Consider the following 41,143-nt stretch of genomic DNA (forward strand, 5'->3'; position numbering starts at 1 on the left):
GTAAGGATTCGGCAGCGGCTCTATCTTGTGCAGTTGGTCAATCTTGCGCGAGTCCATACCGCGCCATTCGGGCAGCGGCTCTTTACGGATAACGGCTGTGCCGCGCACATCGTGCAGCGAGCTAATGGGTTCGCCGGCAGCTAAGCGGCGTGCCACTTCAACTAAAGGACGCTCGGCGTTGCCGTACATCAAAATGTCGGCCTTGGCATCGAAAATCACACTGCGACGCACTTTGTCCGACCAATAATCGTAATGGGCGATGCGGCGTAAACTGGCTTCGATACCACCAATAATCACAGGCACATCTTTAAAGGCTTCTTTACAACGCTGGGTGTACACAGTCACGGCGCGATCTGGGCGCTTACCACCAATATCCCCCGCAGTATAAGCATCGTCGGAGCGTAAACGACGGTCGGCAGTGTAACGGTTGATCATCGAATCCATGTTACCGGCGGTGACGCCAAAAAACAGATTCGGGCGGCCCAATTGCATAAAGGCGTCTTTGCTCGACCAATCTGGCTGGGAAATAATCCCAACTCGGTAACCTTGAGCCTCTAACATACGGCCGATCACCGCCATGCCAAAGCTTGGGTGATCCACATAAGCGTCGCCTGTGACTATGATGATGTCACAGCTATCCCAACCAAGCTTATCCATCTCCTTGCGAGACATAGGTAAGAAAGGCGCAGTGCTGTCGCCCGTGGCCCAATACTTGGGATGACTAAAGAGTGTGGATTCAACTTGCATGGATTGTGACCCGAAAACGTAATGTCAAATAAAGGCGCCACGAAAATAAGTTACGCCAATTTAGGGACGCGGAGTATAGCAGGGAATGGAGGATAGATGCGATTAAAAAAACACCAATCGAGGCATTTTCAGGGGTATTTGAGCCAGAAGCGTAATACCCCTAAATCCGCTATGGATATGGCTTAGGGCGGAATTGACCGCCCAAACCTGCGAGCCTAGAGACCCTTTCCTAAACCTTGAGCAAAATGCAGCAAATTCACCAACGCCAAACTGATAATCACTAGCCAAGTGAGCAATACGCCCCAAAAACGACCAAAATGATAACCACCTTGGCCTTGAGTTAAGCCAATAGCATGGAGTAAGCGCGCCACTATCCACACAGTCCCAAAACAGTGTAAATAAAATGCAGGCAAGCCACCCGCTTCGGCCACCAGCATTAAAATCAATACGATAGGCGCATTTTCGATCAGGTTAACATGCACTCGATTAGCCAAAGCTAAGGCGCTGTTACCACCATCCCCTAGGCCGATTTTCTGACCTCGCCTTAATTTCACTACTCGATAAGCCAAAGCGACAATTAATAGCCCTGTGAGGCTAGCGTAAAGACCCGTTACCATCAAAGACATGCCTATTTCCCCTTATCAAAAAGCTGACTATAGCCCGAGCTGCAAAAAATCAGCAATTTATTTGTATTAAGGTTAAAAGCCATTAACCTTTTATAGACAAGATAGGTTAATATGCGCGCGTCATTCCCTACAACTTTTTATACAGTGAATACCCCGATTGGATAACGACGAGTTTATCGAAAAACGCAGATTTATCATAAAGCTAGGCAAAGCCTTGCATAAGTTTGGCACACCCGCTTATCGTCTAGAAACCCACTTACAAACCGTTGCTCGCACCTTAGGTATCGAAGGCTATTTCCTTATTTCTCCGACGTCGATGACCTTCGTTTTGCAACATGATACTGATCAAGAATATAACCATGCCGCTCGCGTTAAGCCCGGTGAACTCGATTTGGGCTCACTCGCCCGCACCGATGAATTGGTCGATGAGTTAACCTCAGGTAAACGCACTTTGGCCGAGGCCTTAGATCGCTTAGAAGAAATTGCCAATAAACCCAATCCCTATGGCCCTGTATTAACTTGCTTTTCTTTTGGAACTTCTGCCGCCGCTTTCGCTATGCTGATGGGCACGGGTTGGAACGATGTATTTTGGTCAGGATTATTAGGCTTATTCGTCTATGGCTTGGTATACCGTGCCGAACGCTCGGCCCGCATGGCCGAAGTGCTCGAACCCTTCGCCACTATCCTTTGCGCCATCGCAGCCTGTGGCATAGCGCGTATCGATCCAAATATTAATATCCCAGTAGTGATCCTCTCCTCCATTATTATTTTTATTCCCGGCTTAGCCTTAACCTTAGGTTTAGCCGAACTCGCCGCACGGGATTTAATTTCTGGCACGGCGCGCATCATGGATGCGAGCATGCAATTATTTAAGCTGTACTTTGGCGCAGTGCTCGGCATGGCAATCGGTAAAGCTATGTTCGGCGAAGCGATTCACATAGAACCTGAGGGTTTACCTCGCTGGGCGATATGGTCGGCGGTTCCGATTCTATCTATGGCGCTGGTTTTTATCTTCAAAGCACGGATGCAAGATTCGCCTTGGGGCGTATTGGCTGGGATAGTGGCGTTTTTCTCAGCCATGCTCGGCGGACATTATTTTGGTGATTCGGTGGGGATCTTCTTTGGTGCCTTGGCAGTAGGAATTTATTCTAATCTCTTCGCCCGCTGGATGAAGGCGCCTGCCTCCATCGCCCTGTTGCAGGGAATAGTGATCTTAGTCCCCGGCAGTAAAACCTATATCGGACTCAATGCACTGATCTCAGGTGAGACCATGCTCAATCAGTCGCACATAGGCTCGCAAATCTTTTTGATTTTTATGTCGCTGATTGCGGGGCTCATCTTTGCTAACGTCGCTGTCCCACCTAGGCGTACACTGTAACAATCGCTAATCCGGCTGGAGCCCGCGCCCAGCCGCTACCTCAAGATAATCTTAAGCTAACCTTAAGTAAAATAAGAAACTTATTAAAATGTTTCCTTGACTAACACTCGTTTTCCATGTGTTATTAAATTGTGAATTGCAACGTGAAATTGTTTTCGCTGCAGTCGTCGATTTCATGGGAGTGGCCTTTTATGCAGAAATTTTTTCAGTATGCATGCATCCTATCTTGTTGTGTTGGCAACCTAATCAGAGTTACCCAAGCAGAAGAGGCTAAGCTCGCCGATCCCGCAAACCAAGATCAAACAAAACAAAAAGTCAGCAAGATTGTGGTGGTCAACAACCCCATTTTTGATGAGTCAGATCCCGATGCTTTTTTCATTCACCGCTGGGCTAACGCCCTGCATATCAATACCAAAGAATATGTGGTTCTCGATAATCTAACCTTCAGCGAAAATGATACTGTCACACAAAAAGATCTCGACGAATCCCAACGACTTTTGCGGGCAATGCCTTACATTCGCGATGCGAAAATTTATATCGCAGAAAAAGATCCCCAAGCCGATGTCGATCCATCCGTTGAGTCCGTGGTGGTGGAGACCTGGGATAATTGGTCATTATTACCGACAGCGAGTTTGAGTAGTTCAGGTGGAGACACCCGTTACTCCTTCGGGCTCAAAGAAGACAACTTGCTTGGAACGGGGATCCGCACTCGACTTAAATATCAATCCAATGAATCCCGGAATGGCTATAAATTTGCTTTCGAAGCGCCGCTCAGCATTATTGAACACGGCACAGTTGCCGCTGAGTTCTACGACAATAGCGACGGCCAAGCTAAACACGTTTATGTGAGTAAGCCCTTCTATTCCCTCAATACGAGTACCATGTATTCGGCAGAGTTTTTAGACGATAACCGTACAGATACCCTCAGACAAAATGGGCAAGAGGTGAATGAGTTCACACACACAGTCGACTATCTCAATCTGCAATACGGCTGGTTAATTAATAAAAACAGTCAGCACCTTTCTCGCTTTATTACCGGTGTCACCCAAGACAAGCACGAGTTTGCCCATTCTGAGCGCTATCCTACTTCCATGATCCCTCAAGACAGGGACTTTATGTACCCTTGGGTCGCCTACGAGTTTATCGAAGATGATTTCCACGTACTGAATAATGTTCACCTGATCACCAACAATGAAGACTTTAACTTAGGTTGGCATCACTACGTACAATTCGGCATAGAAACCAATGACATAGGTGATAATAACCCCTTAGGCTACCACGTTAACTGGCAAAGTACTGGCGGGTATAAGTTTGACGATCAACTGTGGCTGTTAGAAATGGGGGGGACAAGCACTATCGGCACCACCCAAAAAGATACTTATAAGGTTGATATTCAAGCCGAATACTTCTATCAAATTCATCCTAAGTGGACGGCTTATGGCAAAGCTTGGGCTAGCCTTTCACAAAATACTTATCTGGATCTAACAAAAGGATTAGGGGATGAAACTGGCGTGCGCGGTTATCCAAACGAATACCAACAAGGGGATAATCAGTGGTTACTGACCGCCGAGATACGCAATTACCCCAATATCAACTTATACCAACTGGCTGAATTAGGCTGGGCAGTCTTTGCCGATCTGGGTCAAGCCTCCGGCGGCCAACTCGCCGAGAATAACGAAGTCAGCGGTCCACTGGGTAGCATAGGCATAGGCGCGCGGATTTATTCCTCTCGATCCAGCTATGGCAACGTAGCCCATATTGATTTTTCACTCCCTTATACGGGCGGCGAGTCAGTAAACAGCTGGGAATGGCGATTCCTAGTGAAAAGCAGTTTTTAAACTAAGGTACATAATAATCGTATGAACTATGTACTTTTTAAGACAATCTTTGGCGCCTTGTGGCCTAAAATAATCCTGACGCTATCTGCCTGACCTCCTGTTCAACCCTCTGTACCAGAGAAGCGTCTGCCAATATGGGAGAACCGCAATTAAAGGGAGGTTTAGGATCATATTCAAACAATAACTGCAGTGTTTTAGCCTGTTGTTCACCCTCTATATTGGCAATGAGTGCCAAAGCAAAATCGAGCCCTGCAGTAATACCGCCGCCACTGATCCTATTACGGTCAATCACAATACGTTTATTTTCAAAGGTAATTTGAGGATATTGTGCCAACACTGAAGCATAAGCCCAGTGAGTGGTCGTGCGATAACCATTAAGTAAACCTGTTGCCGCAAGAATCAAGGCACCAGTGCATACAGATGTAATGTATTGCGCTTGCTCCCCCTTGCATTTTAAGAAAGAAATGACTTGCTCATCCTGTATTTGCGCCAAAGGATTTGCGCTCCCAGGCACTAACAGGATATCTATCGGCGGACAATTATCGAAATCGTAATTAGGTTGTAAGTTAACGCCCGCATCACAGGGTAATAGCATGCTGGTTTTCGCAAAAGTGAAGGTTTCAAAAGATGGCACAAAGGCTAAAAACTGTAGTGGCCCATAGGCATCGAGCATCGTCATGCCGGGATAAAGAAAAATACCTACTCTTAATTTGTGTTTGATTGGATGATTTGTTTTATCACTTTGAGCAGCTTCAATATTTTCACTCATCACAGATTCTCCATCGGTAGTGACAATTTCATATTTCAGGTAACACTGTCATTGCAGTTAACCCTATGACCGTCACTATAAAGCCCATTATTCCTAACCATCAGGCACAAACTCGCCCGCATGTTTCAAATGGTACACCTGAGCCTATCTGTTCCACTTAAGCAAAAATCACAACACAAGAGCCATTGAGGCTAAGGTATAATCACACGCCTAAACTGAGTTGAATTTAAAGCGGGATCCAATATGCACACAAAGCACTGCATGCACATAGCGAAAAGCCCGCGGGCTGTGCTCAAGGTTCTCCACGCTTTTAAGGAAATGCTGAAACAGCAAGATTATCGTGATATTGCAGTGGCAGATATTGCCTACAAAGCCGATGTCGGACGTACGACGTTTTATCGCTACTTCAAGCGTAAGCTGGATATTCTTATTGCACTCCATCAAAATATTTTTGAAAATATCTTTGAAGATCTACAGTCAACCGAAGACTGGCTTTCAACTAATACACCCCCCTCATTGGAAAAACTGCTTATTACTTTTAGCCGAAACAGCATGTTTCGCCGTTCCATGTCATTTAGACTAGGTAGCGACCTCGATGCAGCAACTAAACAATTACAAACTAAACTTGTGCAACATATCGAAAATAAATTGATCAACACCTTCAACACTGACGAATTTATTATTCCAAGCTACACATTAGCCCATAGCATAGCAGCTCTTTATTTAAGCCAAATTCAACAACTTATCGCCAGTCCCACACCTTGTCCTATACAACAAGCAAAATACTTACACTTACTGACTCGAGGCATAATTGTAACGGCATTGACGACAACTAATAGCAGCGAAACCCACACCAATGGAAATCATTAAGGTAAAAATCACAGCATTTACACATTCTCAAGCGATGAGTTTGGTAATCCAACGCAAACCAAAAGTGCTACGCAGTAGTTTTACAGTGCTGTTGTGGCGCATTTGAAACAGGCAGCCAAGGCTAAAACTGACGATTAAACCTGGTGTCGACCCTATAAAATCACGACTGCTTTGCGCTAATTGTCGTTTCCTCATCAGTAACAAATCATGCTGCAACTGGCCTTGTTCCGTCAGCACAGTCAGCTTCAACTGCTGTTTTTTAAGTAACTGTTGAATTAGCATACTCGCGCTTCCTATTTTTGATGTTCCGACTCTCGAGTCGAGAGCAAAAGCTGTAATTGCTGCCAAGTCTTCGAAAAGCCAGTTTGTGACAGCACATAGCCAAGACTACGCCAACACCAAAGCAATAAAACAAACTGTAGCACCACCAAAGCGATCACAGTGGCCAATAACGAACCGCTCAATTGAAACAGCATATAGCCCAACAGCAATAAAATACTGCCCCAGAATAACGTAATGCCAGTACCAAAACAGACGACTAAAGCCGCAGCAATAATCAGGCTACGCCCTGTTAACCGCCATTCTGCCGTTGCTATTTCCCCGGCCAACTTCAACTGCTCGAGATAGGCTTGCTTCACTGAACTGCTAAGAACAGCTATTTCAGCAAGTTGCTCCATTGCCTGATCAATAACTTTATGCTGGGCAGCAGCTGATGCTGTCTGCCCAGTTTTGGCGGTTTGCGCACTATGCTGGACGGGCCTTTGTTCTGGCGCCTCTGACCTTGCACGGTTTTGCATAAATCCACCTTAGCGACGGCGCAATAAAGCCGTTAATACCACGCCAGCGGCAAAGGCAATCCCAGCTGTGGCCAATGGATTTTGCGCTGCCAACTCACGGGTTTTGCTATAAGAACTTTGCAGTTGTAATTTGATTTCCTCCTGCTTGAGCGCCAGAGTTTCCTGTGAGCTAGCCGCCGTTTTACGCAAAGTGTCTTCTGCAACTGCGGCTTTCTCTGCTACTGCATCAACAGCATGGTGCGTCACTTCAGTTGCTTTCGCTGTTGTGGGTGAATTTAAAGCACCACTATCTTTACTGTTAGTTTGTTCTGCTACGCTTTTTGAACTGGCCATAGAAAGCCTCCTTGGTGAACACTGTGCAATGCAACAAGATGCTGCACTTTGCGTACAAACCAATGCAATGGCTATACCAAACAATATAAACACATAAAAACAATAAGTTATAACTAATTTATTTCTATTAACTCTCTCAGTTAACGGTAGATGTTACCTGCATTGAGTAATTTTTACCTGCGACGAAGAAAGGCGAGAAATGGCTGTAATGGCGGCTAAACTGAAAGCTAAATAAGCGATAGACTGAAGGGACGGGAGAACAAGATAACTCTGATTTTTTAATGAGTTAATCAAATAAAATTTATCATTACCGTATAAATTAAAAAACAAAAAGCCCGTTTGTCATTACGACAAACGGGCTTTTTGTTGAATGAGGTGAGTTGGCCGATAAGCCGGGTCCTGTCTTGGACAGTCATTCATCTAGGCCTGCAATCGCTCACAGGCTCAAGCGACCTACCCGGTTCCAACGCGAGCCACGCCATACGGAACCCTATTTGGTCTTGCTCCGGGTGGAGTTTACCTTGCTACGAACTATTGCTAGCCGCACGGTGCGCTCTTACCGCACCCTTTCACCCTTACCGACCTGATAAATCAGGCAGGCGGTCTACTCTCTGTTGCACTTGTCGTCGGTTCGCACCGCCCAGGCGTTACCTGGCACCCCGCTCTTTGGAGCCCGGACTTTCCTCCCCGTTCTTGCGAACGCGGCGACTGTCTGGCCAACTCGGCGCGGATTATAGCCTAAGCCACCCTGATGCACCACAGATAATCCGCTCGTAACCGTTTTAGCGCTTATAAATCAGACTCTAGCCCGTATTTATACAGAGCGTTCTTTTTAAGTCCATGAATTTGCGCGGCAATTGCTGCGGCTTTCTTCAATGGCAATTCCTCACATAAGAGTTTGAGCGTATTAATGGCGACGGTGGGAATTGCTTCGTCATCACTCAAATGGTAGCCATGCACCATAAGCACGATTTCACCCTTCTGCTGATTCAGGTCAGTACTTACGGTGGCAAGCACCTCTGAGACAGGACCAGATAAAAAAGTTTCGAAGGTTTTGGTTACTTCACGCGCCATGACGACATGGCGTTCGCCACCAAGCACTTCAACCATAGTCGTTAGACTGTGCTCGATGCGATGGGGTGATTCATAAAATATCAGCGTGCGCGGATCTTCTTTCAGTGCCAATAACTTATCAGCGCGAGCTTTTTCTTTAGACGGCAGAAAACCTTCGAAAGAAAAACGGTCCGATGGCAAACCCGAGGCGCTCAGGGCGGTAATTGCCGCGCAAGGGCCGGGTAAGGGGATCACATTAAACCCAGATTGGCGCACATGGGAAACCAAGTGATAACCCGGATCGGAAATCAACGGGGTACCTGCATCTGAAATTAATGCAATCGACAACCCAGCCGCAAGCTGATCGACAATCCACTGGGCACGAGCGCGCTCGTTATGATCATGCAGCGCCGTAGTTTTTGTGGTAATACCAAAGTGGCTCAATAACTTACCGCTGTGGCGAGTATCTTCACAGGCGATCAATGAAACCTGATTCAGCACCTCTATTGCCCGTGAGCTCATATCGCCCAAATTACCTATGGGAGTAGGAACTATGTAGAGTGCGACGCTTTGGTCCATATATACCTCTGTAATGACAGTGCCAAGACTTTCGTCAAGCGCGAGAGAAGGTTAAACTAGAGGCTGCATCTTACCAGAGTGAAGCCCAGTGTTAAAAAGCCTGAATACAACTAAGTTCGTTTCCGTGGCCATTTTATCGGTAATCTTGGCGGGTTGTGGCACTTCAACGCCCACCTCGACCGGAACTGCACCCACAGTGGCCACCTCTTTAGCATCCGCACCTTTGTCGGCCAATGTGTATTTGGCACAAGCCGCCAATAGCAAAGATCCGCAGCAGCGCGATACTAATCTGCTGCTCGCAGCCCATGCCTACATCAATGCCAACGACTACGCAGCAGCGCAGAAGCTACTAAAATCGATACAGCCAAGCTTGAATCAGAGCCCAACATTTCTGGCCGAACATAAATACTTGACCGCGCGCGTGCTTGAACATACGTCCACCTATAGTGATGCACTTAAAGTTCTGAATTATCCAAGCAATTGGAGTTTGCCAAGCTGGCAGATGACGGCTTATCACCAATTCAAGGCGCATTTATATCAATTGAATAAACAGCCTATTGAGCAAGTGCGTGAACTAAGTTTACTGACGACTTACTTGCCCCCCGCCCAAGCCAACGAGGTGAATAACGCGATTTGGCAAGTTCTGCAGCCAATGCACGAACAAACCTTAAAAGCCTTTACCCAAGATGCTAAGACTCCTGTGTTTACGGGTTGGTTGCAATTGGCTTATATCGCGAAACATTATGCTGTCGATCCGACACAGTTGGTACGCTACTTAGGCGAATGGCAGAAACAAAATCCTTATCATCCTGCAGCGGCTAAGCTACCCGCCGATCTTGACAGAGCCTTAAATGCTAAGCCATTTACGCCAAAAAACATTGCGGTGCTGTTGCCGCTGACGGGCCCAAGAGCTAACGCTGCCAATGCAATTCGCCAAGGCATATTAGCCAGTTACATGGCCAAGCAAAATGACCAAGTCGCAGTCAACTTTTATGACACGGCAAACGATGCTGCCAGCGCTTACCAACAGGCGCTAACTGCGGGAGCAGAATTTATTATTGGCCCATTATTGCCTACGGAAATTGAACAACTGCAAGTGATGAATGCGGCAAACACTGCCGCCACGAATGCGGTGGCGAATACTGCTAACTCAGACAAAACGGCCAATACAGCACCTGCTGCGCCTGTACCACAACTATTTTTAAATCAGGTTGATAAGTTCACACCCGATCCGAATAAGTTCTACTTTGCATTATCTCCCGCACAAGAGGCGGCCGATGCGGCGGAGCATTTATATCAAGATGGCGTCACTATGCCGTTACTGCTGGCCAGTAACGATGCCCTTGGCAAACGCATGGCCGAAAGCTTTATTCAAGCATGGAAAAAGAAGAGCGATAACCCTGTCGAAGTTCACTACTTCGATGGCGGTGATAAAATGCGCACCACAGTACAAGATGCCCTTGGAGTGCGCGATAGCCAAGAGCGGATCGCCCGTATTAAAGAGCTGTTAGGCAATTCAGTACAAGCCGACTTCCGTTCACGCCAAGATATTGATGCCATTTATATGATTTCAACCCCACAGGATCTAACCCTGCTCAAGGCCTTTATCGACGTCAACTTTAGCGTTTTCACACAACCTGTGCCTTTATATACCTCAAGCCGCAGCCGAGTTGAAAATGAAAGCACACAAACGGCGCAGGATTTAAATAACCTGACCCTAAGCGACGCACCTTGGCTAATGCAAAACGGCGAAGAAAATCTGATGGTCAACACACTATTTTCGGGCTGGAATAACAGTCAGAAACGTTTGTTTGTTATGGGTTATGATGCAATGGATTTGATCGGCCGTTTAGCGCAAATGCGCTCATTCACGGGTTATCAATTCAATGGTCGCAGTGGTGCTTTATCTGTCAGTCCAGATGGCATAGTCAACCGCCAATTAAGCTGGGGACGTTATGAAAGAGGTAGCTTCCGCCAGTTATGACACTCGGACAGCAGGCAGAATCGCACGCCCAACGTTACCTTGAACAACAAGGCTTAACTTTTGTCGAACGTAATGTCCGCTATCCGTTTGGGGAAATTGATTTAATCATGCGCCATAAAAACCATTGGGTATTTGTCGAAGTGAAGTATCGTTCGGCAAATCAATATGGCGGCGCATTACAGGCCCTAAGCAGCGCGCAGATTTCGCGAATTCGCAAAGCGGCTAGCCACTATTTACAACTCAATAGACTCGATGTGCCCTGTCGTTTCGATGTCATCGCCATGGAAGCCGATCAAATTCATTGGCTAGTCGATGCCTTTTAAGTGCCAATAGTGAAAGAGTGACTACACAAATTATTTTAACGTCTGTGCCTCAACACGCTTGTGGAAATATGGCATGATAGCAACACTTTATCCTGAAAGGATTTATCCATGTTAGAACGCATTAAAGACAGCTTTACTGAATCTATCCAGACAAAAATCGATGCAGCCGAAGCACTGCCAGAATCCATCGCCAAAGCGGCCGAGATGATGGTGCACTGTCTTTTGGGTGGCAATAAAATCCTTGCTTGCGGTAACGGCGGCAGTGCTGGTGATGCGCAACATTTCTCAGCAGAACTGCTAAACCGCTACGAGATTGAGCGTCCACCCTTACCAGCCATCGCTCTGTCTACCGATACTTCAACCATCACAGCTATCGCCAACGACTATAGCTATGATGAGATTTTCTCAAAACAGATTTTTGCCTTAGGTCAACCGGGCGACATTCTGCTAGCAATCTCGACCAGTGGTAACTCAGGTAACGTGATTAAAGCCATTGAAGCCGCATTAAGCCGCGACATGACTATCGTAGCGCTAACAGGTAAAGATGGCGGTGCTATGGCTGGCCTACTGAGCGTGAACGATGTGGAAATCCGCGTACCTTCAAATGTCACTGCACGTATCCAAGAAGTGCACCTACTGGTGATCCATTGCCTGTGTGACAATATTGACCGCACCCTCTTCCCACAGGACGAGCAGCAATGAGACACGCTGCCCCGCTGTTAATGGTTTGCTTGCTGCTTCAAGGCTGCGCCGGTGCCGTTATGGTGGGCGCAGTCAGTGGCGCTATGATGGCCAACGACGAACGTACTGTTAAGACTCAGCTTGATGATACCAATACTGATTTTAAGATCACCAGCGCACTGCTAGAGCAAGAAGATCTTAAAAAACAAACGAATATCACAGGTGTATCCGTCAATGGCAATGTACTTATGATAGGCCAAGCCCCTAACTCTACGTTAAGGGATAAAGCCATCAAGGTCGTACAAGATCTTAAGCTCGGCGGCAAAATACATAATCAAATCCGCATTGGCAATCCAACCTCTTTCACCACCCGCAGCAATGACACTTGGGTTACGACCAAAGTGAAGGGCCGCATGCTGAACGAAAAAGATTTGGATGTGACTCGCATTAAAGTCATCACTGAAAATGGTGAAGTCTTCCTGCTGGGGGTTATTCATCGCTCACAAGCAGACTTAGCTGTTGATATCGCCCGTAATACTGCTGGCGTGCGTAAAGTGGTGAAAGTATTTGAGTATGCTAAGTAATTTTGCAGTTTACCTATTTAAAACTTGAGCCTAAGTGGTGAGCTAACTCGCCCACTTAGGCTTAAACCCTCGCGGTTATTTTCCCGTGAGTGTATCCGCTATCTTAGGTGCCGATTTTGATAAGAGCGATCCTAACCAAGGTAAAAACAACGAAGGTAATACGATTAAGGCGGCACCGAGCCAACTTAAGTTATCCAACCATTCATCGAACAACAACCAGCCTAAAAAGACAATAAACAACAAGCCTGTGTATTCCGCAATCGCGATATCACTCGCCTGGGCCTTGCGGTAAGCCAGCACACAAAACCAGTGATAAACCAATAAAAATGCGTTGCTCAGCAAGGCCACGCCCACCAGCTCCCAACTCAAACCCTCAATCCCTTGAAACGCTGCAATCACTAACGTTGCCGGAATACCCAGCAAGTTATATAGCATTAGCGTTAGCACGGGATTCTCAGCATGGGGCACTTTTTTAAGTGCTAACTGATTCACTGCAAAGGTAAAAGCAGAAAACAGCACAGCAATGCCGTACCAGTTCATTTCGCTCGGTCGCAGGATAATCAAGATGCCGACAAAACCTAAGCCAGTACAGATTGTCTGAGCAGCGGTGATCCTCTCGCTCAGGAAGAAATACCCCATCAAAATAATCATTAGCGGTGCAGAGTAAAACAATGAGCTAACTGTCGCGAGCGGCAATGCCATTAAGCCTATAATTAAAAAAAGCGCGCCAACTGAGCCTATGTTGGCACGCCAAAGGTGAACTGAGATATGTGTCGTCATCGGACGCTGCGAATACAGCCACACTGGCAACAACATAAATACTGAAGAGATTTGCCTGACAAGGAGGAAAGTCGAGGCACTCGCATCGTCCGGTAACCACTTGATCGACACATCATAGAAGGCACTGAATAGGTTACCTACTATCAATAAAATCAAACCAATAACTACTGGGCGTTGCATTTTTAACATCCATAAATCTCAATGGCGGCATGATAATCCTCGCAAAACTTAAGCTGAAATGATGCTTTCTCATGCTAGATGAATTAAATTCATACTAAAGCCTTTAGATATTGAAAATCATGAGAAAGCTCCCGCCATTACGCGCTCTACAAGTGTTTGAAGCTGCCGCCAGACAGCAGCATTTTTCTAAGGCCGCCGATGAACTGTGCATCACCCAAAGTGCAGTGTCGCACCAAGTGCGAGTATTAGAAGAGTATTTTGGCGAGCAACTGTTTGACCGTCAGGGGCGTAAACTGCAGTTAACGCCTAAGGGGCACGGACTATTTTTAGAGTTAGAGAGGATATTCAACGAGTTAAGCGACCTCAACTTAAAAGTACGCGATACGCCAAATCAACAGCTCTGCCTAGCCGTTTACAGCTCATTTTCAGTAAAATGGTTAATCCCAAGGCTCGCCGATTTTCGCCGCCAATATCCGAGTGTGAAAATACGCCTCGAGATGATCACCCAAGATCCTGATCTAAGCACCAGTACCGCGGATATCTTCATTGCCGGTAAGCTAAATCAACGTGGCTATTGGCAACAGTTACTGCACAAAGAGCGTTTAATTCCTGTATGCAGCCCCAGTTTTTACCTTAAATGGCGCGACATAAGCCTGAGTAATTTCCAGCAACAAGCCCTGCTGGTGGTTGATGAAGGACCATTAGGGCTCGACTGGCACAAGTGGTCATCGGCGCACCAAATACCACTCGATAACGAACAACAGCATGTATTTAGTCATATTGTAATGGCGATTGAAGCGGCGATTGCTGGCCAAGGCTTAGCCCTAGCACCGGATTTTATGGTGGCTGGCGATATCACAACGGGGCGTTTAGTCGCCTTGAATCTGCCCGATGTGCATACCGGATTTGAATTTACCTTCTTTTGTAAGCAACGCCGTTTATCAGAACCTGCGATTGCCGCTTTCTCATCTTGGCTAAAATCACAGGCTTAGGATGAATTTACAGGCACAAAAAAGCCGACGCGAACGTCGGCTTAATTTATCGATCGATTGATTACACTAACAAACCAATCTTCTCATACACTTTCTTCAGGGTCACTTCGGCACGCGCCTGCGCACTCTGTGCACCAGCTTTCATCACTTGGTCTAAGTAAGCGCGATCGCTACGAATCGCGCGGTAACGCTCTTGCAGTGGTTCTAACATGCTCACAACCGCGTCACCTGCTGCACCTTTCAAATGGCCATACATCTTGCCTTCAAACTCGGCTTCTAGGCTCGCAATGCTTTGCCCAGTCACACCCGACATGAGACTCAGCAGGTTAGAAACACCCGGCTTATTATCCACATCAAAACGCACGACTGGCGGCTCATCACTGTCTGTCATGGCTTTTTTCAGCTTCTTCAGCACTGATTTCGGATCTTCTAGCAGGCCGATAACGTTATTACGGTTATCGTCTGACTTAGACATCTTCTTTAGCGGCTCCTGCAGCGACATGACTTTAGCGCCAAGTTCAGGAATAAACGGCTCAGGAATGGTGAAAGTATCACCATAGGCATTATTAAAGCGAGTAGCGATATCACGCGTTAACTCAAGGTGTTGCTTCTGATCTTGGCCAACGGGGATTTCGTTCGCTTGATAAATCAGAATATCCGCCGCCATCAACACTGGGTAGCCAAATAAACCCACGTTGATGTTGTTAGCGTGCTTTTGTGATTTATCTTTAAACTGAGTCATGCGGCTCAACTCGCCCATTTGGGTATAGCAGTTTAATGCCCAACCCAATTGCGTATGTTGTGGCACCTGTGACTGGATAAACACTGTACTCTTTTTAGGATCTACGCCACAGGCCAAATACAGGGCTAAGGTATCTAAACACGCTTCGCGCAACGCTTTAGGATCTTGGCGCACCGTAATGGCATGCAAATCAACTACACAATACAGGCAGTCGTGGCTATCTTGCATCGCAACCCATTGACGCAATGCACCCATGTAGTTACCTATGGTTAATTCGCCGGACGGCTGTGCACCGCTGAGTACTATGGGTTTGGTCATTACGTCATTGCTCCACTATCTATATAAAAAGACTAAAAAATCGACTAAAGAACAGGTAACCCATTACTTGGTAGGTTTTACCCAGTTCAAAATCTCACTAAATTGCTCACATACGGCATCTGGGCCACTGAGCCCAATATCTTCACCGTAGTTGTAGCCGTAGGTCAAGCCGATTGACGCTATCCCAGCCGCTTTCGCGGCTAAAATGTCGTTTTTAGAATCGCCGACCATCAATAACTCAGTTTTCTCCAATTGCCACTCATGCAATAAGTGCTGCAGCGGCAAAGGGTCGGGCTTCATCTTAGCTAAGGTATCGCCACCTAACACTAAGCTGAAAAAGTCGTTAATCCCAAAGGCATTGAGTAATGGCATGGTAAAACGATAGGGTTTATTGGTGACAACCGCTAACTTAAAGCCTGCATCAAACAAAGTTTGCAGCACTTGATGCACGTCGCTATACAGCGCACTGTGCTTCTCAAGATTCTCTTGGTAATGATGCATAAAAATCGGCATAGCCGCATCAAGGGTTGTTTGCTCAACATCCGTTCCCAAAGCATGACTCATAGCACGGCGCATCAACATCTCTGCACCGTTACCGACCCAAGTACGAACTTGCGCCTCAGAGCAGCTCTTCAAACCTAACTCGGCTAAGGCTTCCTGCGTGGCAACGGTTAGGTCAGGCACACTGTCAATCAGCGTGCCATCTAGATCAAACGCAATCGCTTTAATCTTATCCCACATGGCTATGCCCCAACTTTAGCAAGTTCGGCACGCATCTCATCAACAACGGCCTTATAATCGGGCTTGCCGAAAATAGCCGAGCCCGCAACAAACATGTCCGCACCGGCGGCCGCGATTTCTGCGATATTGTCGACTTTAACGCCGCCATCGACTTCTAAACGAATATCAAAACCACTGGCATCAATACGCGCACGCACTTGGCGCAGCTTATCTAAGGTTGATGGAATAAAGGATTGACCACCAAAACCAGGGTTCACTGACATCAATAGGATCACGTCGAGTTTATCCATCACATGGTCAAGATAATGCAGTGGTGTCGCAGGATTAAACACGAGACCCGCCTTGCAACCGCACTCTTTGATGAGCTGAAGAGTGCGATCGACGTGCTCAGAGGCTTCTGGGTGGAAAGTAATAATAGACGCGCCCGCTTTAGCAAAATCAGGCACGATACGGTCAACCGGCTTGACCATCAAATGCACATCAATATCAGCGGTAATCCCATAGTTACGCAATGCTTGGCACACCATAGGGCCAATCGTTAAGTTAGGAACATAGTGATTATCCATCACATCAAAATGTACTACGTCGGTTCCCGCATCTAACACAGCTTTTACATCGTCACCCAAACGGGCAAAATCGGCAGATAAAATTGATGGAGCAATCAAGAATGGACGCATAAAACACTCGCTGCTATTTGGATAAAAAGTGCCTTATTTTACCCTGAGCCAAGCTAAGCCTCTATAGCTAAAGCCACATTTCTGGCAATTGATCCACTATGCCTATGCCTGCAAAGCAGCACACTCTGCAACTATCGCAGTAAATTGGGGCTTAGATACGGTAAAATAAGCTAATATTTCCGAGCATTTTGGCTGGAATTGATAATTTTTTGTTCATAAACTAAGCGAGTTTGTTATACTCGAGGCGCAGTGCTGGTTCATTCCAAAGGAAGCGTTATGATGGAGCGGTTTAGTCAGTTTTCACACTATGTTAGGTCGGTGACATTTAAGTCATCTATGATGTTGGCATTTACTGCAGTTGTAGTGGCCACGCTAGCTTTTGGCGTTGAAAAACTGACGGAAAATACCGAAACTGCATCTTGCGCTTGTAGCAATGACACTCGTTACAACAATGCACTGCCCAGTAGCCACCCTAATAATCGCTGCGCCGATCAAGCACAAACCTTAAGCTGGAAAACGTGGCTTACAGGTAAAAACCGTTCAAGTCAGTTCCACTTTGTCGATCTACTTGAGCTATTACATGGTCATCAAGATAAACCTATGGATGATCTCAAGCCCACTACGTCGCATCTCGCCTATTAATGCTTAGCCGCATTTGGCAAGTATTCCACAGTACCATTGCCGCCTTTTTCGGGGTACAAACTAGCGAAAATCGTAAAAAAGATTTTCAAACCAGTTCCCCATTGCCCTACATAGTGATGGGCATAGTATTAGCTGGCATCCTAGTGGCAAGTCTGATGTTTCTCGTAGGACAAGTGCTTAGCTAAACGTTATTTATGTTGAAACTAGTCGTCTTTTGGATCGTAGTTTTCATCATATAGCGCCATCAACTCATCCACTTTGTTACGACCACTGCCATTTTGGCTAATGTTGCGTTGCACTTGAATTTTCGCTAAATGCGCACCGCGATATAACTCGCGAGTTAATGGAATATCGTGATTACTAATCAATACCGGAATACCACGCTCTAACGCGGTATGGCGCGAATGACGAGCCAGCAGTGCTTGATCGTCTAAACTAAAACCGGCACCAACATATGTCGTGAAACTGGATGTAGTAGATAACGGTGCGTAAGGTGGATCGCAATAGATAACATCGCCACTGCGTGTCTGCTCAAAGGCTTTTTCGTAACCAATGCATTTAAACTCAGCACGTTGCGCTTTTTCAGAAAAGGCCCAGATTTCCTTTTCGGGGAAATAAGGTTTTTTATAGGAGCCAAAGGGCACATTGAAGCCACCCTTACGGTTATAACGGCATAAGCCATTAAAACCATGGCGATTTAAATAAAGAAAATACACAGAACGCTGGAAAGGGTCGCGACATTTATTAAAGTCGGTCCGCACCTGATAGTAAGCTTCCTTTTGATTCATCTCGTCGACAAACAATGCTTTAGCTGCGGCAATGTATGCTTCTGGTTGATGCTTCACTATCTGATATAACTCGATCAAGTCTTGATTAATGTCACAGAGCAGGTAGCTAGGATAATCCGTATTCAAGAAAACGGATCCTGCACCCACAAACGGCTCGACCAAACGGTCTCCTGCGGGTAAATAACTGGCTAAATCATCCACCAATTTAAATTTACCGCCAGCCCACTTAAGGAAGGCTCTGTGTTTTTTTATCATTTAACTTGATGAATGCCGACAAAAATAAAGGCCATGATTGTACTCTGTTTATTCTGAAATTTCACGATTTGAGAGACTTTCTTCTACTTGATAATCTTTCAAATCGGCCCATTTTCTGACCCAAGGTTGCTCAAAACGATACTCCTTAACCAATTGAGCCGCCGCATTCGAAGCCAATTTGCTACTGCTATAGTGACCAACGAGGACAACCCACCGCTGTTTATACTTTGCGACTCGAACGCCCTCAACATTCTCAAGACTCTTTAATGTCGAACGCAAGGTCTCTAACTGAGCAACACTCGCTATTTGTACGGTATAACCTTTGAGTGGCTTTTGCGGTTCCAAAACTGTTTTATCAACCTTTGCCACCTCTGGCGCTGGAGACTGGACATCTACTGTTTTAGATTGAAGCTCATCATCACCAAAAGACTTGCTACTCACTTCACCAACACTCACTAAGGCTGCATCATCAGGCTCTGGATGTGGTGCCTCACCATGAAATTCACTTAATGGATCGACAGCCTGTTCTGTTTTGGCTTTGGATGTATCTAGTTCGTTAACTTTCACGGTTACGGCCGCAAACTTTAATTGTTCAGCGCGCAGAGCAAAATAGGGGGCTAAGATTTTTTGCCCATAGGACAAGAAAGCGGGTGAATCTATCGCAGGAAAAGTCGCAGTCTCTATGGCTTGCTCTTCAGAAAATGGTTGAGTAACACCAAGCCAAATACCTAGCGCTAACAACATGCTCACAGCTGTCACCATCACAGCTTTATATTTCATCCAAGAAGATGTTTTCTCTTGCGGGCTATGCAAGGCTTTATCTAACAGATTGACCACTTCTTGCGGCGTACCCGTTTGCTTCTCAAGCTGACTGCGTACGATTTCCCTTGGCGTAAAAGGGTTTTGAGCGCTGTATCTCAGCAATGTTTGATACAAAGCTTCACGCTCTGGCATGGTTAACGGCTCAATACTGATAGGCAATATTTGCCGCCGCAATTGCTCGGGTAATTGTGGCAATAGGTCCGCTAAGAATGCCGGTGGAACCGTGAGCGTGACGGCAATATTCTTACCCGCACACTGAATTTGATTGAGAATAATACACTCAGCCCATAGCGCCTTAGGCAATAAATGCGCATCATCGATAATGATATGTAGGGGTTTAGTTTGCGTGCTCGCAAGCCGCAACAGAGTATCGGCGAGGGGAATGTCGTCGTCAAAAATAGGGGATGAAATTAGCTGGACTAGAATTTTGCGGCGGATCTCAGCGTTATCTGCATGCATAGGACAAATCACAAATGCCGCATTTGACTCGTCAAAATCGGTCGCTAATCCGGTAACTAAGGTCGTTTTTCCTGAACCGCTGACACCAGAAAGCACCAGCAGCTGATCGCTATAACTGGCAACATGATGCATTCTTTGTATGAGGGCTTCCTGAGAAGGAAGCAAGACAGAACCCTGAAACGTCACTCGCCCACCACACAGTTTTTATGCGCAGCGAATAACCTGTTCAAGGGTAGATTCTGTGACTTGACTAAACACATCCGCGCGGCCTATTGCCGTTGGGAGCACCAGTCGAATCTGACCGCCTAAAACTTTTTTATCGCGTCGCATATGTTGAATGAAACTGTCGAAATCCATAGATTCCGGCGCACTCACTGGAAGATCAAAAGCTTGTAGTAACTGTATGATACGACAAACGATTGACTCATCGATAAGCCCCAGTGCCTTAGCTGTTTTAGCAGCAAGGACTGTGCCAGCTGACACGGCTTCACCATGCAGCCAATTACCGTAGCCCATTTCGGCTTCAATCGCGTGACCAAAGGTATGACCCAGATTCAACAAAGCACGCACGCCCTGCTCAGTTTCATCTTGGCTAACCACATCGGCTTTAATCTCACAGCAACGAGAGATAGCATAAACTAATGCTTCGGCATCTAAGGTTTTTAGCGCCGTTACATTATCTTCAAGCCATTGAAAAAAATCAGCATCCCACATGATGCCATACTTGATGACTTCCGCCATTCCCGCCGCAAACTCGCGCGCTGGAAGCGTATGTAAACATAAAGTATCGATAAGCACGATTTGTGGCTGATAAAAGGCCCCAATCATGTTTTTACCAAGAGGATGGTTAACAGCCGTTTTACCGCCGACGGAAGAATCCACCTGCGACAATAAAGTTGTCGGAATTTGAATAAAATCGATCCCACGTTGATAACATGCCGCGGCAAAGCCCGTCATATCACCAATCACGCCGCCACCCAAAGCCACCAGCACAGAATCTCGACCATAGTTTTGCTGCAGCAATGCAGTAAAAATAGTATCTAGATGTGCTAAGTCTTTGAATTGTTCGCCATCGGGAAGGATAACACTCTCTACCTCACCAAACGAAGCCATCGTCTCTTGTATCTGTTTTAGATACAAAGGCGCGACAGTTTCATTGGTGACGATAAGAATACGTTTTTTAAGCAGGTAGCGAGACAAGGTCTCGCCATCACTCATCAAATTCTGGCCAATGTAAATGGGATAACTACGTACACCTAAATCAACCTGAATTTGCTTCATAAATTCTGCCTAAAAACCTAATTGCTCAATGATCTGATTTGCGACGATCTTTGCGCTTTGATCATCGGTTTTGACAATCACATCGGCAATTTCTTCGTACAATGGATTACGGATCTCTGCAAGATTCTCCAACACTTCTCGAGGATCATCCACTTGCAATAATGGGCGTCGCTTGTCTCTTTGAGTACGAGCGACCTGTTTGTCGATAGTGGTTTCCAGGTAAACCACAATGCCACGAGCAGACAGATGATTACGGATATCTTTGCTTTGTACTGAACCACCACCGGTGGCAAGGACGATACCTTGTTTCTCAGACAAATCAGCAATAACCTGAGCTTCACGACGACGGAAGCCTTCTTCACCTTCGACGTCAAACACCCAAGCAATATCAGCGCCTGTGCGTTGTTCAATCTCTTGATCCGAATCGTGGAATTCTAAATGCAGCATTTGCGCCAGATGGCGACCAATTGTGCTTTTACCTGCGCCCATAGGGCCTACCAGAAAAATATTACGTTTTTCAGCCATTTCTTGTACGTCTGAATCTTATTGAAAAGTATGCCTATATCGACTCAACATCAAGCCGACCTATATGTTACCTTGCTCTTATGAGACTTGACCGAGGATTATCTCAGCTTAGGGTCTACTATGGCAAGCCATGTGCGCTATTTATGCAAAGAATTGTATTCCAGTAATAATAAAGCCAGCAATCACTGCTGGCTTTAGTCGATACATAGCAAGTGCTTAGATCTTCTCACCGACTATTTTGGGGGTTACGAAAATAAGTAGCTCTTGACGCTCATTTTTGTCTGTTGTGTTCCTAAACAGGAAACCGACTAAGGGAATGTCACCGAGAATAGGGACTTTACTCACACGGCTGATCAAGTTTTGCTGATAAATACCACCAAGGACTATGGTTTCACCGTTATCAACTAGCACTTGAGTGCCAATACGCTGGGTATCGATGGCGACAGCGGGGCCCGTTGGTGTGTCAACCGTCTTGCCCTGAGAGTCTTGGGTGATTTCCAAATCTAAAATAACGCGGTTATCAGGTGTAATTTGTGGTGTAACTCGCAAGGACAACACGGCTTTCTTAAAAGTGACCGAGGTTGCACCGCTTGAAGTCGACTGCACATAAGGGATCTCCACACCCTGCTCAATATAAGCCGCCTTTTGGTTAGAGGTGGTAATACGAGGGCTGGCGATAATTTCACCCTTATTTTCTTGCTCCAACGCACTCAATTCCAAATCAAGAATAGTACCATCTGCCAACTTAGCAACGTGGAATGCGATACTTGTTGGATTGGTCACTGCCGCAGGCAAATTAACGTTCAAACGTTGGTCAGGAGTTGGAATGATGCCGTTGGCAATACTCTGAGCACCTTCTAATGTACCTGAGGTTCCCTTACTGCCCTGCTGATCCGTTACGCCCCAACGTATGCCTAAGTCTTCAGAGACATCATCTTTGACCGTTACCATACGTGACTCGATCAGTACTTGACGAATAGGGATATCGAGTACTTCGACTAAACGATGGATGTTCTCAATCGTTTCTGCCGTATCTTTCACGAGTACAGTGTTGGTACGTTCATCGACCGCAACTGAGCCGCGTGGCGAGAGTAAACTAGAATCTGCACTTTTAAGGAGCTCAGCAATATCGATCGCTTTGGCATAGTTAATTTGCAAGTACTCAGAATACAAAGGTGCTAGCTCTTTAACTTCTTGCCTATTTTTGAGATTTTGGCTTTCACGAATAGCCAACTCTTCGCTCGGTGCCACCATTAAGATGTTGCCTTCGATACGTTTATCTAGGCCTTTGGTTTGTAGAATCAAATCTAATGCTTGGTCCCAGGGCACATCATCCAATCTCAAGGTGATGTTGCCTTCAACAGTATCACTCGTGACTAAGTTAAAATTGTTATAGTCAGCAATGATCTGCAAAACAGTACGTACAGGGATATTTTGAAAGTTAAGCGACAAAGTACGGCCATTGTATTTTTTAACATCTTTCTTGGCGGCAACTCTCTCAACTTTATTCATCGAGAGTCTAAAGAGATTATCCTCTTGCTTGTAACTGAACTCATATTCCCCAGCAATATCAACTAAAATGCGCGTTGTTAGATCTTCTTTAAATGTCTCGAAGCTTTTTACTGGCGTTGAAAAATCTTTCACATCCATAACATAAAGCAGATCACTATTAATATCAGTGTTATATAACTTAACTTCGAGTTTAGCGCCCACTTGCTCAACGTTAACGGCAACCGAGCGGTTATTCAAATAGACCAATAACTCACCGCCACCATTTTCATTACGACGAAAATCGATATTTTTAATGCTATTAACGAAGGGATTTTCTGCCTGAGTCTGAGCGCCCGCAACCTCATCATTAATAGTGAGTCGATATGAGTTGCCCATGACTGAACCTTGGTAAGGTTTCACTTTGGACATACCTAAGGTGACTTTAAGACGAGTATCTTGCTGCTCAGTCATCATGTCAGTTACACCGACTTGATTAATGGGTAAGCGATCCTTAGATAAACCAGAAATACTATTATCAAAGGTTAATACGAGCTCTGCAGGCGAGGCATTAGAGTCAATAACTGGCGGTGTTACCGCTTCTTCAAATACCAACTCTAGCTCTAACTGATGGTCAACCAAGGCATGGTACTTAACATCCATTAATCGGTTTGCAGCATAACTCGATGGCAAAATTCCAAATACCAATGCGATCCCAATAACAGACTTGATTAAGCCTGAAGAAATTAACGGGACTTTTATCGCGGCAGAAGATTTCATTATTCCCTCATCCTTCGCTCGTTATTCTCCAGAAAGTTCTAAATTGCTCGTCCTTTCGGACCAACAACCTGAACCATCTGGAATTAATTCTACTACTTCGACATTTTGTGAAGTAACTTTAGAAATGCGTCCATTAAACAGACCTAAATACTCACCAACTCCCATCCGATAAACACTGCCGTCATTTGTTTCAACTAACGCCCAAGTTGTATCGGCTTCACTTAAGGTGCCACGCATTTTTAAATTATCTAAAGGATAAGTTTCTAATCGTCCTTTTCGACGCTTTAAGTCCGGTTGTAAACAATCTTTGCTGGTATCAACAACCTCTTCCGTTAACTCACGCGAAGGTGGTACAAAAGGGCTACGCATTAACTCGGCTTGATAGGCAAAGTGCTCAAATCTTGGCGGCTCTTTCAAGGGTGGGATATGAGCAACGTGTTGCGCTTTGGTTGTAGTAACAAATAGCTCTAAATCACTACGATCGCCAACACAACCTATTAAAAAAAGACTCAAGGCTAACAAAGGTAAGAATTTCATTATTTCTTCCCCTTATTAGCAGGTTTTTCTGGCGGTAATTCAGCCCCTTCTTTAAAGCGATATGTCTTGGCTAAGATATCCATTGCTAAGTTGCCGGCTTCATCTCGCTTAATGGTAAAATCATGGAGGCTGACGATACGTGGCAACTTAGCGACACCACTCACCATACTACCTAGCTGATGGTAATCTCCCGTTACAGACATTTTAATTGGAAACTCAATATAGAAATCCCGCTGAATTTCGGGCTCCCAATTCAAACTATTAATTTTGAGTCCTGCATCCGTAGCCACAAAAGTTAAATCGTCTAGCAAACCTGGCATTTCATTTTCAGAAGGCAGCATCTTCAGTAACTCTGCAAACTGCACTTCCATCGTCGCTAGCTGATCTCGGTAGAGTTTTAAATTTGCCGCAAGTTGATACTTATTCTTGAAATCATCTCTGAGCTGCACTTCTTTATCTTGCTCTGCGGTATAAATATCTACCGAATCGGAGACGACCAAGAAATATCCCGCAGCAAAAACACAGAGTGCTAAAAGGATCGCGAAAAAGGTTTTAACTTGATTTGGCCAACCACCAATATTTTCAAAGTCGATATCATTAAATTGACTTAGATCGAGTTTCATTTACTCGCTCCTTTTGTCATTTTCTCAGGCTCATCTACACTCGCGCCTTTAATAGTGACTCTCAAACTAAAACGCTGTAACTGCCGTAACTCTTCATTTTGGGTCACGATCGATTGCATATTAGGATCGGTTAACCATTCGGAAGTTTTCACCTTTCGCATCATGTTGGCGACGTTATTGTTCGATTCACTACGCCCTTCAATCAGCAATAAACTGCCCTTTTTCTCTAGGCTAGACAGATATATTCCTGGAGGTACTATTCGAACCAGCTCATCTAACACGTGAGTAGGCAAATTACGGGATTGCTGTAGATTAAGAATAATTTCTGTACGCCGCTCAATGTCTTTCTTACGTTCTGTAATTTTCTTGATCTCAGAAATTTGTGTTTCAAGCAGACTGATTTCCGATTGCAAATAAGCGTTACGTGCTTTTTGCTCATCGGTCATAACATCTAATAAAGATACTGCGACATAGACTAAAATCGCCGACGCTAAAAATACTGCCGCTAAAATACCAATATAGTCGCGCTTTTGTTTTTCTCTCGCCTCTTCTCGCCAAGGGAGTAGGTTTATGTTCGCCATTGACCGTAACTCCTCAATGCTAAGCCACAAGCAACCATATATTTGCTGATTGTAGGTTGCAGCGCACTTTTAACCGACTCATCGGCATGCAAACACCCTTGAAAAGGATCGGCGATAATAGTATGAACACCCAATTCATTCGTCAGTAAATTAGCCATACCTTCTAATTTAGATGTTCCACCGCATAATACGAGGTAGTCGACTTTATCTTTACCGCTGGAAGTGCAATAAATCTGCAGCGTACGTTTTATTTGTTGTAATAGCTGAGTTTGAAAAGGTGACAAAACTTCAAACATATAATTTCGGGGTAAGTCGCCTTCAATCTTTGCTTTCTCAGCTTGATCATAAGACATGCCATAGAAGGATAATATTGACTGAGTAAATTGCTCACCACCGAAAGCTTGCTCACGAATAAAAGTCGTCTCACCCGATTCAACCACAGAGAAAGTCGTCATATTCGCGCCGATATCAACCATAGCGACGGCTTTATGTTTCGCTCCTTCTGGAAGCTGGGCCAGAATTAACTCTGCAGCTCTACCTAGAGCGTAACCTTCAACATCCACCACTTTAGCCTCAAGTTCCACGCTATCCAGCGCATCGACTCTGACATCAATATTGTCAGTGCGGCATGCGCTCAACAGCACATCAACTTTAGTAGGATCGGTACTGTTTACGTTTAGCGTTTCAAAATCTATGCTAACTTCATCGAGTGAATACGGAATAAGGTTATCGGCTTCAATTTCTATCTGTGCCTCCATTTCTTCCTCACTAAGAGAGGCATCCATGTAGATCACTTTCGTCATCACAGCAGAACCCGAAACAGAAACAGCGGCATATTTAACGGATTTAGGCAGGCTACGTTTTATTTGCTTAAGGCATTCAACAACGGCATCAGCATCACGAATATCATGATCGTTAACGGCCCCCTTCTTAATGGGTACCGCGGCATGACTCAATATTTTGTATCCGTCAGCAGTCTTACTCAACAAAATGGCCTTAACTTCATGGGAACCGATATCGATTCCCACCATCTGCGGAGCCTGACGCTTCCATAAATTTGAAAGCATATCCATTGTCACTTTTTTATTTATATTTCAGTAAAAGAGATTAGCACAAAATCAACTTGTTATACTTACTTGTATCGAATGTTTCATCATTTTACAAATGCTATTTTGTGAGTCTCACGTTTTTACTTCACCAAGACGTGTGCGCCTTATATACTGTCGCACTTAACAGAACATTAGGATAAATTTTGGTGAAGTGGTTAAAACGTATTGTTATAGCACTATTCAGTCTAGCCCTTTTGGGCGTAGGCGCCATTGTGGCAGCATACTTTTATGTTTTGCCGGATTTACCGGATGTTTCAACACTAAAAAATGTGCAACTTCAAACACCTTTACGTATTTACAGTAGTGACGGCAAACTTATTTCTCAATTCGGTGAGAAACGTCGCATTCCACTAACGTTAGACGAAGTGCCAAAACCTCTGCTACAGGCGTTTATCGCAACCGAAGATGCCCGCTTTTATGAACATGGTGGTATAGACCCTGTTGGCGTGCTTCGCGCCGCATTAGTGATGTTGACCACTGGTGAGAAAAAGCAAGGTGCGAGTACGATTACCATGCAGGTCGCACGTAACTTCTTCTTAACCCGCGATAAGACTATTATTCGTAAAGTGAAGGAGATTTTTATCTCCTATCATATTGAAGAGTTGCTCACCAAAGATGAAATTTTAGAGCTCTACGTAAACCGCATTTACTTAGGCCAACGGGCCTATGGGGTTGGGGCTGCTGCGCAAGTGTATTTCGGTAAAAACGTGCAAGAACTCAGCTTATCTGAACTGGCCGTTATTGCAGGCCTACCCAAGGCGCCCTCTACACTCAATCCAATCACGTCACCTTCGCGTGCATTAGCTCGCCGTAATGTCGTCCTCATGCGGATGAATGAAGTCGGCTACATCAGCCAAACCGAATACCAAGCAGCACTACAAGAGCCATTGGTGGCCAGATATCATGGCGCTGAAATTGATCTCTATGCCCCTTATATTTCTGAAATGGCTCGGGATTACATGGTACAGAAGTACGGTGAAGAAGAAGCCTATACCAATGGCTACAACGTCTATACGACTATCTCATCGGATCTACAACTTAAAGCTCAACAGGCACTGCGTAATAACGTCTATGCCTATGATGAACGTCATGGCTACCGAGGTCCTGCTGCCGTGTTGTGGACGGACGAAAAACCTGAACCTGCTCAAATCAAAACTGAACTAGCCAAGATTGCTTCAGTACAAGAATTACAACCCGCCGCAGTCATCAGCATTGCAGATCAGCAAGCCAACATAATGACCGCCAAAGGCGAAACTAAAGTCATTACTTGGGATGGATTGAAGTGGGCACGTAAATTTATTACTGATAAGCGTCAAGGCAGTGTACCGAAATCAGCTTCTGACATACTCAAGGTCGGCGAGCGTATTTGGATCCGTGATAACGGCCAATATTTGCAACTATCGCAAGTACCAGAAGTCGCCAGCGCAACAGTATCACTCGACCCCAAAAATGGTGCTATTCGCACTTTAGTTGGTGGTTATAGCTTTAGCCAAAGCCAATACAACCGAGTGACTCAAGCGAAACGTCAATTAGGTTCGAATATTAAACCTTTCATCTATGCCGCAGCATTAGAGAAAGGCTTTACCTTAGCGACCCTCATAGACAATGCGCCAATTAATAAACCCGATATCAGCCAAGGCACTGCATGGCGCCCTAAAAACTCACCCGATATCTATGGCGGCCCCACTCGTTTACGTGTGGGTTTAGCGCAATCTATTAACGTTATGTCTGTGCGTGCAATGCGACATGTCGGACTCGACGAAACCATTGCTCAACTCGTTGAATTTGGTTTTGATCCTAACGACTTACCTCGCAACGAATCGATTGCATTAGGTTCGTCTTCAGTCACGCCATTGCAAGTAGTTACTGCATTTAACGTATTTGCTAACGGCGGTTTCTTACTCGAACCTTTCTATATTGATCGCGTAGAAGATGCTTACGGCAATGTTATCGAAAAAGCGAACCCTACATTGGCCTGTAAGCCTAGCCAAAGTCTTAACCAACCAGTTACACCGAGCGATCCTGTGGCGTTCAGCGTAAGTGGAGACTCTAGTGCTGAACCTAGTGCCCCCGTTGCGCAGTGTTTCGATCAAACCGGTCGCTACGCTCCGCAAATTATTTCAGAGCAAACGGCATTCCTCATTACCGAAGCACTGAAGAGCGTGATCTGGGGCGGCGGCGATTGGAGTAAAGGCACGGGTTGGCAAGGTACGGCTTGGCGCGCGGCAAAATTGATTAAGCGCCATGATATTGCAGGTAAAACGGGTACCACAAACGAATCGCGCGACACTTGGTTCAGTGGTTTTAGCCCAGTCATCACTAGCACTTTCTGGGTCGGTTTCGACGATCACGGTCGCCAACTGGGCAGAACCGCATGGAATGCAAACGGCGAAAAAGATCAGATAACTGGCGCCGAAGCGGGTGCGAAAACAGCAGGTCCAGGCTGGAACGAGTTTATGAACAGTGTCTTACAAGGCACTCCTGAGACAACCTCGATTCCGCCAGAAGGCATAGTTTCGGTACGCATTGATTTAGCGACGGGTAAACTTACTCGAAAAACCGACTATACCAGTGCGTTCGAGTACTTTATTTCAGGTACAGAGCCGAAGGAATACATCAGCGAAACTCAGGATGAAAACAATTTATTCATCGATGCACCAACCGATGATTTATTCCAATAAACAAATGCTAAAAATTCATTACCACTAATTGTGGCCCAATAAAAAACGCGACCTAATGTCGCGTTTTTTATTGGCTTGAATTGTGGATTTGAATAACTCGCTAACGTACTTTCTTGGCCGCAATCGCCTGCTGAATTTGTGGCAATGCAGTACCACCGAGCACGTCACGTTTCGCTAAACAAGCTTCAATAGTCAGGTTTGGATAGACATCATCTTCAATGATAGCGGCAAAAGTTTTTAATTCGGCCAAGGAGAAATCCTCAAGCGGAATTTGCTTCGCTATCGCAGCAACCACGACTTCACCCACAACATGGTGCGCCTCACGGAAAGGCATGCCTTTAGACACGAGATAATCCGCAAGCTCAGTAGAATTTGCATAACCTTGCTGTGCCGCTAACAGCGCATTAGGGCGATTGACCTTCAAACCTGACAACACTAACGCCGCCATATCGAGGCAAATTGCCCAACTATCGACCACGTCAAACAGGCCTTCTTTATCTTCCTGCATATCTTTGTTGTACGCCAAAGGTAGCGCTTTCATCGTAGTGAGAATGCCCACTAAGCTGCCATAAACCCGGCCAGTTTTGCCACGGATAAGCTCTAATGCGTCTGGATTTTTCTTCTGTGGCATCAGGGATGAACCCGAAGTTACTTCATCACTCAGGGAAATAAAATTTGCCTCACCCGAGTTAAAGAAGATCAGATCTTCGGCCATACGGCTCAAGTGCATCATGCTGATCGATGCCGTTGAGCAAAGTTCTACCACGTGGTCTCTGTCTGACACACTGTCTAAACTATTGAGCGTTGGCGAGGCAAAATTAAGCGCAGCAGCCAGTGCATGTCTATCTATTTTATAAGCAGTGCCTGCTAATGCTCCAGAACCTAATGGACAGGTATTCGCGCGAGTTAACGCATCGACTAAACGGCTGATATCCCGCTCAATCATTTCCACATACGCTAAACACCAGTGGCCAAATGTCACAGGTTGCGCGCGCTGCAAGTGAGTATAACCCGGCATTACCGCATCAAATTCACGCTCAGCCAACGCCAGTAATTCAGCATGTAAGCCTTGAAGGCGCGCGAGTAATGCTTTGCCTTCGGATTGACACCAAAGCTTTAAATCGGTGGCAACTTGATCGTTACGGCTACGACCAGTGTGGAGTTTTTTACCGAGATCGCCCACTTTGGCAATCAAGGCCGACTCGACGAAACTGTGAATATCTTCGGCGCCCGAGGCGAGAATAATCGCTGGATCGCCCTGCACTTCCACCAGCAGCTCATTGAGTGCTTTTTTCAAGTTGCTGCATTCAGTGGCCGTGATAATTCCCACGCTAGCAATCGCATCCGCCCAAGCGATAGAGCCGACCACATCCTGTTCGAACAGGCGATAATCCACAGGCAACGAATCGTTGAATAATTTGAATAGCGCGCTCGTTTCGCCCTGAAATCTTCCACCCCATAAAGCCATGCTAACTCCCCTTACTCACTGCTGATTTGAAATCGACTCATCTGAATCAAAAACTAAATCAAAACCTAAAAACAAAAAAGGGCGCTAGGCGCCCTTTTAAACGACCTATTACTTAGACTTTACATCATTAGCGTTGAGTGCGCGGATGCGGCTCGCTAATGAGTACAGGCGGATAAAGCCTTCTGCATGTTTTTGATCGTACACTTGATCTTCACCGAAGGTGGCAAACGCTTCAGAGTACAAGCTGTTAGGTGAACGCTTCTTCACCGCCGTCGCTTGGCCTTTGTAGAGTTTAACCACGACTTCACCGTTCACTGACTCAGCCAATGACTCAGATGCTGCCAACAGTGACTTACACAGTGGCGTGAACCAGCGGCCGTCATACACTAAATGCGCCATTTGTGCGGCAACTTGCTCACGCCAGTTACGGCTAGTCTTGTCGAGTACAAGCTCTTCAATCGCACGTAGTGCTGCGAACATCACAGTGCCGCCGGGTGTTTCATAACAGCCACGAGACTTCATGCCGACTAAACGGTTTTCAGTGATGTCGATACGACCCACACCGTGTGGCGCAGCAATCGCGTTTAATGTCATCAGTGCAGCATAAGGCGTTAGGGCTTCACCATTCACTTTAGTAATACGGCCATGTTCTACTTCTAGCGACACATATTCAGGCTTGTTCGGTGCATCTTCAGGATCGGCAGTCAGTGTCCATACGCCTTTGCTTGGCTCGTTCCATGGATCTTCTAACTCACCACCTTCATGGGAAATATGGAAAGCGTTGGCATCACGGCTATAGATTTTAGTCGCTGACGCTGACGTCTTGATGTCACGTTCAGCTAAATAGGCCAGCAGATCTTCACGGCTCTGCATAGTCCATTCACGCCATGGTGCAATCACTTTTAAATCAGGTGCTAATGCGGCGAAGCAACCTTCGAAACGAACTTGGTCGTTACCTTTGCCGGTACAACCGTGGCACAGAGCATCGGCGCCCACTTTACGAGCCACTTCAACCTGCGCTTTAGCAATGATAGGACGCGCCATTGACGTACCCAGTAAATAAGTGCCTTCGTAAATCGCACCGCTCGCAATCGTTGGGTAGATATAGTCTTTAACGAATTCTTCTTTTAGATCGACGATATGACATTCAGAAGCACCTGAAGCTAAGGCTTTTTCAGTCAAGCCAACCAGCTCTTCTTCGCCTTGGCCAACGTCGGCGCAAAATGCGATGATTTCACAGTTATCGTAGTTTTCTTTTAACCAAGGAATAATGGCCGAGGTATCTAGACCACCTGAATAGGCTAAAACCACTTTTTTCACGCCAGTATTTTTTATCTCGATAGACATCTTAAATTCCTATGACTCGTTTCTCACCTAGGAGAAAACAGGCTGCTAAACAGGGTTAATTTAACTAAATAAGGTTACCAGTACCGCATTTTGGGCATGCATCCGATTTTCGGCTTGTTGCAGAATTAAGGATCCTGCACCGTCCATCACTTCATCTGTTACTTCTACACCACGGTGGGCGGGCAAACAATGCATAAAAAAGTTAGCGCCCGCTTTCGCCATCAGAGCTTTGTTTACTTGGTATGGTGCAAACTTCGCTTTGATATCCGACAAAGGCGTTGGATCGCCCATTGAAATCCAAGTATCAGTATAAATAGCGTCGTGACCTTCAATCGCATCGATATCTGAAGTCAGCACTATCTTGCCGCCATATCGTTTGGCGAGCTCTTGCACTTCTGCCACTACGTAGCCATCAGGAAAGTGACCCGCAGGGCAGATCACTGTCATGGTGGCACCGAGAATAGCCGCACAGTACATCAGCGAGTGAGTGACATTATTACCATCACCAACATAAGCTAATTTAGCTTTACTGACATCCTCAAACTGCTCTGCCAGTGTTAAAAAGTCAGCTAAGGCTTGGCAAGGATGATAAAGATCCGACAGCGCATTGATCACGGGCACAGAGCCGAACTCGGCTAATTGTTCGATAGTGGTGTGTGAATAGGTTCTCGCCACAATTGCGTCGGCCCAACATGACAGGTTAGAAGCAAAGTCAGCAACCGATTCCCGTTTTCCCAGTTCACCATTTTGCTGGTCTAGGTATAAACAGTGGCCACCGAGCTTATTAATACCGATATCAAAGCTAACGCGTGTTCTGAGTGAGGGCTTTTCAAATAACATCACCACACTCTTGCCATCCAGCGTATGACGATACTCAGCCGGATTGGCTTTGATCGTTTTTGCCAAGGCAATTAGATCCTGTAACTGCTGCTGGGTTAAGTCTTTTATCGATAGTAAATGCTTCATAACCTACTCCACTTATGGTTGGATTTGTGTTCCTACGGCTTCACCTTTTGCTAATGCGATTAATTGGCTTGCATCACGCCACGAGGCAACTTGTACCGCCTGCCCCATCCACTGTGCTACTTCGAGCGCAGCTTCAACTTTGACCTTCATTCCCTTTTCGATCACACCTTGCTTAACAAGGTCTGCTATCTGCTTGCCATTTAAACTATGGATGAGCTGGCCTTTACCATCGAGCACCCCAGAAACATCCGACAGCAGCACTAACTTGCCGCCCACTAATTTAGCTAAGGCCGTCGCCGCTTGGTCAGCATTGACGTTAAGCATTTGACCATCGTCCATCATGGCGATAGAGCTACAAATCGGCATCCAACCTTGCTCGAGGATAAACTTAAGATAAGTGCCATCGTTTGGCGTGACTTCGCCAACAAGGCCTAAACGCTCATCTTTAATCTTAGCCGAAACAGTATTGCCATCGGCAAGACTCATACCCACACTCACAATGCCAGCCTTAGTCGCTGCGCCTTGAAGGATTTTGTTCGAAGTGCCAGCAAGTGCGCCGGCAATAATCGGCATTTGCTCTGACGGAGTCACACGTAAACCTTCTAACTTGACGGTCTCCATACCATTAGCCGCTAACTGCTCATCCACCAGACAGCCGCCGCCATGTACCATCAACACTTGCTGACCATTGGCTAACATAGCCGCAGCCGTATCCATCAATCGCGCCATCCCCATTTCACATTGCAGCAGCGCGCCGCCCACTTTAAGCACTAATACTGAGTTGTTTGTAGACATCTTGACGACTCTCTTAAATAAGGATGAACAATTAAAGGTTAAAATGAATCTTTATGCATTGCAGCGCTTGGCTGGCAGCACCTTTCATCAAGTTATCGATGGCACTGGCTACCACTAAGTAACCGCTATTCTCATCAAACTTCCAACCTAAATGGCAGTTGGGTGTCAGCACCACATCGTCCACTTTCGGGAACTGATTGTGCTTTACAGTTACCAATGGCGCCTTGTCATACACACTATAGGCCGCGGCCACATCGGCAGTCGTAGTGCCTGGTTTTAGCTGCACGGTAATGGTCGCTAAAATGCCACGCTTAAAGTTACCAAGGTGCGGGGTAAATATCACTTCTTGGCCAAGCTGAGTGGCGATCTCGGGTTGATGCCTGTGGCCTAATACGCCGTAAGGTGTCAGGCTCACTTCACAAAAACTGGTGTGTAACTGCGCTTTACGGCCCGCACCTGTTACGCCGCTCACGGCATTGATCACCGGATAAGCCGATGTCAGTAAACTCGCTAGCGGTTTTAACGCTGTCAATGATGCGGTCGGGTAACAACCTGGCACGGCAATCATCTTAGTCGCAGCGATTTCTTTAGCATTCCATTCGGCAAGGCCATACACGGCTTTGGCTAAAACTTCAGGATATTCATGCTCAAAGCCATACCACTTCGGATATTGCGCCACATCGCTAAAACGATAAGCACCGCTTAAATCGAATACCGCTAACCCTTGGCTATAAAACCAAGCCGCTAAATGCAGGCTCACCGAGTGCTCAGTCGCTAACACCACGGCATCGGCTTCGGCAACGATTTTTACCTTAGCTTCATCGGACAATGGCGACAGCGTTAATGCGATATGGCTATAGCTAGGATACAAATCCGCTAAAGGTTTACCTTTATCTAAACTGTTTTCAGAAACATACAACCCCTGAATCGTCAGTTCTGCTTCTGCATGGATTAAAGCGGTCAGTTGCGCGCCTGTGTAACCACTGGCACCAATAATGGCGATATTTTTCATGTTTTTTGTCTTATTTAACCGAATCAAAGAAACTTAAAGAGTAGATGAATAGCTTACACGCAACCGCGCATATCTATGATGACAAGACTATCGTCGCAGGAAATCGTAATAGGTTGTTATTTTATTCACTGTCAGGCTAATACTGTGCATCATGATATTCACTCTACAGGTCACAGGGGGTGACTCATCTCAACTGATGGCTAGACTACCACAAAGATCTACTTATGCAATATATGTGAATATATATTTTTAATTTATTTCATCTTTTAAGCTCAAACTGGGATATCGAAGACACGCCTCCCATTCAGCTAACTCGTTAATAACACAGTTATCCAGGGTCAACATGAGTCAAAATCAGTCCTTTTCATTAACAGCTAAGATACATGTCTGCAAAGCATAAAATGATGCACTTCATATTCACTTGCACTAATCATCAAAAAATATTGCGTGACTTCGCATTTCTATTGAATATTCTTCATCAAATACCGTGATTGGTTGCATATCGGATAAGCCAGTCGTATAAGTTATAAGTTCTGCTGTTGACCATAGCCCCAAGTGATAGGTATTGTGCTAACGGGCTATATACCCAAGCTACCTGAAGATACGAGTTTCAGAGCGCCTAGGGTGCTTCGATTCAAGGCGCATCAATGAAAGAATGTCGGCCACCTTTTAAATTGATGCAACACGGAAGTGGAGTGCCCTAGGTGCTCCGTCCCGGCGGGTTTTAACGCACTTTATGCTGCGTTGGTTATTTTTAACTTAGCCCGCTAGGCCTGCAAATAAATGCCTTGCCTAAAGTGCGTTAAACTCCCGCTAAATCCTGCATCTTCAGGTTGTTTGGGTATATGCACAGCGGAATTTTCATGTTTTTCTATTCGGAGTAACTATGTCAGTAACCATGGCAGACAATATGACAGATATGTATGCGTCATTAAGATCGAACGTGAGTATGTTAGGCCAAATCCTTGGCGATACTATGCGTACCCATCTTGGGGACTCTTTTCTTGAGAAGGTTGAACAGATCCGTAAGCTTGCCAAAGACTCACGCCGAGGCGATCAAGCCGCCAGAGAGCAAATGCTCGAGTTACTGACAGCTTTGCCAGACGAAGAATTAGTCCCTTTTGCAAAAGCTTTTAACCAATTTCTTAATTTAGCTAACTTATCTGAGCAATTTCATACTATTAGCCGTAATTGCGACGAACTTGTCTGCGTGCCAGACCCGGTGGAACAACTCCTAGGACGCATGCTCAATGGTCGTGTCGACCAAGCTAAAATGCTCGACTGTCTAAAAACACTGGATATCGATCTGGTGCTAACAGCGCACCCCACTGAAATTTCCCGTCGCACCCTGATCCAAAAATACGCCGCCATTGTCGACTGCTTAACAGAGCAAGAAAACGACCAACTGTCGGATAGAGAACGTCAACAGATCAATCTGCGCCTGCGCCAATTAATCGCGCAAATATGGCACACCAATGAGATCCGCCGCGAGCGCCCCACTCCAGTGGATGAAGCCCGCTGGGGATTATCCACCATTGAAGAGTCACTCTGGCATGCGGTGCCTGACTTCTTAAGACAACTTAACGACCGAGTGCAGCAACGCACAGGGCAGCAATTACCGATTGATATCGCGCCAGTGCGCTTTTCAAGCTGGATGGGCGGCGATCGCGATGGCAACCCGTTTGTTACCGCAAAAGTCACCCAAGAGGTGCTCGACCGTAACCGCCATGCTGCCGCCAGATTATTCTTAAAAGATATCGTGCTGCTGGTCGGTGAACTGTCGATGGAAGAAGCTAATGATGAGTTAAAGGCTTATACCAATAACAGCTGCGAACCTTACCGCCACGTGTTGCGCTCACTTCGTCAAAGACTGCGCGATACCATAGATTATTTAAATGCGCGCATCGAAGGCCACAATCCTGAAATCGATAAGTCGAGCCTGATTTGGCAAGAAAGCGATCTCAAAGCGCCGCTAGAAATGCTCTATAAGAGTTTAACCGACTGCGGTATGCGCTTAATTGCCAACGGTTTATTGCTCGACATTCTCCGCCGTCTCGCCTGTTTTGGCATTCATATGCTCAGGCTCGACATTCGCCAAGACGCCAGCCGTCACAGCGATGTGCTCGCCGAGTTAACCCGCTATCTCGGCATGGGTGATTTCAATCATTGGGATGAAACCGAGAAACAAGCCTTCCTATTACGCGAACTCAGCAACCGTCGGCCACTGATCCCAAGTAACTGGCACCCCTCGGCCGATGTGGCCGAAGTGCTTAATACCTGTCGTTTGATTGCTCAACATCCGGCTAAAGCTCTCGGATCCTATGTGATTTCGATGGCGGGTAAACCATCAGATGTCTTAACGGTTTTACTGCTACTCAAAGAAACGGGCTGTTCGCACCCAATGCGTGTGGTACCGCTGTTTGAAACCTTAAGTGACTTAAACAACGCCGCGGCCTGTATTACCGATTTGCTCGATATCGACTGGTATCGTGGCTATACCAAAGGCATGCAAGAGGTCATGATTGGTTACTCTGACTCTGCCAAAGATGCTGGTGTCATGGCGGCGGCTTGGGCTCAGTATTACGCCCAAGAGCAGTTAGTGGCGGTCTGTAAACAAGCAGGCGTCAAGCTTACGCTATTCCATGGCCGTGGTGGCAGCATTGGTCGCGGGGGGGGTCCTGCACACAAAGCAATCCTATCGCAACCACCAGGTTCAGTAGATGGCCGCATTCGTGTGACTGAGCAGGGCGAAATGATCCGCTTCAAGTTTGGCTTGCCAAAACTCGCGGTTCAAAGCTTGGCCCTGTATACCTCGGCCGTATTGGAAGCAACCCTATTACCACCGCCAGAGCCGAAGCAAGAATGGCGCAATTGCATGCAACGTATCGCTGAAGAATCAGTGGGTGCTTACCGTGGTATAGTGCGTGATGAACCTGATTTTGTGGCTTATTTCCGCGCGGCAACGCCAGAAGTGGAATTAGGAAAACTGCCACTCGGCAGCCGTCCTGCCAAACGTCGTGTCGATGGTGGGATCGAAAGTCTGCGAGCCATTCCATGGATTTTTGCTTGGTCGCAAAACCGTTTGATGTTACCCGCATGGCTCGGCGCAGGTGAAGCACTACAAGCCGCCAGTGAACGTGGTGAGATGGGCTTACTGCAAGATATGGAGCGGGAATGGCCTTTCTTCAGCACTCGCATTTCAATGCTGGAAATGGTCTACGCCAAGGCGGAACCTAATTTGGCACGCTACTACGAAACCTGTTTAGTACCTAAGGACTTGCATCACTTAGGCGAAACCTTGCGCCAACGCTTAGATCTGGGCATTAAAGTCGTGCTTGAGCTGACAAAATCGGATAGTTTAATGGCGCATACACCGTGGAATCGCGAATCAGTTAAACTGCGAAATCCGTATATCGATCCATTAAACTTCTTACAAACCGAGCTATTAGCGCGGACACGTAAGGAAACAACCGAAACTCCTGCGTCTGAACATGTACAGTTAGCGCTAATGCTGACCATTGCAGGTGTGGCAGCGGGTATGAGAAACACTGGTTAATGAAAAAACTTTCCCGCACGATTTGCTTGGGACTGACTGTACTGCTTGGCGGCTGCGTCTCGCAGTACAGTATCAGCGAGCATGAAATGGAGCAGTACCTCAGTAAAGAGATCCATTTTGAGATTAAACAAGGCAATCAATTAGTTGGCGCAGAAGTACGCATTAACGACATCAGTGTCAAGCTAGGTGCAAAACCTGACACTATGAGCGTAAGTGCCGCAACTCAAGTATCAATTAAGAATCCGATCTTTCCATTGAGTGCCAAACTCACTACGACTTTCGAAGCCAAGCCTTGGTATGACAGCGCAACGCACAGTGTCTATCTGCGCCAACTCGAATTAGTCAAAGTGGAGTCAACGCCCAAGGATATTGAAAAAGCGATTAGCAGTGCCACGCCGCAGGTGATGGGTTATCTAAGGCAATTCTTAGAAAACCAGCCTGTGTATGTACTAGATACCAAGGACAGTAACCAAGCACTGATGGCAAAAATGACCGAAAGCATTCAAGTTGCCCCAGGCAAATTAGTGCTTAAGTTCACTAAATAATCTGCCATTTTTGTATCTCTGTAGAAGTTAAAATGCTCCCTCGGGAGCATTTTTGTTGGCTGGCATAAATGGATATATACCCGTATAAGAGTTACTTACTGAATCGCCCAATCGACTGATAATCGACGATCACAGCTTCAGCTAAAAGCTCACGTCTTAGCATATCGTAAGCCACAGCAGCACTTAAACTGCGTACCAGATCCCGCGAACGTCTCGGTAGTTTAATCATCTGACTATAAACACCGCCGCGAGTTGCTAAAGCGATCGCCACAGTGCCCACAGGTTTCTCATCTGTGCCACCATCGGGCCCCGCAATTCCACTGGTTGCTAGCGCATAATCACTGTCTAAAATTTGCCTTACCCCCTTAGCCATTTCTTCCACAGTCGCAATAGAGACAGCACCATGATCATCTAAGGTTGAAGGATTAACACCTAACACGCGAACTTTAGATTCATTACTGTAAGTCACTAATCCGTGCTGTAAGTAAGATGAACTGCCAGGGAAATCAACTAACTGACTGGTGATCATGCCGCCAGTGCAAGACTCGGCAACGCTTAAGGTCAAGCCTGAGTTAAGCAGCTTATAATGAATTTCTTCGGCAAGAGTGGCTTTATCTTCCGCCACAACCGCAGTACCCAGCACCATTTTGATGTGCCCAGCGACGCGAGGTAATACCGCAATCGCCTTCTCGCCACGGGCGAAAATCTTAATCTCAATATGCGGCATGGAAGAGCGGTAACCAATAGTAATGCCTTCTGGCAGCTCTAGCGGTTCTAACTTATCTGCCAAAGCGGACTCACCTTGGCCTATGGTCAATAGTTTCTTTAAGGCAACCTTAGCATCAAGGTTAAACTCTTCGCGAATAAAGGGAACAAACTGCTCTGTAACCATGTGCTTCAGCTCAAAAGGCACACCAGGCGTGAAGAATAACCAAGCGCGATTAAGTTTAACTCTAAAGCCACAAGCGGTTCCCACTGGGTTATCAACCATCACAGCTGAGGCTGGAAGCATAGCTTGCTTGAGATTACTTAAAGGCATTTCACGGTTATTACGGGTAAACCACTCCTCTAAACGCTCACGCCACTCCGCATTCTCAACCAATGGTTCGCCCTTCGCCTTCGCCATCGCTAAAGCAGACATATCATCACTCGTCGGCCCGAGACCACCATTAACGAGAATCACATCTGCATGTAAGCTACGTTCTTGGAAAACCGCAATCAGATCCTCGAGGCGATCGCCGACGGTTACTCGACGCTGGATCTCGACACCATGCTCCATCATAGTACTGGCAAACCAAGCGGCGTTGGTATCAACAATCTGTCCCGCCAACACCTCTTCCCCAGTGCAAATCATCTCTAACTTCATCTCAGATCCTTATCTACCCCAATAAATTAAAACATAAGGTAAGTAACCGCTTAACTAATAGCAATAGCTAGGCTCGATCGAGAACTAAGATAGCTGTAGCAAAATCGGAGCATTGACAAAATAACCGAACAAATAATCGACAACCATTACTTATTATTGATGTCATGAAGAGTGAAAGAGAGTGTTAAGGAGAGAAAAATAGGAGGAAAACTGACTAATTGAATAGACACTAGGCTGGATTTCACAAATTACAGACGCAAAAAAGCCAGCTTATTCAGCTGGCTTGGTTACATCTCAATGAGATAATTAGGCGCTTGGCGATGACCTACTCTCACATGGGGAGACCCCACACTACCATCGGCGCGTTTGCGTTTCACTTCTGAGTTCGGGATGGGATCAGGTGGTTCCACAAGGCTATTGTCACCAAGCAAATTCTGTTTATTACCGTGTCCATCGCTGGCTCACGCTAATAATAATTCGGAAAGCTGATTTGCTTTGTTTGAGTTCAAACTTTATCAAGTATCT

Annotated in this window: 39 protein-coding genes, 1 rRNA gene and 1 other RNA gene (1 of these 41 running past the window's edge); 13 read left to right on the top strand and 28 right to left on the bottom strand. The window is 46.0% G+C overall.

Annotated features, from left to right (window positions below; genetic code table 11):
• On the bottom strand, positions 1-747 hold the beginning of the coding sequence (locus L5M37_RS17005) for a YgiQ family radical SAM protein (protein WP_263201331.1). 1,677 nt of this gene lie to the left of the window's left edge; 747 of the gene's 2,424 nt are visible here — the first part of the coding sequence; its start codon is at positions 745-747; its stop codon lies off the left edge, out of view.
• Positions 748-962: 215 nt separating this feature from the next.
• Positions 963-1,373, bottom strand: coding sequence for an MAPEG family protein (locus tag L5M37_RS17010; RefSeq protein WP_263140982.1), 411 nt, complete (start codon positions 1,371-1,373; stop codon positions 963-965).
• A gap of 157 nt (positions 1,374-1,530) precedes the next feature.
• Here L5M37_RS17010 and L5M37_RS17015 point away from each other — a divergent pair, with 157 nt between their 5' ends.
• Both L5M37_RS17015 and L5M37_RS17020 read left to right on the top strand, forming a co-directional pair.
• Positions 1,531-2,751, top strand: coding sequence for a threonine/serine exporter ThrE family protein (locus L5M37_RS17015; RefSeq protein ID WP_105250515.1), 1,221 nt, complete (start codon positions 1,531-1,533; stop codon positions 2,749-2,751).
• 191 nt (positions 2,752-2,942) lie between these two features.
• Complete coding sequence (locus tag L5M37_RS17020; protein ID WP_263201333.1) at positions 2,943-4,589, top strand: hypothetical protein; 1,647 nt, start codon at positions 2,943-2,945, stop codon at positions 4,587-4,589.
• A gap of 64 nt (positions 4,590-4,653) precedes the next feature.
• Here L5M37_RS17020 and L5M37_RS17025 read toward each other — a convergent pair whose 3' ends face one another.
• Complete coding sequence (locus L5M37_RS17025; RefSeq protein ID WP_263201335.1) at positions 4,654-5,358, bottom strand: DJ-1/PfpI family protein; 705 nt, start codon at positions 5,356-5,358, stop codon at positions 4,654-4,656.
• 243 nt (positions 5,359-5,601) lie between these two features.
• On the opposite strand from L5M37_RS17025, the gene L5M37_RS17030 reads away from it, so the two are divergent.
• Entirely contained in the window at positions 5,602-6,228 is a 627-nt protein-coding gene (locus L5M37_RS17030; RefSeq protein WP_263201337.1) for a TetR/AcrR family transcriptional regulator, read from the top strand.
• 27 nt (positions 6,229-6,255) lie between these two features.
• On the opposite strand, the gene L5M37_RS17035 is transcribed toward L5M37_RS17030, so the two are convergent.
• The 5 genes from L5M37_RS17035 to rsmI all read right to left on the bottom strand — a co-directional run bounded on the left by L5M37_RS17035 (position 6,256) and on the right by rsmI (position 8,990).
• Positions 6,256-6,510 (bottom strand): hypothetical protein, encoded by a 255-nt coding sequence (locus L5M37_RS17035; protein WP_113941445.1) that lies wholly within the window; start codon positions 6,508-6,510, stop codon positions 6,256-6,258.
• Between the two features lie 11 nt (positions 6,511-6,521).
• Positions 6,522-7,025: a hypothetical protein gene (locus L5M37_RS17040; RefSeq protein WP_105250520.1), complete on the bottom strand. Its 504-nt coding sequence runs from the start codon at positions 7,023-7,025 to the stop codon at positions 6,522-6,524.
• Positions 7,026-7,034: 9 nt separating this feature from the next.
• Complete coding sequence (locus L5M37_RS17045) at positions 7,035-7,358, bottom strand: DUF883 C-terminal domain-containing protein (RefSeq protein ID WP_113941447.1); 324 nt, start codon at positions 7,356-7,358, stop codon at positions 7,035-7,037.
• Positions 7,359-7,730: 372 nt separating this feature from the next.
• Positions 7,731-8,082, bottom strand: an RNA gene (gene rnpB, locus L5M37_RS17050) — RNase P RNA component class A.
• A gap of 65 nt (positions 8,083-8,147) precedes the next feature.
• Positions 8,148-8,990, bottom strand: coding sequence for a 16S rRNA (cytidine(1402)-2'-O)-methyltransferase (gene rsmI, locus L5M37_RS17055; RefSeq protein ID WP_113941448.1), 843 nt, complete (start codon positions 8,988-8,990; stop codon positions 8,148-8,150).
• A gap of 88 nt (positions 8,991-9,078) precedes the next feature.
• Between rsmI and L5M37_RS17060 the strand changes: the two genes are divergently transcribed.
• The 4 genes from L5M37_RS17060 (at position 9,079) to dolP (ending at position 12,562) form a co-directional block, all read left to right on the top strand.
• Positions 9,079-10,974, top strand: coding sequence for a penicillin-binding protein activator (locus L5M37_RS17060; protein ID WP_263201338.1), 1,896 nt, complete (start codon positions 9,079-9,081; stop codon positions 10,972-10,974).
• Positions 10,971-11,297 (top strand): YraN family protein, encoded by a 327-nt coding sequence (locus tag L5M37_RS17065; protein WP_105250524.1) that lies wholly within the window; start codon positions 10,971-10,973, stop codon positions 11,295-11,297. Before L5M37_RS17060 ends, L5M37_RS17065 begins: the two co-directional genes overlap by 4 nt.
• A gap of 108 nt (positions 11,298-11,405) precedes the next feature.
• Positions 11,406-11,999 carry a phosphoheptose isomerase gene (locus L5M37_RS17070; protein ID WP_105250525.1) on the top strand — a complete coding sequence of 198 codons (594 nt, stop codon included), beginning with the start codon at positions 11,406-11,408 and terminating at the stop codon, positions 11,997-11,999.
• Positions 11,996-12,562 (top strand): division/outer membrane stress-associated lipid-binding lipoprotein, encoded by a 567-nt coding sequence (gene dolP / locus L5M37_RS17075; RefSeq protein ID WP_105250526.1) that lies wholly within the window; start codon positions 11,996-11,998, stop codon positions 12,560-12,562. The genes L5M37_RS17070 and dolP overlap by 4 nt, the downstream gene beginning before the upstream one ends.
• A 75-nt stretch (positions 12,563-12,637) precedes the next feature.
• On the opposite strand, the gene L5M37_RS17080 is transcribed toward dolP, so the two are convergent.
• Positions 12,638-13,522, bottom strand: a complete 885-nt coding sequence (locus tag L5M37_RS17080) for a DMT family transporter (RefSeq protein WP_263201340.1) — start codon at positions 13,520-13,522, stop codon at positions 12,638-12,640.
• A 119-nt stretch (positions 13,523-13,641) separates the two neighbouring features.
• Here L5M37_RS17080 and L5M37_RS17085 point away from each other — a divergent pair, with 119 nt between their 5' ends.
• Positions 13,642-14,514 (top strand): LysR substrate-binding domain-containing protein, encoded by an 873-nt coding sequence (locus L5M37_RS17085; protein WP_173913161.1) that lies wholly within the window; start codon positions 13,642-13,644, stop codon positions 14,512-14,514.
• 61 nt (positions 14,515-14,575) lie between these two features.
• Here the strand turns inward: L5M37_RS17085 and trpS are convergent, their stop codons facing one another.
• From trpS to rpe, 3 genes are all read right to left on the bottom strand, one after another.
• Positions 14,576-15,574: a tryptophan--tRNA ligase gene (gene trpS / locus L5M37_RS17090; protein WP_263201341.1), complete on the bottom strand. Its 999-nt coding sequence runs from the start codon at positions 15,572-15,574 to the stop codon at positions 14,576-14,578.
• Positions 15,575-15,637: 63 nt separating this feature from the next.
• Positions 15,638-16,315, bottom strand: a complete 678-nt coding sequence (locus L5M37_RS17095; RefSeq protein WP_263174068.1) for a phosphoglycolate phosphatase — start codon at positions 16,313-16,315, stop codon at positions 15,638-15,640.
• 2 nt (positions 16,316-16,317) lie between these two features.
• Positions 16,318-16,992 carry a ribulose-phosphate 3-epimerase gene (rpe, locus tag L5M37_RS17100; RefSeq protein WP_012090481.1) on the bottom strand — a complete coding sequence of 225 codons (675 nt, stop codon included), beginning with the start codon at positions 16,990-16,992 and terminating at the stop codon, positions 16,318-16,320.
• A 276-nt stretch (positions 16,993-17,268) separates the two neighbouring features.
• Here rpe and L5M37_RS17105 point away from each other — a divergent pair, with 276 nt between their 5' ends.
• Positions 17,269-17,634, top strand: coding sequence for a hypothetical protein (locus tag L5M37_RS17105; RefSeq protein ID WP_105250531.1), 366 nt, complete (start codon positions 17,269-17,271; stop codon positions 17,632-17,634).
• A complete protein-coding gene (locus L5M37_RS17110; RefSeq protein WP_263201342.1) occupies positions 17,634-17,819 on the top strand; it encodes a DUF2970 domain-containing protein in 186 nt (61 codons plus the stop codon). Before L5M37_RS17105 ends, L5M37_RS17110 begins: the two co-directional genes overlap by 1 nt.
• An 18-nt stretch (positions 17,820-17,837) precedes the next feature.
• Here L5M37_RS17110 and L5M37_RS17115 read toward each other — a convergent pair whose 3' ends face one another.
• The 9 genes from L5M37_RS17115 to L5M37_RS17155 all read right to left on the bottom strand — a co-directional run bounded on the left by L5M37_RS17115 (position 17,838) and on the right by L5M37_RS17155 (position 26,840).
• Positions 17,838-18,677, bottom strand: a complete 840-nt coding sequence (locus L5M37_RS17115; protein ID WP_131525404.1) for a Dam family site-specific DNA-(adenine-N6)-methyltransferase — start codon at positions 18,675-18,677, stop codon at positions 17,838-17,840.
• A 48-nt stretch (positions 18,678-18,725) separates the two neighbouring features.
• Positions 18,726-20,144: an AAA family ATPase gene (locus tag L5M37_RS17120; protein ID WP_263201343.1), complete on the bottom strand. Its 1,419-nt coding sequence runs from the start codon at positions 20,142-20,144 to the stop codon at positions 18,726-18,728.
• A gap of 18 nt (positions 20,145-20,162) precedes the next feature.
• Positions 20,163-21,239, bottom strand: a complete 1,077-nt coding sequence (gene aroB, locus L5M37_RS17125) for a 3-dehydroquinate synthase (protein WP_113941457.1) — start codon at positions 21,237-21,239, stop codon at positions 20,163-20,165.
• Between the two features lie 9 nt (positions 21,240-21,248).
• Positions 21,249-21,764, bottom strand: coding sequence for a shikimate kinase AroK (aroK, locus tag L5M37_RS17130; RefSeq protein WP_006083542.1), 516 nt, complete (start codon positions 21,762-21,764; stop codon positions 21,249-21,251).
• Positions 21,765-21,980: 216 nt separating this feature from the next.
• The gene (locus tag L5M37_RS17135; protein ID WP_113941458.1) at positions 21,981-24,032 is read right to left on the bottom strand and encodes a type IV pilus secretin PilQ; all 2,052 of its coding nucleotides are present in this window, start codon (positions 24,030-24,032) and stop codon (positions 21,981-21,983) included.
• 21 nt (positions 24,033-24,053) lie between these two features.
• A complete protein-coding gene (locus L5M37_RS17140; RefSeq protein ID WP_263201344.1) occupies positions 24,054-24,569 on the bottom strand; it encodes a pilus assembly protein PilP in 516 nt (171 codons plus the stop codon).
• Positions 24,569-25,192 carry a type 4a pilus biogenesis protein PilO gene (locus L5M37_RS17145; RefSeq protein WP_263186317.1) on the bottom strand — a complete coding sequence of 208 codons (624 nt, stop codon included), beginning with the start codon at positions 25,190-25,192 and terminating at the stop codon, positions 24,569-24,571. Before L5M37_RS17145 ends, L5M37_RS17140 begins: the two co-directional genes overlap by 1 nt.
• Positions 25,189-25,773: a PilN domain-containing protein gene (locus L5M37_RS17150; protein WP_105250539.1), complete on the bottom strand. Its 585-nt coding sequence runs from the start codon at positions 25,771-25,773 to the stop codon at positions 25,189-25,191. Before L5M37_RS17150 ends, L5M37_RS17145 begins: the two co-directional genes overlap by 4 nt.
• Positions 25,761-26,840, bottom strand: a complete 1,080-nt coding sequence (locus L5M37_RS17155; protein ID WP_105253014.1) for a pilus assembly protein PilM — start codon at positions 26,838-26,840, stop codon at positions 25,761-25,763. The genes L5M37_RS17150 and L5M37_RS17155 overlap by 13 nt, the downstream gene beginning before the upstream one ends.
• A 188-nt stretch (positions 26,841-27,028) precedes the next feature.
• Here L5M37_RS17155 and L5M37_RS17160 point away from each other — a divergent pair, with 188 nt between their 5' ends.
• Positions 27,029-29,563 (top strand): penicillin-binding protein 1A, encoded by a 2,535-nt coding sequence (locus L5M37_RS17160; protein WP_263201345.1) that lies wholly within the window; start codon positions 27,029-27,031, stop codon positions 29,561-29,563.
• Between the two features lie 100 nt (positions 29,564-29,663).
• Here the strand turns inward: L5M37_RS17160 and argH are convergent, their stop codons facing one another.
• The 5 genes from argH to argC all read right to left on the bottom strand — a co-directional run bounded on the left by argH (position 29,664) and on the right by argC (position 35,151).
• The gene (gene argH, locus L5M37_RS17165) at positions 29,664-31,031 is read right to left on the bottom strand and encodes an argininosuccinate lyase (RefSeq protein WP_263201346.1); all 1,368 of its coding nucleotides are present in this window, start codon (positions 31,029-31,031) and stop codon (positions 29,664-29,666) included.
• Positions 31,032-31,139: 108 nt separating this feature from the next.
• A complete protein-coding gene (locus L5M37_RS17170) occupies positions 31,140-32,378 on the bottom strand; it encodes an argininosuccinate synthase (protein ID WP_173496126.1) in 1,239 nt (412 codons plus the stop codon).
• Positions 32,379-32,438: 60 nt separating this feature from the next.
• Positions 32,439-33,344 (bottom strand): ornithine carbamoyltransferase, encoded by a 906-nt coding sequence (locus L5M37_RS17175; RefSeq protein WP_263201348.1) that lies wholly within the window; start codon positions 33,342-33,344, stop codon positions 32,439-32,441.
• 12 nt (positions 33,345-33,356) lie between these two features.
• The gene (gene argB, locus L5M37_RS17180) at positions 33,357-34,139 is read right to left on the bottom strand and encodes an acetylglutamate kinase (RefSeq protein ID WP_263201350.1); all 783 of its coding nucleotides are present in this window, start codon (positions 34,137-34,139) and stop codon (positions 33,357-33,359) included.
• A 31-nt stretch (positions 34,140-34,170) separates the two neighbouring features.
• The gene (gene argC / locus L5M37_RS17185) at positions 34,171-35,151 is read right to left on the bottom strand and encodes an N-acetyl-gamma-glutamyl-phosphate reductase (RefSeq protein WP_263201352.1); all 981 of its coding nucleotides are present in this window, start codon (positions 35,149-35,151) and stop codon (positions 34,171-34,173) included.
• A gap of 886 nt (positions 35,152-36,037) precedes the next feature.
• Here argC and ppc point away from each other — a divergent pair.
• Together ppc and L5M37_RS17195 are read left to right on the top strand one after the other, a co-directional pair.
• A complete protein-coding gene (gene ppc, locus L5M37_RS17190) occupies positions 36,038-38,707 on the top strand; it encodes a phosphoenolpyruvate carboxylase (RefSeq protein ID WP_263201353.1) in 2,670 nt (889 codons plus the stop codon).
• Positions 38,707-39,252, top strand: coding sequence for a DUF1439 domain-containing protein (locus tag L5M37_RS17195; RefSeq protein WP_173248120.1), 546 nt, complete (start codon positions 38,707-38,709; stop codon positions 39,250-39,252). Before ppc ends, L5M37_RS17195 begins: the two co-directional genes overlap by 1 nt.
• Before the next feature lie 91 nt (positions 39,253-39,343).
• On the opposite strand, the gene L5M37_RS17200 is transcribed toward L5M37_RS17195, so the two are convergent.
• Both L5M37_RS17200 and rrf read right to left on the bottom strand, forming a co-directional pair.
• Complete coding sequence (locus L5M37_RS17200) at positions 39,344-40,618, bottom strand: CinA family nicotinamide mononucleotide deamidase-related protein (protein ID WP_263201356.1); 1,275 nt, start codon at positions 40,616-40,618, stop codon at positions 39,344-39,346.
• A gap of 312 nt (positions 40,619-40,930) precedes the next feature.
• A 5S ribosomal RNA gene (gene rrf, locus L5M37_RS17205) occupies positions 40,931-41,046 on the bottom strand.
• Between the last annotated feature and the right edge of the window lie 97 nt (positions 41,047-41,143).

This window comes from Shewanella sp. SM69, assembly GCF_025653985.1.
Taxonomy (GTDB): Bacteria; Pseudomonadota; Gammaproteobacteria; order Enterobacterales; family Shewanellaceae; genus Shewanella; species Shewanella oncorhynchi.

What these genes read in the sequence shown, in the direction of transcription:
- L5M37_RS17010 (WP_263140982.1), bottom strand. Translation starts at nt 1,373, where the DNA reads ATGTCTTTGATGGTAACGGGTCTTTACGCTAGCCTCACAGGGCTATTA.
- L5M37_RS17020 (WP_263201333.1), top strand. Translation starts at nt 2,943, where the DNA reads ATGCAGAAATTTTTTCAGTATGCATGCATCCTATCTTGTTGTGTTGGC.
- L5M37_RS17025 (WP_263201335.1), bottom strand. Translation starts at nt 5,358, where the DNA reads ATGAGTGAAAATATTGAAGCTGCTCAAAGTGATAAAACAAATCATCCA.
- L5M37_RS17030 (WP_263201337.1), top strand. Translation starts at nt 5,602, where the DNA reads ATGCACACAAAGCACTGCATGCACATAGCGAAAAGCCCGCGGGCTGTG.
- L5M37_RS17035 (WP_113941445.1), bottom strand. Translation starts at nt 6,510, where the DNA reads ATGCTAATTCAACAGTTACTTAAAAAACAGCAGTTGAAGCTGACTGTG.
- L5M37_RS17040 (WP_105250520.1), bottom strand. Translation starts at nt 7,025, where the DNA reads ATGCAAAACCGTGCAAGGTCAGAGGCGCCAGAACAAAGGCCCGTCCAG.
- L5M37_RS17045 (WP_113941447.1), bottom strand. Translation starts at nt 7,358, where the DNA reads ATGGCCAGTTCAAAAAGCGTAGCAGAACAAACTAACAGTAAAGATAGT.
- rsmI (WP_113941448.1), bottom strand. Translation starts at nt 8,990, where the DNA reads ATGGACCAAAGCGTCGCACTCTACATAGTTCCTACTCCCATAGGTAAT.
- L5M37_RS17065 (WP_105250524.1), top strand. Translation starts at nt 10,971, where the DNA reads ATGACACTCGGACAGCAGGCAGAATCGCACGCCCAACGTTACCTTGAA.
- L5M37_RS17070 (WP_105250525.1), top strand. Translation starts at nt 11,406, where the DNA reads ATGTTAGAACGCATTAAAGACAGCTTTACTGAATCTATCCAGACAAAA.
- dolP (WP_105250526.1), top strand. Translation starts at nt 11,996, where the DNA reads ATGAGACACGCTGCCCCGCTGTTAATGGTTTGCTTGCTGCTTCAAGGC.
- L5M37_RS17080 (WP_263201340.1), bottom strand. Translation starts at nt 13,522, where the DNA reads ATGCAACGCCCAGTAGTTATTGGTTTGATTTTATTGATAGTAGGTAAC.
- L5M37_RS17085 (WP_173913161.1), top strand. Translation starts at nt 13,642, where the DNA reads ATGAGAAAGCTCCCGCCATTACGCGCTCTACAAGTGTTTGAAGCTGCC.
- trpS (WP_263201341.1), bottom strand. Translation starts at nt 15,574, where the DNA reads ATGACCAAACCCATAGTACTCAGCGGTGCACAGCCGTCCGGCGAATTA.
- L5M37_RS17095 (WP_263174068.1), bottom strand. Translation starts at nt 16,315, where the DNA reads ATGTGGGATAAGATTAAAGCGATTGCGTTTGATCTAGATGGCACGCTG.
- rpe (WP_012090481.1), bottom strand. Translation starts at nt 16,992, where the DNA reads ATGCGTCCATTCTTGATTGCTCCATCAATTTTATCTGCCGATTTTGCC.
- L5M37_RS17105 (WP_105250531.1), top strand. Translation starts at nt 17,269, where the DNA reads ATGATGGAGCGGTTTAGTCAGTTTTCACACTATGTTAGGTCGGTGACA.
- L5M37_RS17110 (WP_263201342.1), top strand. Translation starts at nt 17,634, where the DNA reads ATGCTTAGCCGCATTTGGCAAGTATTCCACAGTACCATTGCCGCCTTT.
- L5M37_RS17115 (WP_131525404.1), bottom strand. Translation starts at nt 18,677, where the DNA reads ATGATAAAAAAACACAGAGCCTTCCTTAAGTGGGCTGGCGGTAAATTT.
- aroB (WP_113941457.1), bottom strand. Translation starts at nt 21,239, where the DNA reads ATGAAGCAAATTCAGGTTGATTTAGGTGTACGTAGTTATCCCATTTAC.
- aroK (WP_006083542.1), bottom strand. Translation starts at nt 21,764, where the DNA reads ATGGCTGAAAAACGTAATATTTTTCTGGTAGGCCCTATGGGCGCAGGT.
- L5M37_RS17135 (WP_113941458.1), bottom strand. Translation starts at nt 24,032, where the DNA reads ATGAAATCTTCTGCCGCGATAAAAGTCCCGTTAATTTCTTCAGGCTTA.
- L5M37_RS17140 (WP_263201344.1), bottom strand. Translation starts at nt 24,569, where the DNA reads ATGAAATTCTTACCTTTGTTAGCCTTGAGTCTTTTTTTAATAGGTTGT.
- L5M37_RS17145 (WP_263186317.1), bottom strand. Translation starts at nt 25,192, where the DNA reads ATGAAACTCGATCTAAGTCAATTTAATGATATCGACTTTGAAAATATT.
- L5M37_RS17150 (WP_105250539.1), bottom strand. Translation starts at nt 25,773, where the DNA reads ATGGCGAACATAAACCTACTCCCTTGGCGAGAAGAGGCGAGAGAAAAA.
- L5M37_RS17155 (WP_105253014.1), bottom strand. Translation starts at nt 26,840, where the DNA reads ATGCTTTCAAATTTATGGAAGCGTCAGGCTCCGCAGATGGTGGGAATC.
- argH (WP_263201346.1), bottom strand. Translation starts at nt 31,031, where the DNA reads ATGGCTTTATGGGGTGGAAGATTTCAGGGCGAAACGAGCGCGCTATTC.
- L5M37_RS17170 (WP_173496126.1), bottom strand. Translation starts at nt 32,378, where the DNA reads ATGTCTATCGAGATAAAAAATACTGGCGTGAAAAAAGTGGTTTTAGCC.
- L5M37_RS17175 (WP_263201348.1), bottom strand. Translation starts at nt 33,344, where the DNA reads ATGAAGCATTTACTATCGATAAAAGACTTAACCCAGCAGCAGTTACAG.
- argB (WP_263201350.1), bottom strand. Translation starts at nt 34,139, where the DNA reads ATGTCTACAAACAACTCAGTATTAGTGCTTAAAGTGGGCGGCGCGCTG.
- argC (WP_263201352.1), bottom strand. Translation starts at nt 35,151, where the DNA reads ATGAAAAATATCGCCATTATTGGTGCCAGTGGTTACACAGGCGCGCAA.
- ppc (WP_263201353.1), top strand. Translation starts at nt 36,038, where the DNA reads ATGTCAGTAACCATGGCAGACAATATGACAGATATGTATGCGTCATTA.
- L5M37_RS17195 (WP_173248120.1), top strand. Translation starts at nt 38,707, where the DNA reads ATGAAAAAACTTTCCCGCACGATTTGCTTGGGACTGACTGTACTGCTT.
- L5M37_RS17200 (WP_263201356.1), bottom strand. Translation starts at nt 40,618, where the DNA reads ATGAAGTTAGAGATGATTTGCACTGGGGAAGAGGTGTTGGCGGGACAG.